55 protein-coding genes and 2 tRNA genes (2 of these 57 running past the window's edge) are annotated in these 54,872 nt (G+C 65.8%); 23 read left to right on the forward strand and 34 right to left on the reverse strand.

Annotated features, from left to right (window positions below; all coding sequences use genetic code 11):
- Positions 1-194, reverse strand: partial view of a lipid A biosynthesis lauroyl acyltransferase gene (locus tag HMPREF2886_RS24040; RefSeq protein ID WP_033971676.1) — the beginning only. The gene continues 745 nt to the left of window position 1, outside the view; only the first 194 of its 939 coding nucleotides appear in the window; its start codon is at positions 192-194; its stop codon lies off the left edge, out of view.
- A 159-nt stretch (positions 195-353) separates the two neighbouring features.
- Between HMPREF2886_RS24040 and minC the strand changes: the two genes are divergently transcribed.
- From minC to HMPREF2886_RS24070, 6 genes are all read left to right on the forward strand, one after another.
- Positions 354-1,145, forward strand: a complete 792-nt coding sequence (minC, locus tag HMPREF2886_RS24045) for a septum site-determining protein MinC (RefSeq protein WP_070748513.1) — start codon at positions 354-356, stop codon at positions 1,143-1,145.
- 61 nt (positions 1,146-1,206) lie between these two features.
- Positions 1,207-2,022 (forward strand): septum site-determining protein MinD, encoded by an 816-nt coding sequence (gene minD, locus HMPREF2886_RS24050; RefSeq protein WP_003091579.1) that lies wholly within the window; start codon positions 1,207-1,209, stop codon positions 2,020-2,022.
- Positions 2,019-2,273 carry a cell division topological specificity factor MinE gene (gene minE / locus HMPREF2886_RS24055; protein ID WP_003091581.1) on the forward strand — a complete coding sequence of 85 codons (255 nt, stop codon included), beginning with the start codon at positions 2,019-2,021 and terminating at the stop codon, positions 2,271-2,273. The genes minD and minE overlap by 4 nt, the downstream gene beginning before the upstream one ends.
- 103 nt (positions 2,274-2,376) lie before the next feature.
- Positions 2,377-3,012, forward strand: coding sequence for an RluA family pseudouridine synthase (locus tag HMPREF2886_RS24060; protein WP_003091582.1), 636 nt, complete (start codon positions 2,377-2,379; stop codon positions 3,010-3,012).
- A complete protein-coding gene (locus HMPREF2886_RS24065; protein WP_070748515.1) occupies positions 3,012-3,590 on the forward strand; it encodes a class I SAM-dependent methyltransferase in 579 nt (192 codons plus the stop codon). The genes HMPREF2886_RS24060 and HMPREF2886_RS24065 overlap by 1 nt, the downstream gene beginning before the upstream one ends.
- A gap of 128 nt (positions 3,591-3,718) precedes the next feature.
- Positions 3,719-5,008, forward strand: a complete 1,290-nt coding sequence (locus HMPREF2886_RS24070; protein ID WP_033971682.1) for a M18 family aminopeptidase — start codon at positions 3,719-3,721, stop codon at positions 5,006-5,008.
- A gap of 42 nt (positions 5,009-5,050) precedes the next feature.
- On the opposite strand, the gene HMPREF2886_RS24075 is transcribed toward HMPREF2886_RS24070, so the two are convergent.
- Together HMPREF2886_RS24075 and HMPREF2886_RS24080 are read right to left on the reverse strand one after the other, a co-directional pair.
- The gene (locus tag HMPREF2886_RS24075) at positions 5,051-5,602 is read right to left on the reverse strand and encodes a GNAT family N-acetyltransferase (RefSeq protein WP_039027963.1); all 552 of its coding nucleotides are present in this window, start codon (positions 5,600-5,602) and stop codon (positions 5,051-5,053) included.
- Between the two features lie 65 nt (positions 5,603-5,667).
- Complete coding sequence (locus HMPREF2886_RS24080; protein ID WP_003091585.1) at positions 5,668-6,384, reverse strand: UTRA domain-containing protein; 717 nt, start codon at positions 6,382-6,384, stop codon at positions 5,668-5,670.
- Between the two features lie 363 nt (positions 6,385-6,747).
- Between HMPREF2886_RS24080 and HMPREF2886_RS24085 the strand changes: the two genes are divergently transcribed.
- The 6 genes from HMPREF2886_RS24085 to HMPREF2886_RS24110 are packed head-to-tail and all read left to right on the forward strand — an operon-like array spanning position 6,748 to position 11,938.
- Positions 6,748-7,806, forward strand: coding sequence for an ABC transporter substrate-binding protein (locus HMPREF2886_RS24085; RefSeq protein ID WP_033975452.1), 1,059 nt, complete (start codon positions 6,748-6,750; stop codon positions 7,804-7,806).
- 54 nt (positions 7,807-7,860) lie between these two features.
- Positions 7,861-8,670 carry an alkaline phosphatase family protein gene (locus HMPREF2886_RS24090; protein WP_070748517.1) on the forward strand — a complete coding sequence of 270 codons (810 nt, stop codon included), beginning with the start codon at positions 7,861-7,863 and terminating at the stop codon, positions 8,668-8,670.
- On the forward strand, positions 8,667-9,506 hold the full coding sequence (locus HMPREF2886_RS24095) for an ABC transporter permease (RefSeq protein WP_070748519.1): 840 nt from the start codon (positions 8,667-8,669) through the stop codon (positions 9,504-9,506). The genes HMPREF2886_RS24090 and HMPREF2886_RS24095 overlap by 4 nt, the downstream gene beginning before the upstream one ends.
- Complete coding sequence (locus HMPREF2886_RS24100) at positions 9,493-10,290, forward strand: ABC transporter permease (RefSeq protein WP_033975454.1); 798 nt, start codon at positions 9,493-9,495, stop codon at positions 10,288-10,290. Before HMPREF2886_RS24095 ends, HMPREF2886_RS24100 begins: the two co-directional genes overlap by 14 nt.
- 2 nt (positions 10,291-10,292) lie before the next feature.
- Positions 10,293-11,288, forward strand: a complete 996-nt coding sequence (locus HMPREF2886_RS24105) for an ABC transporter ATP-binding protein (RefSeq protein WP_003109170.1) — start codon at positions 10,293-10,295, stop codon at positions 11,286-11,288.
- The gene (locus HMPREF2886_RS24110; protein WP_003091591.1) at positions 11,288-11,938 is read left to right on the forward strand and encodes an HAD family hydrolase; all 651 of its coding nucleotides are present in this window, start codon (positions 11,288-11,290) and stop codon (positions 11,936-11,938) included. The genes HMPREF2886_RS24105 and HMPREF2886_RS24110 overlap by 1 nt, the downstream gene beginning before the upstream one ends.
- Before the next feature lie 66 nt (positions 11,939-12,004).
- Here the strand turns inward: HMPREF2886_RS24110 and HMPREF2886_RS24115 are convergent, their stop codons facing one another.
- Entirely contained in the window at positions 12,005-12,967 is a 963-nt protein-coding gene (locus HMPREF2886_RS24115; protein WP_070748521.1) for an NAD(P)H-quinone oxidoreductase, read from the reverse strand.
- A 129-nt stretch (positions 12,968-13,096) separates the two neighbouring features.
- Here HMPREF2886_RS24115 and HMPREF2886_RS24120 point away from each other — a divergent pair, with 129 nt between their 5' ends.
- Positions 13,097-15,193, forward strand: coding sequence for a carboxy terminal-processing peptidase (locus HMPREF2886_RS24120; RefSeq protein WP_003091593.1), 2,097 nt, complete (start codon positions 13,097-13,099; stop codon positions 15,191-15,193).
- 95 nt (positions 15,194-15,288) lie between these two features.
- Complete coding sequence (locus HMPREF2886_RS24125; protein ID WP_070748523.1) at positions 15,289-17,037, forward strand: bifunctional diguanylate cyclase/phosphodiesterase; 1,749 nt, start codon at positions 15,289-15,291, stop codon at positions 17,035-17,037.
- A gap of 13 nt (positions 17,038-17,050) precedes the next feature.
- Here the strand turns inward: HMPREF2886_RS24125 and HMPREF2886_RS24130 are convergent, their stop codons facing one another.
- The 3 genes from HMPREF2886_RS24130 to HMPREF2886_RS24140 are packed head-to-tail and all read right to left on the reverse strand — an operon-like array spanning position 17,051 to position 18,199.
- Positions 17,051-17,530 (reverse strand): tetratricopeptide repeat protein, encoded by a 480-nt coding sequence (locus HMPREF2886_RS24130; protein ID WP_033971688.1) that lies wholly within the window; start codon positions 17,528-17,530, stop codon positions 17,051-17,053.
- Positions 17,520-17,885: a hypothetical protein gene (locus HMPREF2886_RS24135; protein ID WP_003114793.1), complete on the reverse strand. Its 366-nt coding sequence runs from the start codon at positions 17,883-17,885 to the stop codon at positions 17,520-17,522. The genes HMPREF2886_RS24130 and HMPREF2886_RS24135 overlap by 11 nt, the downstream gene beginning before the upstream one ends.
- Before the next feature lie 2 nt (positions 17,886-17,887).
- The gene (locus HMPREF2886_RS24140) at positions 17,888-18,199 is read right to left on the reverse strand and encodes a helix-turn-helix domain-containing protein (RefSeq protein ID WP_003114792.1); all 312 of its coding nucleotides are present in this window, start codon (positions 18,197-18,199) and stop codon (positions 17,888-17,890) included.
- Positions 18,200-18,302: 103 nt separating this feature from the next.
- Here HMPREF2886_RS24140 and HMPREF2886_RS24145 point away from each other — a divergent pair, with 103 nt between their 5' ends.
- Positions 18,303-19,049, forward strand: a complete 747-nt coding sequence (locus tag HMPREF2886_RS24145) for a substrate-binding periplasmic protein (RefSeq protein WP_033971689.1) — start codon at positions 18,303-18,305, stop codon at positions 19,047-19,049.
- Here HMPREF2886_RS24145 and HMPREF2886_RS24150 read toward each other — a convergent pair.
- The 4 genes from HMPREF2886_RS24150 to HMPREF2886_RS24165 form a co-directional block, all read right to left on the reverse strand.
- Positions 19,037-19,468 (reverse strand): YkvA family protein, encoded by a 432-nt coding sequence (locus HMPREF2886_RS24150; protein WP_033971690.1) that lies wholly within the window; start codon positions 19,466-19,468, stop codon positions 19,037-19,039. The genes HMPREF2886_RS24145 and HMPREF2886_RS24150 overlap by 13 nt on opposite strands.
- A gap of 369 nt (positions 19,469-19,837) precedes the next feature.
- Complete coding sequence (locus tag HMPREF2886_RS24155; RefSeq protein WP_003091600.1) at positions 19,838-20,599, reverse strand: BamJ family beta-barrel-assembly machinery protein; 762 nt, start codon at positions 20,597-20,599, stop codon at positions 19,838-19,840.
- Positions 20,600-20,855: 256 nt separating this feature from the next.
- Positions 20,856-20,932: transfer RNA gene (locus HMPREF2886_RS24160), tRNA-Asp, on the reverse strand.
- A 16-nt stretch (positions 20,933-20,948) separates the two neighbouring features.
- A tRNA-Val gene (locus HMPREF2886_RS24165) sits at positions 20,949-21,024 on the reverse strand.
- A 164-nt stretch (positions 21,025-21,188) separates the two neighbouring features.
- Between HMPREF2886_RS24165 and rdgC the strand changes: the two genes are divergently transcribed.
- From rdgC to HMPREF2886_RS24185, 4 genes are all read left to right on the forward strand, one after another.
- Complete coding sequence (gene rdgC, locus HMPREF2886_RS24170; RefSeq protein WP_003091601.1) at positions 21,189-22,109, forward strand: recombination-associated protein RdgC; 921 nt, start codon at positions 21,189-21,191, stop codon at positions 22,107-22,109.
- Between the two features lie 86 nt (positions 22,110-22,195).
- A complete protein-coding gene (locus HMPREF2886_RS24175; protein ID WP_070748525.1) occupies positions 22,196-23,131 on the forward strand; it encodes a bile acid:sodium symporter family protein in 936 nt (311 codons plus the stop codon).
- A 139-nt stretch (positions 23,132-23,270) separates the two neighbouring features.
- Entirely contained in the window at positions 23,271-23,585 is a 315-nt protein-coding gene (gene sugE, locus HMPREF2886_RS24180; RefSeq protein ID WP_003091603.1) for a quaternary ammonium compound efflux SMR transporter SugE, read from the forward strand.
- A 214-nt stretch (positions 23,586-23,799) separates the two neighbouring features.
- Entirely contained in the window at positions 23,800-24,009 is a 210-nt protein-coding gene (locus HMPREF2886_RS24185; protein WP_003091604.1) for a cold-shock protein, read from the forward strand.
- Positions 24,010-24,069: 60 nt separating this feature from the next.
- Here the strand turns inward: HMPREF2886_RS24185 and HMPREF2886_RS24190 are convergent, their stop codons facing one another.
- From HMPREF2886_RS24190 to HMPREF2886_RS24205, 4 genes are all read right to left on the reverse strand, one after another.
- Positions 24,070-25,944 (reverse strand): MFS transporter, encoded by a 1,875-nt coding sequence (locus HMPREF2886_RS24190; RefSeq protein ID WP_070748527.1) that lies wholly within the window; start codon positions 25,942-25,944, stop codon positions 24,070-24,072.
- Between the two features lie 174 nt (positions 25,945-26,118).
- Positions 26,119-28,284, reverse strand: a complete 2,166-nt coding sequence (locus tag HMPREF2886_RS24195; RefSeq protein ID WP_070748529.1) for a TonB-dependent receptor family protein — start codon at positions 28,282-28,284, stop codon at positions 26,119-26,121.
- A gap of 96 nt (positions 28,285-28,380) precedes the next feature.
- Positions 28,381-29,235: an AraC family transcriptional regulator gene (locus tag HMPREF2886_RS24200; RefSeq protein WP_070748531.1), complete on the reverse strand. Its 855-nt coding sequence runs from the start codon at positions 29,233-29,235 to the stop codon at positions 28,381-28,383.
- Between the two features lie 66 nt (positions 29,236-29,301).
- Positions 29,302-29,889, reverse strand: a complete 588-nt coding sequence (locus tag HMPREF2886_RS24205; protein WP_003119682.1) for a GNAT family N-acetyltransferase — start codon at positions 29,887-29,889, stop codon at positions 29,302-29,304.
- Between the two features lie 266 nt (positions 29,890-30,155).
- On the opposite strand from HMPREF2886_RS24205, the gene HMPREF2886_RS24210 reads away from it, so the two are divergent.
- Positions 30,156-33,635 carry a PAS domain-containing hybrid sensor histidine kinase/response regulator gene (locus HMPREF2886_RS24210; RefSeq protein ID WP_003117605.1) on the forward strand — a complete coding sequence of 1,160 codons (3,480 nt, stop codon included), beginning with the start codon at positions 30,156-30,158 and terminating at the stop codon, positions 33,633-33,635.
- 7 nt (positions 33,636-33,642) lie between these two features.
- Here HMPREF2886_RS24210 and HMPREF2886_RS24215 read toward each other — a convergent pair whose 3' ends face one another.
- Positions 33,643-37,989, reverse strand: coding sequence for a DEAD/DEAH box helicase (locus tag HMPREF2886_RS24215; protein ID WP_070748533.1), 4,347 nt, complete (start codon positions 37,987-37,989; stop codon positions 33,643-33,645).
- 68 nt (positions 37,990-38,057) lie between these two features.
- On the reverse strand, positions 38,058-38,441 hold the full coding sequence (locus tag HMPREF2886_RS24220; protein ID WP_042168016.1) for a hypothetical protein: 384 nt from the start codon (positions 38,439-38,441) through the stop codon (positions 38,058-38,060).
- Between the two features lie 166 nt (positions 38,442-38,607).
- Here HMPREF2886_RS24220 and HMPREF2886_RS24225 point away from each other — a divergent pair, with 166 nt between their 5' ends.
- Positions 38,608-38,895, forward strand: a complete 288-nt coding sequence (locus tag HMPREF2886_RS24225) for a hypothetical protein (protein WP_003091615.1) — start codon at positions 38,608-38,610, stop codon at positions 38,893-38,895.
- Between the two features lie 78 nt (positions 38,896-38,973).
- Here the strand turns inward: HMPREF2886_RS24225 and HMPREF2886_RS24230 are convergent, their stop codons facing one another.
- The 13 genes from HMPREF2886_RS24230 to HMPREF2886_RS24290 all read right to left on the reverse strand — a co-directional run bounded on the left by HMPREF2886_RS24230 (position 38,974) and on the right by HMPREF2886_RS24290 (position 49,590).
- Positions 38,974-39,303 (reverse strand): YnfA family protein, encoded by a 330-nt coding sequence (locus HMPREF2886_RS24230; protein ID WP_003091616.1) that lies wholly within the window; start codon positions 39,301-39,303, stop codon positions 38,974-38,976.
- Complete coding sequence (locus HMPREF2886_RS24235) at positions 39,300-39,722, reverse strand: hypothetical protein (RefSeq protein ID WP_003091617.1); 423 nt, start codon at positions 39,720-39,722, stop codon at positions 39,300-39,302. The genes HMPREF2886_RS24230 and HMPREF2886_RS24235 overlap by 4 nt, the downstream gene beginning before the upstream one ends.
- Positions 39,723-39,954: 232 nt before the next feature.
- Positions 39,955-40,767, reverse strand: coding sequence for an SDR family oxidoreductase (locus HMPREF2886_RS24240; RefSeq protein ID WP_003091619.1), 813 nt, complete (start codon positions 40,765-40,767; stop codon positions 39,955-39,957).
- A 124-nt stretch (positions 40,768-40,891) separates the two neighbouring features.
- Entirely contained in the window at positions 40,892-41,191 is a 300-nt protein-coding gene (locus HMPREF2886_RS24245) for a hypothetical protein (RefSeq protein WP_033968650.1), read from the reverse strand.
- Positions 41,192-41,359: 168 nt separating this feature from the next.
- A complete protein-coding gene (gene oprP / locus HMPREF2886_RS24250; RefSeq protein WP_070748536.1) occupies positions 41,360-42,682 on the reverse strand; it encodes an outer membrane porin OprP in 1,323 nt (440 codons plus the stop codon).
- Between the two features lie 459 nt (positions 42,683-43,141).
- Positions 43,142-44,458, reverse strand: a complete 1,317-nt coding sequence (gene oprO / locus HMPREF2886_RS24255) for an outer membrane porin OprO (protein WP_003104423.1) — start codon at positions 44,456-44,458, stop codon at positions 43,142-43,144.
- A 246-nt stretch (positions 44,459-44,704) separates the two neighbouring features.
- A complete protein-coding gene (locus HMPREF2886_RS24260; RefSeq protein ID WP_033975465.1) occupies positions 44,705-45,295 on the reverse strand; it encodes an HvfX family Cu-binding RiPP maturation protein in 591 nt (196 codons plus the stop codon).
- A gap of 2 nt (positions 45,296-45,297) precedes the next feature.
- Positions 45,298-46,032: an HvfC family RiPP maturation protein gene (locus tag HMPREF2886_RS24265; protein WP_070748539.1), complete on the reverse strand. Its 735-nt coding sequence runs from the start codon at positions 46,030-46,032 to the stop codon at positions 45,298-45,300.
- The gene (locus tag HMPREF2886_RS24270) at positions 46,029-46,883 is read right to left on the reverse strand and encodes an HvfB family MNIO-type RiPP peptide maturase (protein WP_033975467.1); all 855 of its coding nucleotides are present in this window, start codon (positions 46,881-46,883) and stop codon (positions 46,029-46,031) included. Before HMPREF2886_RS24270 ends, HMPREF2886_RS24265 begins: the two co-directional genes overlap by 4 nt.
- 18 nt (positions 46,884-46,901) lie before the next feature.
- Positions 46,902-47,216, reverse strand: coding sequence for an HvfA family oxazolone/thioamide-modified RiPP metallophore (locus HMPREF2886_RS24275; RefSeq protein WP_033968642.1), 315 nt, complete (start codon positions 47,214-47,216; stop codon positions 46,902-46,904).
- A 405-nt stretch (positions 47,217-47,621) separates the two neighbouring features.
- Positions 47,622-47,861 carry an anti-sigma factor family protein gene (locus tag HMPREF2886_RS24280; protein WP_033968640.1) on the reverse strand — a complete coding sequence of 80 codons (240 nt, stop codon included), beginning with the start codon at positions 47,859-47,861 and terminating at the stop codon, positions 47,622-47,624.
- Entirely contained in the window at positions 47,855-48,466 is a 612-nt protein-coding gene (locus HMPREF2886_RS24285; RefSeq protein WP_070748541.1) for an RNA polymerase sigma factor, read from the reverse strand. Before HMPREF2886_RS24285 ends, HMPREF2886_RS24280 begins: the two co-directional genes overlap by 7 nt.
- Before the next feature lie 2 nt (positions 48,467-48,468).
- Positions 48,469-49,590 (reverse strand): beta-ketoacyl-ACP synthase III, encoded by a 1,122-nt coding sequence (locus HMPREF2886_RS24290; RefSeq protein ID WP_033968638.1) that lies wholly within the window; start codon positions 49,588-49,590, stop codon positions 48,469-48,471.
- A 490-nt stretch (positions 49,591-50,080) separates the two neighbouring features.
- Here HMPREF2886_RS24290 and HMPREF2886_RS24295 point away from each other — a divergent pair, with 490 nt between their 5' ends.
- Positions 50,081-50,596: an ankyrin repeat domain-containing protein gene (locus HMPREF2886_RS24295; RefSeq protein WP_003091630.1), complete on the forward strand. Its 516-nt coding sequence runs from the start codon at positions 50,081-50,083 to the stop codon at positions 50,594-50,596.
- Between the two features lie 3 nt (positions 50,597-50,599).
- On the opposite strand, the gene HMPREF2886_RS24300 is transcribed toward HMPREF2886_RS24295, so the two are convergent.
- Complete coding sequence (locus HMPREF2886_RS24300; protein WP_073649430.1) at positions 50,600-51,103, reverse strand: cysteine hydrolase family protein; 504 nt, start codon at positions 51,101-51,103, stop codon at positions 50,600-50,602.
- A 79-nt stretch (positions 51,104-51,182) separates the two neighbouring features.
- Between HMPREF2886_RS24300 and HMPREF2886_RS24305 the strand changes: the two genes are divergently transcribed.
- A complete protein-coding gene (locus HMPREF2886_RS24305) occupies positions 51,183-51,596 on the forward strand; it encodes a 3-isopropylmalate dehydratase (RefSeq protein WP_070748542.1) in 414 nt (137 codons plus the stop codon).
- Positions 51,597-51,635: 39 nt separating this feature from the next.
- Here HMPREF2886_RS24305 and HMPREF2886_RS33775 read toward each other — a convergent pair whose 3' ends face one another.
- The 3 genes in view from HMPREF2886_RS33775 to HMPREF2886_RS34410 are tightly spaced (each overlapping or abutting the next) and all read right to left on the reverse strand, a layout consistent with a single transcriptional unit that may run on beyond the window.
- Positions 51,636-54,308, reverse strand: coding sequence for a T6SS phospholipase effector Tle1-like catalytic domain-containing protein (locus tag HMPREF2886_RS33775; RefSeq protein WP_371915125.1), 2,673 nt, complete (start codon positions 54,306-54,308; stop codon positions 51,636-51,638).
- Complete coding sequence (locus HMPREF2886_RS34405) at positions 54,293-54,850, reverse strand: Tli1a family immunity protein (RefSeq protein ID WP_071575258.1); 558 nt, start codon at positions 54,848-54,850, stop codon at positions 54,293-54,295. The genes HMPREF2886_RS33775 and HMPREF2886_RS34405 overlap by 16 nt, the downstream gene beginning before the upstream one ends.
- Positions 54,835-54,872, reverse strand: partial view of a Tli1a family immunity protein gene (locus HMPREF2886_RS34410; RefSeq protein ID WP_070748544.1) — the 3' portion only. The gene runs 484 nt beyond the window's last position; 38 of the gene's 522 nt are visible here — the last part of the coding sequence; its start codon lies off the right edge, out of view; the stop codon is at positions 54,835-54,837. Before HMPREF2886_RS34410 ends, HMPREF2886_RS34405 begins: the two co-directional genes overlap by 16 nt.

The following is a 54,872-nucleotide window of genomic DNA, read 5'->3' on the forward strand; positions in this document are numbered from 1 at the left end:
CACAGTTCGAGGTTGCGCGCGGCAATCTCGCGGCGCGAGCCGACCAAGCGATACATCAGCGCCCCCAGGCCACGGCCGAGCATCAGCAGGACGGGATACGGCAACTGCACCACCAGCCAGAGCAGCCCCAGGCCGAACCAGAGCGGCCAGTAGCGGGGATGGAGAAAAGCGCTGGAGAAACGGGGGCGATCCATGGACGGTTCCGACGACGATCAAAGCCCGCCATTCTACCCTGCCCGCCGTCCCGGCGGGACGCCGCGTTGCCGATCGATGCCGCCCCGGCTATCTGCCACGCTTGCGGGCATCCGGCGTTCTCGTTATAAGTCCCTGCAATTCAACGACCGACAAGCCCCATGAGCCAAGCCGACCTCCTCGACCAAGACCCCGTATTCCAGCTCAAGGGCAGCATGCTCGCGGTGACCATCCTCGAACTGGCGCACAACGACCTGGCGAGGCTCGAACGGCAACTCGCCGACAAGGTGGCGCAAGCGCCCAACTTCTTCCGCGACACCCCCCTGGTCATGGCCCTCGACAAGCTGCCCGAAGGCGAAGGCCGCCTCGACCTGCCGGCGCTCCTCGAGGTCTGTCGCCGCCACGGCCTGCGCACCCTGGCGATCCGCGCCGGGCGCGAGGAGGACATCGCCGCCGCCCAGGCCCTGGACCTGCCGGTGCTGCCGCCCTCGGGCGCCCGCGAACGGCCGCTGGACATCAAGGACAGCGCCCCGCGCAAGCCTACCGAAGAGCCCAGCCCGAGCGCCAGTGAAGCCAGGCCCGAGCCGGCCAAGGCGGAAGAAAAGCCCGCCGACCCCGTCAGCCGCCCGACCAAGGTGGTGAAGACCCCGGTGCGCGGCGGCATGCAGATCTACGCCGCCGGCGGCGACCTGATCGTGCTGGCCGCGGTCAGTCCCGGCGCGGAACTTCTCGCCGACGGAAACATCCATGTGTACGGCCCGATGCGCGGACGCGCACTGGCCGGCGTGAAAGGCGATGCCACGGCACGAATCTTCTGCCAGCAGCTGGCCGCCGAACTGGTCTCCATCGCCGGTAACTACAAGGTCGCGGAGGACCTGCGACGCAGCCCGCAGTGGGGCAAGGCAGTGCACGTCAGCCTGTCGGGTGACGTGTTGAACATCACCCGCCTTTAACGGATACTGCCGCCACTTTCAGGGACCAGAATTCTTACGTTTTTCATTGGGGTGAATCACCTTGGCCAAAATTCTCGTAGTCACTTCCGGTAAGGGTGGCGTCGGTAAAACCACCACCAGCGCAGCTATCGGCACCGGCCTGGCCTTGCGCGGTTTCAAGACCGTCATCGTCGACTTCGACGTCGGCCTGCGTAACCTCGACCTGATCATGGGCTGCGAACGCCGCGTGGTGTACGACTTCGTCAACGTCGTCAACGGCGAGGCCACCCTCACCCAGGCCCTGATCAAGGACAAGCGCCTCGAAAACCTGCATGTCCTGGCCGCCAGCCAGACCCGCGACAAGGACGCCCTGACCAAGGAAGGCGTCGAGAAAGTCATGGCCGAGCTGCGCAAGGACTTCGAATACATCATCTGCGACTCCCCGGCGGGCATCGAGAAAGGCGCCCACCTGGCCATGTACTTCGCCGACGAAGCGATCGTCGTGACCAACCCCGAGGTTTCCTCGGTACGCGACTCCGACCGCATGCTCGGCCTGCTGGCAAGCAAGTCGCAGCGCGCCGAGAAAGGCGAGGAGCCGATCAAGGAACACCTGCTGCTGACCCGCTACAACCCGGAGCGCGTCACCAAGGGCGAGATGCTCGGCGTCGACGACGTCGAGGAGATCCTCGCCATCCGCCTGCTCGGAGTGATCCCGGAATCCCAGGCCGTGCTCAAGGCGTCGAACCAGGGCGTGCCGGTGATCCTCGACGAGCAGAGCGACGCCGGCCAGGCGTACAGCGATGCGGTCGACCGCCTGCTCGGCAAGGAAATACCGCATCGATTCCTCGATGTGCAGAAGAAAGGATTCCTGCAAAGACTGTTCGGAGGACGTGAATGAGCCTTTTAGACTTCTTTCGCAGTCGGAAATCGCAGAACAGCGCTTCCATCGCGAAAGAACGACTGCAGATCATCGTTGCCCACGAACGTGGCCAGCGCGCACAGCCGGATTATCTGCCCCAGTTGCAGAAAGACCTGCTGGAAGTGATCCGCAAGTACGTACCGATCGACCAGGAGCAGATCCAGGTGGAACTGGAGAACCAGGGCAACTGTTCGATCCTGGAACTCAACATCACCCTGCCGGATCGTTGATTCGCCCAGGGTCCATACTGCGGCGGCCATTGGCCGCCGCAGTCGTTTCACCGAGCCTGCCCGCCAGGCTCCCTGCCGCCTCCCGGCGATGAGCCCGTTCGCTATGCCGCTGTCCCAGATCCGAATCGTTCACCAGGATGATGCCCTGCTGGTGGTCGACAAGCCCACCCTGCTGCTGTCGGTGCCCGGCCGCGCCGATGACAACAAGGACTGCCTGGTCACCCGCCTGCAGGAAAACGGCTATCCCGAGGCCCGCATCGTCCACCGCCTGGACTGGGAAACCTCCGGCCTGATGGTGCTCGCCCGCGACGCCGACAGCCACCGCGAGCTGTCCCGCCAGTTCCACGACCGCGAGACCGAGAAAGCCTATACCGCCCTTTGCTGGGGCCTGCCGGAACTGGACAGCGGGCGCATCGAACTGCCGCTGCGCTACGACCCGCCGACCAAGCCGCGTCACGTGGTGGACTTCGAGCACGGCCGCCACGCCCTGACCTTCTGGCGTGTGGTCGAGCGTCATGAACGCTGGAGCAGGGTCGAGCTGACGCCGATCACCGGCCGTTCGCACCAGTTGCGCGTGCACATGCTCTCCATCGGCCATCCGCTGCTCGGCGACCGCCTCTACGCCAACCCCGAAGCCCTCGCCGCCCACGAACGCCTGTGCCTGCACGCCAGCCTGCTGTGCCTGACCCATCCGCAGAGCGGCGAACGCCTGCGCTTCGAGTCGCCGGCGCCGTTCTGATGGAACACTCGCGTTTCCACGCCGCCTCCCTCGGGGCTCCCGCCCACCCAACCCTGCTGCTGGCCCTGAGCCACTGGCAGGACGAACCGGGGCTGGCGCTGGACCTCGGTTGCGGCAGCGGCCGGGACAGCCTGGAGCTGCTGCGCAATGGCTGGGCCGTTCAGGCCATCGACCGCGACGCGGACGCATTGCGCCTGCTCAGGGATCAGGCTCCGGAAGCCCACCGGGCACGCCTGGAAACCCGGCAGGCCGGTTTCGAAAGCCTGGTCCTGCCGACGGCGCAACTGGTCAACGCCAGCTTCGCCCTGCCCTTCTGCGCAGCGCCCGTCTTCTCTCGGCTGTGGCGAGAAATCGAAAGCACGCTGGCCGCCGGGGGCCTGTTCGCCGGGCACCTGTTCGGCGAGCGCGACCAGTGGCGCGAGCGCGGCCTGACCCTGCATAGCCGGGAGCAGGCTCAAGCGCTGCTGGGCGACTGGCAGGTACTGCAATTCGAGGAACTGGAGTGGCAGGGGCGCACCGCCCTGGGCCGCGACAAGCACTGGCACCTGTTCGCCATCGTCGCCCGCCGGCGCGACTAGACCGTAACGTTGATCCCCTCTTGGAATACCGCGACCAACTTCCGCTTTTTCTGGCCGGCCCCGCCGCCAACGACCTGAACCCCGTCGGACAATACGATAGACTGCATGGATTGCCGTCCGGAGCCACTATGCGCGCAGAACTCAACCAGGGCCTGATCGATTTCCTCAAGGCCTCGCCCACGCCTTTCCATGCCACCGCCAGCCTCGCCCGCCGCCTGGAAGCCGCCGGCTACCGCCGCCTCGACGAGCGCGACGCCTGGCACACCGAAGCCGGTGGCCGCTACTACGTGACCCGCAACGACTCGTCGCTGATCGCCATCCGCCTGGGCCGTCGCTCGCCCCTGGAAAATGGCTTCCGCCTGGTCGGCGCGCACACCGACAGCCCCTGCCTACGGGTCAAGCCGAACCCGGAGATCGCCCGCAACGGTTTCCTCCAGCTCGGCGTCGAAGTCTATGGCGGCGCGCTCTTCGCCCCCTGGTTCGACCGCGACCTGTCGCTGGCCGGACGCGTGACCTTCCGCGCCAACGGCAAGCTGGAAAGCCGTTTGATCGACTTCCGCAAGGCCATCGCGGTGATCCCCAACCTGGCCATCCACCTCAACCGCGCCGCCAACGAGGGCTGGCCGATCAACGCGCAGAACGAGCTGCCGCCGATCATCGCCCAGCTGGCGCCGGGCGAGGCCGCCGACTTCCGCCTGCTGCTCGACGAACAGCTGCTGCGCGAGCACGGCATCACCGCCGACGTGGTACTGGACTACGAGCTGTCGTTCTACGACACCCAGTCCGCCGCGGTGGTAGGCCTCAACGACGAGTTCATCGCCGGGGCGCGCCTGGACAACCTGCTGTCCTGCCATGCCGGCCTGGAGGCCCTGCTCAACGCCGAAGGCGACGAGAACTGCATCCTGGTCTGCACCGACCACGAGGAAGTCGGTTCCTGTTCGCATTGCGGCGCCGACGGTCCGTTCCTCGAACAGGTACTGCGCCGCCTGCTGCCGGAAGGCGACGCCTTCAGCCGGGCGATCCAGCGCTCGCTGCTGGTCTCGGCCGACAACGCCCATGGCGTACACCCGAACTACGCCGACAAGCACGACGCCAACCATGGCCCGGCGCTGAACGGCGGTCCGGTGATCAAGATCAACAGCAACCAGCGCTATGCCACCAACAGCGAAACCGCCGGCTTCTTCCGCCACCTCTGCCAGGACAGCGAAGTGCCGGTGCAGAGCTTCGTGACCCGCAGCGACATGGGATGCGGCTCGACCATCGGCCCGATCACCGCCAGCCAGGTCGGCGTGCGCACCGTCGACATAGGCCTGCCGACCTTCGCCATGCACTCGATTCGCGAACTGGCCGGTAGCCATGACCTGGCGCACCTGGTCAAGGTGCTCGGCGCCTTCTACGCCAGTAGCGAGCTGCCCTGAGCGCCAGCCGCGCTCACGCCCCGGGCATTCGCCCGGGGCCACTCAGGCGTGCGCAGCGTGCCATTCGCTGCGCAACAGCGTGTAGATCGCATGGTCGCGGGCACGCCCGGCGATGATCTCGTTGGCCCGGATCACTCCGTCGCGCCGGAAGCCCTGGCGCTCGGCGGCGCGCTGGCTGCGCAGGTTCTCGGTGGAACAGCGGATCACCAGGCGCTGTCGGTCGTAGCCAAGGAAACCCAGCTCGATCGTCTTCCCCAGCGCCCTGGCGAGCAGCCCGCGCCCTTGCGCGGACGCCGCCAGCCAGTAGCCGATGCTGGCGCTGCGACTGTCCTCGGTGAAGTCGTGCAGGTCGATGACGCCGACCAGGCATCCGGATTCGACGATCCCGCAGCGGCAGCTCCTGCGCTCCGCCCACAACCGCTGGCCTTCGCCAATGAAACGGCGGGTATCGTCCACGCTCTGCGTCAGCGGCACCCACGGCATCCAGGGCGCCAGGTGCTCGCTGTTGGCACGCACCAGGCGGAACAGTTCCTCCGCGCGCGGCTGGTCGAGCAGCTCCAGGTGCAGGTCGGACGAAATCGGCAGTATGAACATGCGAGGGCTCCTTTTCCCGGAGCCCCATCCTCGCAGAAGACGCCGCAGGTCGTCGACGCGTGGCGTTACTGCGGTACTTCGACGCTGATATGGATGGCGTCGTGACGCCAGAACTCCAGGTCGCAGTCGATCAGCCGACCACGCTGGTCGCGGTTGATCCGGCTGATGCGCAGGGCCGGGCTGCCCACCGCCACCTTCAGCGGCGCCGCGGCCTCGGCATGCAGTGCCGTGGGCACCATGTCGAAACGTACCCGCCCATAGTGGATGCCGTACTCGCTGGCATAGAGTTCGGTCAGCGAGCGAGTCAGGTCGTGGCCGAGGATTCCGGGGAAGTACTGCGCGTTCAGGTAGTGCTCGACATACAGCACCAGCCGCCCGTCCACCCGCCGCGCCCGGCGGATCTGGTAGACGCTGGACAGCGCCGGCAGCTCCAGCAGCTCGCAGACCGCCGCGCTCGCCGGCATCTGCCGGGCCGACAGAACCTCGGTCGCCGGCACCCGGCCCTGTTCGCTGACCATCGCATGGAAGTGGCTGCGGACCAGCGGGTTGTAGGCCAGCCGCTCGGGGGAGACGAACCAGCCGCGGCGCTCCTCGCGGTAGATCAGGCCCTGCGACTCCAGTTGGATCAGCGCCTCGCGCAGGGTGATCCGGGTCGTCGCGAACAGCTCGCTGAGCTTGCGCTCGGCCGGCAGCTTGCCACCCGCCGGCAGCAGACCATGGCCGATCTGCTCGCTGAGCGCCCGGCAGATCGCCGTTACGGTGGGTAGCGCTTCGTCACGCATCGACTGCTTCCTTATTGGTCTAGTCCAGCCCCAATCAGGGGCACTTCCATCGGCCCGCCCTGCGCCTCCGGCTCGTCCGATGCTAGGAAACCCAGATGACCGTGACGTGACAGGCACAAGACAGCAGTCTTCCCGGAGGCGCCCGGCGCCCATGGAATCGAGGGCTTAAGCATGGTCTACGCTTCTGCGGATGCAAGCCGCGGCGATGCCAGGCGCGGCTAGCTGACATGAAACCGTCATCCAGCGGCTCTAGATTGGCCTGGGTCTTGCTGATCTAGACCACACCCGCGGCAGCCCCGCCCGAAGGAGCGTCGAGAACTCCCGAGGCTGCCCGCCCGAACCTCTCGAACGAAGGAGCACCGAATGAAACGCATGCTTGCTTCATTGCTGGGAACCGCCATCGCCCTCGGCAGCGGCCTGGCGTTGGCCGCCGAAGCGGACCTGCAGGCGCTGGAACAGGCCGCGCGCAAGGAAGGCCAGGTCAACAGCGTCGGCATGCCCGACAGTTGGGCGAACTGGAAGGACACCTGGAAGGACCTTGAGAGCAAGTATGGGCTCAAGCACATGGATACCGACATGAGTTCGGCCCAGGAGCTGGCCAAGTTCAAGGCCGAGAAGGACAACGCCAGCGCCGACATCGGCGACGTCGGCGCCGCCTTCGGCCCCATCGCCGTGCAGCAGGGCGTCAGCCAGCCGTACAAGCCGAGCACCTGGGAACAGATCCCGGCCTGGGCCAAGGACCAGGACGGCCACTGGGCGCTCGCCTACACCGGGACCATCGCCTTCATCGTCAACAAACAACTGGTGAAGGACGTACCGCACAGCTGGGCCGACCTGCTGCAAGGCAAGTACAAGGTCACCATCGGCGACGTCAGCGCTGCCGCCCAGGCGGTCAATGGGGTGCTCGCCGCGGCCATCGCCAACGGCGGCGACGAGAAGAACATCAAGCCGGGCCTGGAGTTCTTCGGCAAGATCGCCAAGCAGGGCCGCCTGTCGCTGACCAACCCGGTGATCGCCACCCTGGAAAAGGGCGAGGTCGAAGTCGGCATCGTCTGGGACTTCAACGGCCTCAGCTACCGCCAGCAGATCGACCCGGAGCGCTTCGAGGTGTTGATCCCCTCGGACGGCTCGGTGATATCCGGCTACACCACCATCATCAACAAGTACGCCAAGCATCCGAACGCCGCCAAGCTCGCCCGCGAGTACATCTTCAGCGACGCCGGGCAGATCAATCTGGCCAGGGGCAACGCGCGCCCGATCCGCGCCGAGAGCCTGACCCTGCCGGACGACGTGAAGGCTCAACTGCTGCCCAACGAGCAGTACGCCAAGGCCCAGCCGATCAAGGACGCCAAGGCCTGGGAAGAAACCTCCAAGCGCCTGCCGCGCCAGTGGCAGGAAGCGGTGATCATCAACATGCAGTGACGCGGAGCGCGGCCGTCCTCGCCGGCGGCCGCCCCGCATCGACGGATACCCCGAATGCGCCAAGACGTCATCCTCGTCCTGCTGGACGGCCTCAACCACAGCGTCGCCCGCGACTGCATGGGGCATCTCCAGGCCCTCTGCGGCGCCGGCCGCGGCCAGTCGTACCGCCTGGAATGCGAGTTGCCTTCGCTGTCCCGGCCGCTATACGAATGCATCCTCACCGGAGTGCCGCCGATCGATAGCGGCATCCTGCACAACGACGTGGTGCGCCTGAGCCAGGAACAGAGCCTGTTCCACTACGCCCGCGCGGCCGGCCTGAGTACCGCGGCAGCGGCCTACCACTGGGTCAGCGAACTGTACAACCGCGCGCCGTTCGACCCGGCCCGCGACCGCTACACCGACGACAGCGCACTGCCGATCCAGCGCGGACACTTCTACTGGAGCGACCATTATCCGGACTCGCACCTGTTCGCCGACGCGGAAAGCCTGCGCCGCCGGCACGCACCGAACTTCATGCTGGTCCACTCGATGAACATCGATGACGCCGGGCACAGGCACGGCCTCGCCAGCCCCGCCTACCGCAACGCCGCACGGCGCGCCGACGCGCTGCTGTCGGAATACCTGCACCAGTGGCTGGCGGCCGGCTACCAGGTGGCGATCACCGCCGATCACGGGATGAACGAGGACCGCAGCCACGGCGGCATCCTCGAGGAGGAGCGCGAGGTGCCGCTGTTCGTCTTCGGCGACGCCTTCAGTCGCGACGACCTGGCGCAACCGCTGCAGACCGACCTCTGCGGCACGCTCTGCGAAATCCTCGGCTCCGCCCACGACAAACCCGTCTGCCGGGAGCTGCTCGCCCCATGAAACGACTCTCCAGCAAATGGCTGGCGCTGCTGTTCCTGCTGCCCTTCGCGGCGTTCTTCGTGATTTTCCAGATAGCGCCGCTGGCCTGGGTCGCGCTGAACAGCCTGAAGGCCAGCGACGCCTGGAGCCTGGCCAACTACCTCGAACTGTTCGGCTCGCCCTTCTACCGCCAGGCGATCCGCCACAGCCTGGAGATCGCCGGCTGGTCGAGCCTGCTCGGCCTGCTCATCGCGGTGCTCGGCAGCCATTCGCTGCGCCACGTCGACAGCCGCCTGCGCGACTTCGTCATGGCCTTCTCCAACATGACCAGCAACTTCGCCGGGGTACCGCTGGCGTTCGCCTTCATCATCCTGCTCGGCTTCAACGGCGCGCTGACCCTGCTGCTCAAGCAGGCCGGCTGGATCGACGACTTCAATCTCTACTCGAAGACCGGCCTGATAATCCTCTACACCTATTTCCAGATTCCCCTCGGGGTGATGCTGCTCTACCCGGCCTTCGATGCCCTGCGCGAGGACTGGCGCGAGTCCGCCGCGCTGCTCGGCGCCAACGGCTGGCAGTACTGGCGGCACATCGGCATCCCGGTGCTGACCCCGGCGCTGCTGGGCACCTTCGTCATCCTCCTGGCCAACGCCCTCGGCGCCTACGCCACGGTGTACTCGCTGACCACCGGCAACTTCAACGTGATCCCGATCCGCATCGGCGCGCTGGTCGCCGGCGACGTGTTCCCCGACCCGAACATGGCCAGCGCCCTGGCCATGGTGCTGGTCGGCCTGATGACCCTGATCACCCTGGTCCACCAATGGCTGCTGCGCAGGAGCTACCATGTCGCGCGCTGATCGACGTCCTGCCGCGCTCTACCATCGCCTGGTGGTCTGCGCGCTGTTCCTGATCCTGGTCCTGCCGCTGGCGGCGACCCTGCTCTACTCGCTGGCCACCCAGTGGTCGGCGACCCTGCTGCCGGACGGCCTGACCCTGAAGTGGTACCTGACGCTGTGGAGCGACCAGCGCTTCCTGCTGGCCTTCGCCCGCTCGCTGCTGGTCTGCTTCGGCGCCCTGGCGTTCAGCGTGTTGCTGATCCTGCCGCTGATGTTCGTCATCCACTACCACTTCCCGCGCCTCGACGGCGTGATGAACGTGCTCATCCTGCTGCCCTTCGCGGTGCCGCCGATCGTCTCCTCGGTGGGCCTGCTGCAACTCTATGCCAGCGGGCCGCTGGAAATGATCGGCACGCCCTGGGTGCTGGTCGGCTGCTACTTCACCATCGCCCTGCCGTTCATGTACCGGGCGATCACCAACAACCTGCAGGCGATCAACCTGCGCGACCTGATGGACGCCGCCCATCTGCTCGGCGCCAGCACCTGGAAGGCGGCGCTGCTGGTCGTGCTGCCGAACCTGCGCAAGGGCGTGATGGTGGCCCTGCTGCTGTCGTTCTCCTTCCTCATCGGCGAATTCGTTTTCGCCAACCTGCTGGTCGGTACCCGCTACGAGACCCTGCAGGTGTTCCTCAACAACATGCGCAACAGCAGCGGCCACTACACCAGCGCAGTGGTGGTCTCCTACTTCATGTTCGTCCTGGTCCTGACCTGGGCGGCCAACCGACTGAACAAGGACAAGGCCTGATCATGTCGTTCGTCAGCGTCGAACAACTCGACAAGAGCTACGGTGCCACCAGTATCTTCCGCGATATCGACTTCGCCGCCGCCCGCGGCGAGTTCGTCACCCTGCTCGGCCCCAGCGGCTGCGGCAAGTCCACCCTGCTGCGCTGCATCGCCGGGCTGACCGAGGTCGACAGCGGGCGCATCCTCATCGACGGCGAGGATGTGGTGCCTTTGCCGCCGCAGAAGCGCGGGATCGCCATGGTGTTCCAGAGCTACGCGCTGTTCCCCAACATGACCGTGCAACAGAACGTCGCCTTCGGCCTGCGCATGCAGAAGGTGCCTGCGGCGGAACTGAAACAGCGGGTCGCCGAAGCCATCGAGCTGGTGGAGCTGGGCGAGTACGCCGCCCGCTACCCGCACCAACTCTCCGGCGGCCAGTGCCAGCGTGTGGCGCTGGCCCGCTCGCTGGTGACGCGACCGCGTCTGCTGCTGCTCGACGAGCCGCTGTCGGCCCTCGACGCGCGCATCCGCAAGCACCTGCGCGAACAGATCCGCCGCATCCAGCAGGAGCTGGGACTGACCACGGTGTTCGTCACCCATGATCAGGAAGAAGCGCTGACCCTGTCCGACCGCATCGTCCTGATGAACGCCGGACGCATCGTCCAGAGCGGCGACGCGGAGACCCTCTACACCGCGCCGGAAAACGCCTTCGCCGCCGGCTTCATCGGCAACTACAACCTGCTCGACGCCGAACAGGCCAGCCGCCTGCTCGGCCAGCCCTGCGCGCAACAGGTGGCGATCCGCCCGGAATCCCTGCGCCTGGGCAACGAACCGAGCGAAGGCGTGCCGGCGCTGGTACGCTCGCACAGTCTGCTCGGCAACGTGATCCGTTACCGCGTCGAGGCCGCCGGAGTGGAACTCACCGTCGACGTCCTCAACCGCAGCGCAGACCGCCTGTATCCGGCCGGCAGTCAGCTGACGCTGGTCATCGATCGCAACAGTATTCGAGAGGTAGCTTGATGAGCCTGGTGATCTTCGACCTGGACGAGACCATGATCCACGGCGATTGCTCCAGCCTGTGGAGCCAGCGCATGGCGAGTCTCGGCTGGGTCGACGAATCCTTCGTCCGCCGCGACGCCGAACTGATGGAGCAGTACGCCGAGGGCAAGCTGTCCATGGACCTGTACATGGACTACACCCTGCAACCGCTGATCGGTCGCAGCGTCGAGGAAGTCGAGCGGGAAGTGGAGGCCTACGTCGAAGAGGTCATCGAGCCGCTGATCTACAGCGACGCCTGCGCCTGCCTGGCGCGCCACCGCAGCGCCAACGACCGGGTGCTGATCGTCTCCGCGTCCGGGGTGCATCTGGTCAAGCCGATCGCAGCGCGGATCGGCGTCGACGAAGTCCTCGCCATCGATCTCGAAGTGCTCGATGGACACTACACCGGCCGCACCCTGGGCACCCTCACCTATCGCGAAGGCAAGGTATTGCGTCTGCTCGACCTGCTGGAAGGAGATGATCGCCAACTGGCCGACGCCTGGTTCTATTCGGATTCGCGCAACGACCTGCCGCTGCTGAAGCTGGTCGGCCATCCGAACACGGTCAATCCGGACCCGACCCTGCTCGCCTACGCCAAGGAAATGGGCTGGCCGGTCAACGCCTGGCGCTGACAGGCTCGCTGCGAAAGCGCGAGCGGATCGCGCTTTCCATCGCCTCGACGGTGCCGAAGCGGCCCTTCAGGCCAGCGACGGGTCCACCACCAGCACGACCTTGCCCTGCACCTGGTTGCTCGCCAACGCCTCGAACGCCGCCTCGGCGTCGCCGATCGGGAAGGTTCGCTCCAGCTGCGCACGGAGTTTCCCGGCGGAGAACAATGGCCAGACCTTCAACCCCAGCTCGGCGATCAACTGCGCCTTGAACCCGGCATCGCGGGTACGCAGGGTCGAGCCGGTCAACTGGATGCGTTTGCCTAGCAGTTGAGCCAGGTCCAGTTGCGCCTCGCGGCCGCCCATCAGGCCGATGATCACCCAGCGCCCGTCGCGCCGCAGCAACTCCAGGTTCAACCCGGCATAGCGGGCGCCGACCGGATCGAGGATCACGTCGAACGGGGTGAAATCGCGCAGCGATTCCAGGCTCTGCTTGCGCAGCACGCCGCCGGCGGCGCCCAGGGATTCGCAGTAGGCCAGGCGTTCGGCGGAACCGACGCTGACCCAGCAGGGGTTGCCGAACGCCTTGCACAATTGGATGCCGGCCGAACCGACGCCGCTGGCGCCGGCGTGCAGCAGCACTTTCTCGCCGGGCTGCAACGCCGCCAGCTGGAACAGGTTCAGCCAGGCCGTGGCGTAGACCTCCGGAATCCCCGCCGCCTCCGCCAGGCTCAGCCCTGCCGGAACCGGCAGTACGTGGCGCGCGTCGACCACCACTTCCTCGGCCATGCCGCCGCCGGCGAGCAGCGCGCAGACCCGGTCGCCGACCTGCCAGGTGCTGCCCGCGCCCACCTCGCTGACCACACCCGCACACTCGAGCCCCAGCGCCGGGCTGGCGCCGGGTGGCGGCGGGTAGAGCCCGGCCTTCTGCAACAGGTCGGCGCGATTGAGTCCGGCGGCCGCCACGCGGATGCGGATTTCGCCCTGACCGCAGGACGGGGCGGCGATTTCCGACCACTCGACACGACCTTCGATACCTTGCAATGCGTTCACGCTGCCTCCATAGTGGGGTTGTCACGGCCCGATCACCCAGAGTCGGGCTTTTTGCATTGCGCCAAGGGAACCCGGCGCCGGCTAATAAGGCCTAATATGCGTCATTACTCCGCGATCAGTCGAATCAGCATGAAGCGTTTTCTGCCCCGTACCGCCCTGTTGCTCCTCCTCGGCGCCAGTTCGCTGCCGCTGTTCGCCTCGACCGCCGTCTCCGTCGGCAGCGCCCAGAATTCCTGGGACAGCCTGCAGCCGGACCGCGAGCAGGTCATCGCCAGCCTCAACGTGGTGGAACTGCTCAAGCGGCACCACTACAACAAGCCGCCGCTGAACGATGAACGCTCGGCCAAGATCTACGACAGCTACCTGAAGATGCTCGATCCGGCGCGGATGTACTTCACCGCCGGCGACATCGCCGAGTTCGATCGCTGGCGCAACAGGTTCGACGACTTCCTCAAGAGCGGCGACCTCGATCCCGGCTTCGTCATCTACAAGCGCCACCTCGACCGCCTGAAAGGTCGTCTCGACTACGCCCTGGCGATGCTCGACAAGGGCGTCGACAAGATCGACTTCAGCGTCGACGAGAGCCTGTTGATCGACCGCGAAAAGGCCCCCTGGGCGAAGGACACCGCAGAGCTCGACGACCTCTGGCGCAAGAAGGTGAAGGACGAGGTCCTGCGCCTGAAGATCACCGGCAAGGACGACAAGGCGATCCAGGAACAGCTCACCAAGCGCTACAAGAACCAGCTGTCGCGCCTGAAGCAGACCCGCAGCGAAGACATCTTCCAGGCCTACATCAACGCCTTTGCCCAGTCCTACGATCCGCACACCCAGTACCTGTCGCCGGACAACGCGGAAAACTTCGACATCAACATGAGCCTCTCGCTGGAAGGCATCGGCGCGGTACTGCAGAGCGACAACGACTACGTCAAGGTCGTACGCCTGGTGCCGGCCGGCCCGGCGGCGAAGAGCAAGCAGATCGCCACCTCCGACAAGATCATCGGCGTCGCCCAGGGCAAGGGCGAAATGGTCGACGTGGTCGGCTGGCGCCTGGATGAAGTGGTCAAGCTGATCCGTGGGCCGAAAGGTTCCCAGGTACGCCTGGAAGTGATTCCGGCGAGCAACGCGCCGAACGACCAGACCAGCAAGATCGTCGCCATCACCCGCGAGGCGGTGAAGCTGGAGGACCAGGCGGCGAAGAAATCCATCATCAAGGTCGACCACGAAGGCCGCAGCTACAAGCTCGGCGTGATCGACCTGCCGGCCTTCTACCTGGACTTCAAGGCCTACCGCGCCGGCGACCCGAACTACAAGAGCACCACCCGCGACGTGAAGAAGCTGGTCGCCGAGTTGCAGAAGGACAAGGTCGACGGCATCGTCCTCGACCTGCGCAACAACGGCGGCGGCTCCCTGCAGGAGGCCACCGAGCTGACCGGCCTGTTCATCGACCAGGGCCCGACCGTACTGGTGCGCAACAGCGACGGCCGCGTCGACGTGCTCAACGACGACGAAGGCAAGGCCTTCTATACCGGCCCGCTGGCCGTGCTGGTCAACCGTCTCTCGGCCTCCGCCTCGGAGATCTTCGCCGGTGCCATGCAGGACTACCACCGCGCGCTGATCCTCGGTGGACAGACCTTCGGCAAGGGCACCGTGCAGACCATCCAGCCGCTCAACCACGGCGAACTGAAGCTGACCCTGGCGAAGTTCTACCGTGTCTCCGGGCAGAGCACCCAGCACCAGGGCGTGATCCCGGACATCAGCTACCCGTCCATCGTCGACGACAAGGAAATCGGCGAAAGCGCCCTGCCCGACTCGATGCCCTGGGACACCATCCGCCCGGTGGTGAAGGACGAGGCCAACCCGTTCAAGCCGTTCCTCGCGCAACTCAAGGCCCAGCACGACGCGCGCACCGAGAACAACGCCGACTTCGTCTATGCCCGCGAGCGCCTGGCGCTGGCCCAGGAGCTGATGAAGGAGAAGACCGTCAGCCTGAACGAGGCCAAGCGCCGCGCCCAGCAGACCAGCATCGAGAACCGCCAGTTGGCCATGGAGAACGCCCTGCGCAAGTCCAAGGGCCAGGAGCCGCTGAAGGAACTCAAGCGCGAGGACGAGAACGCCCTGCCGGAAGAGGACGACAAGACCAAGCCGCAGGACGACGCCTACCTCACCGAGTCCGGGCACATCCTGCTGGACTACCTGAACCTCAACTCGGCGGTGGCCAAGCACTGAGTTCAGCGGGAGCGTCATAAAACAGTCATGGGACTGTCGTGAAATACGGGGCCGGTTGCACAACCGGCCCTTTTTCATTGCGACGAGAGCGTTCCATGACCGTCACCGAGCAGTTGAGCGCCCTGGACAGCATCCTGGCCCACGGCGACCTGCACTGCCTGTTCCAGCCCATCCTCTCGCTTTCCGAACGGCGCCTGGTCGGCTACGAAGCGCTGACCCGCGGTCCGTCCAACAGCCCGCTGCACTCGCCCCTGGCGCTGTTCGCCGTGGCCCGCCAATGCGGACGGCTGAGCGAACTGGAACTACTCTGCCGACAACGCGCCTTCAGCCGCTTCCGCGACATCCAGGGCGACGCCATGCTGTTCCTCAACATCTCCCCGGAGTCCCTCCTCGAGGCCGGCCATCCGCCCGGCCGCACCCTGCAATTGCTGCAACAGCTGGGGATCTCGCCGAACCGGGTGGTGATCGAACTGACCGAACAGACCCCCATCGACGACTTCGACCTGCTCGACACCGCGCTGCACCACTATCGCGCCATGGGCTTCTCCATCGCTCTCGACGACCTCGGCGCTGGCTACTCCAGCCTGCGCCTGTGGTCGGAACTGCGTCCGGACTACGTGAAGATCGACCGCCACTTCGTCGACGGCATCCACCTGGACACCGTGAAACGCGAGTTCGTCGGCTCCATCCTGAAGATGGCGCGGGCCTCTCGCGCCCAGGTCATCGCCGAAGGCATCGAACTGCCCGAGGAACTCGCGGTGCTTAGCGAGATGGGGGTCGACCTGGTGCAAGGCTATCTGTTCGGTCGCCCGCAGGAACACCCGGCGAGCGACGCACAACAGATGCTGCCCAGCGCTGGCGCCCCCAGCCAGTCATCCGGCGACGAGCACGGCGACCTGCGTGCGCTGCTGCTGGAACAGCGCGCGGTCGACGTTCGCACCTCGACCCAGGAAGTGGTGGAAATCTTCCGCCACCAGGCCAACCTGAACTCCCTGGCGATCCTCGACGAAGAAAGGCGTCCCATCGGCATCGTCCATCGCCACGCGCTCACCGACGCCTTGCTCCGGCCCTTCGCCTGCGACCTGTTCCTGCGCAAGCCGATCAGCCGCCTGATGAGCGACGATTTTCTCGCCGTGGAACTCGGTCAGACCCTGCAGCAGGTCAGCCGCCTGCTGACCAGCCGCGCACGCCAGCGTATCGAGGAAGACTTCATCGTCACCCGCGGCGGGCACTATGCGGGAATGGGCCGGGTGATCGACGTGCTCAGGCTGATCACCGAGGAAAAGCTCCAGCAGGCGCGGCACGCCAATCCGCTCACCTTGCTTCCCGGCAACGTGCCGATCCAGCAATGCCTCGAACGCCTGCTGCAGCAAAGGCGCGAGGCGGTGATCTGCTACATCGATGTCGACAGCTTCAAACCCTTCAACGATCTCTACGGCTACGCCCGCGGCGACGAGGTCCTGCTGTGCCTGGCACAGTGCCTGAACGAACGGATCGACCCGGGCAGCGACTTCGTCGGCCACATCGGCGGCGACGACTTCATGCTGGTACTCGGCCCCGAGGACTGGCGCACACGGATCGACCGATTGCTGGAAACCTTCCAGAGCCAATGCCGGCGCTTCTACAGCCGCGAGCACCTGGAAGCCGGCTGTTTCGTTGCGCACAACCGCCATGGCCAGCGTGAGGAGTACCCGCTGCTGTCATTGTCCGTCGGCGTGGTGCATCTACCGGCCGAAGCCTGCCAGGGAATGGATGCCGCGCACCTGGCGACGCTGGCCTCCGAAGCCAAGCGCCAGGCCAAGGCGCTGCCAGGCTACAGCCTGCACCTGATCGAGGCCGCCTGAACCGTTCGTTCAGCTAGAGACCGAGCGCGGACGCCCGTTGCGCATAGTGCTCGGCGCGCTCGCTGTCCGGCGCCAGGCCCGGGCCTCCATCGCGGTAGAGTTCCGCCAGCTTGCGCGCCGCCAGCGGGTGGCCCGCCTCTGCCGCTTGCGCCCAGTGGCGGCTGGCTGCCAGCGCGTCGGGCGCTTGCCGGCTGTCGCCCTTGAGCGCCTGCACGCCGAGCTGGTAGGCCGCTTTCCCATCGCCCGCGCTGGCAGCCAGGCGCAGCAGGCGCAGGCCCTCGTCGCGCGCGCCGAAGCCCTGTCCACGGAACAGCAGCAGGTGACCGTAGAACGCCTGGGCGTCGCGGTGTCCGAGGTTGGCCATGCGCGAGAACTGCCCCTGCATCCATTGCCAGGCTCGCGGCTGCTTGACCAGCCAGGGCCAGCCCAGCAACTGCCGGGCCACGCCGTAACCGAGGCGGGCGCGCAGGCGCCAGATCCATTCAGAGTTCATCGGGATACTCGAATTCGAAGACACGGACCACTTCCGCCGCATGCCAGCCAGCCGCGGCCGGGCCGTCCGGCGGACCGGAAAAACGCCCGAGGCGCTCCACGCACTCGAAGAAACCGGTGCGCGGCAAACGGCTTGCGCCCTGGCTGATGACCAGCGAACTGCGCAACGGACGCCCCGAGCGCGCATCCAGAGATGCCAGGTGCTCGAGAGCCGCGGTGAGGGTGGTCATCGCCGGAGTCGGCAATTGCAGGCGCTCGATCAGCGCCCGGTAGGTGAGCAGGTGACGCTGGCGACGTGCATCCTCGATTTCCAGCAGCAGGCTATCCCAGTGTTTACGGCTGATCAGCACACTCAAGGTCAGGCCCCCGTCGCTTTGCCCAGCACACGCTCCAGGGCGAACAGGATGGCCTCGCTGGCCTCGCGTTCGCCGCGTTCGATCATCGCCATGTAGGAAGGACTGATACCGACCTCCCGGGCCACCTGTTCCAGGCTCAGGCCGCGCGCCTCGCGGCGCTCCAGCAGGCTCGCGGAAGGCGGCGCCGGCGCGGTCGTCTCCACCGCGACACTGGCGGCCGGGCGACCGGCTGCGGCCAGCAACGCCTGGTATTCGGCCCAGGGCAACACCGCGTATTCCGCCTCGCCGTCTCGCGTGATCACTTGGACATTCATGTCGGTCTCCTTGCAAGCCGCCATCTTATCAGGCACCGCGCCGCTGCGGACTGGCTATACTGCTGCCCTGGTCACACAGTCTGCCTGGTGGAGGAGCCCACGGGTGCGCCGGAGAAGTCTTGGTTTGTGCATCCTGCTGGGAGTCGGACAGGCCTTCGCCGGCGAGCTGCGCTGGGGCTTCAGCCCCGCCGACGGCATGCCCTACGTGGACATCGTCGATCACCAGCTGCGAGGCGGCTTCACCCGCCAGTTGGGGGAGCGGGTCGCGCAGCGGCTGGGACTGTCGCTGCGTTTCGTGGAAACGCCGAACCGAAGGATCGACGGCTTCATGGCCAGCGGACATATTCACGTGATCTGCAACTCCAACCCCGGATGGGATAGCAAACCCGAACGCTACCATTGGTCTCCCGCCCTCTTCGAAGAGCAGGACGTCCTGCTGCAGCGCGACGACCGTCCGGCGATCCGCGACTTCGCCGAGCTGCGCGGCAAGACCCTGGGTACAAGTCTAGGCTATGTCTACGCGGACGATCTCATGCAGGCCTTCGCTGCCGGGGAAATTCGCCGCGAAGATACCCGCGACCTGGCCAGTCGCGTGCAGATGCTCAAGCGTTCGCGCCTGGACGCCGCGGTGGACATGCGCCGCCCGCTGCTCTACCTGACGCGCCAGCATCCCGAGCTGGGCCTGAGCGTCAGTCCGCTGGTACTGCAGAGCTATCGGATGCACTGCATCTATGGCGGACAACTGCCGGTCCCCGTCGAAAGTATGGACCGGGTGCTCGATGAGATGGTCAGGGACGGTAGCATCGAGCGCCTGCTGGAAAACAGCCTGCGAGCGCCTCAGGAACCCTGAACGCGCTCCGCCCTGGGAGCCGGCAGCTCTCGCAACGCCTGCTGCGTCTCGACGCCCTGGGCGTCGCGCCAGACCTTGAAGGCATCCAGCTCGGACTGCCAGCGACGCACTACCCAGGCCAGGACGGCGAGATCGTCGAGCAGGCCGACACCGAAGATGAAGTCGGGAACGATATCCACCGGCGAAAGGAAATAGGCCAGCGCCGCGATCACCGAGAGCAATGCCTGGCGGCTGAGTCCGCGGTATTCGCCGCGCACCCAGGCCACCAGCAGTTCCTGCAGCAGGCGCAAGTCGCCCTTCACCAGCTTCAGGCGCGAGCGCTTGCGTGCTACCGCAATCAACAAGGCGGGCACCCGGCCACGGGCCAGGAAACGTTCCGCGATCCCCAGGTAACGACTGAATCCTCGTGGTGCATCCATCCTTCCACCTCGCTCAAGCGCTTGCCGCCGAGGCTCTCCGGGTTATCCACGCATACTGTGGATAACCTTGTGAACAGCCCCCCCTTCCGTCGGCGAGAAGCCCGTCGCTACAGGCTTTCCGACAGATCGGACACTTTTTAGACAATGCTCTAAAAGCATTGAAAATCAAGGATTTGACCTAGCGCAACGGACAACCCGAGGTCAATACCGTAGGTCGGGTCGACGTGCGACAAATGTGTGCATAAGGGTAACACCGGCCGTGCCCTCGACCTGTTTTCAGACCCTCGCGGCAGCGCCTGGGTTCAGCCGAACCCGCAAATGAAAACGCCCCGTCATGGACGGGGCGTTTCATGCATCGCGGCGGAAGAATTACTTCTTCGCGTCCGCCTTGGCTTCGGGCTGCGCTGCCGCACCGGCCTCGGGCTCCGCGTCCGGCTTGGACGGATCCTTGATGCCGAGCAGTTCCATGTCGAAGACCAGTACCGAGTTGGCCGGGATCGCCGGACTCGGGCTCTGCGCGCCGTAGGCCAGCTCGCTGGGGATGTACAGCTTGATCTTCTCGCCGACGTGCATCAGTTGCAGGGCTTCGACCCAACCCGGGATCACGCCGCTGACCGGCAGGTCGATCGGACTGCCGCGCTCGATGGAGCTGTCGAAGACGGTGCCATCGGTCAGGCGGCCTTCGTAGTGGACGGTCACCACGTCGGTGGCCTTCGGTTGCGGACCATCGGCCTTCTTCACGATTTCGTACTGGAGGCCGGAAGCGGTGGTGGTCACGCCGTCGCGCTTGCCGTTTTCCTCGAGGAATTTCTTGCCGGCCTTGGCGTTTTCGTCGCCAATGGCGGCCATGCGCTCCTCGGCACGTTTCTGCAGGAAGGCGAAGGCTTCGGTCAGCTCTTCATCGGTGAGCTGCTGCTTCTTCTTGCCGAGGGCGTCTTCGATGCCCTTGGCGACGGCTTTCGAATCCAGGTCGTCCATGCCTTCCTGGGACAGGCTCTTGCCCATGTTCAGGCCGATACCATAGGAAGCTTTCTGCGCCGGGGTCTTCAACTCAACGTTGGTCTGCGAATCGCAGCCGGAGAGAACCAGACCGACCAGTGCGATCGCTGCTGCCAACCGATGTTGTTTCATGCTGAGTCCTTTAATCTGTTCGCCGCTCGGGCATATTCGATGAAGCCGCGAGCTTAGCAGGCTGTCGCGACCAGTGGCTATGGGCAATAGGAACAGGTGCGCGCGGATAAGTTCAAGGACGAACTTTTCGAAAAATGAAGGAGATAGCAGAACGAACGCGAGGAACGAGGACAGAAGAACAGCGGAAAGGAATCGTCGAAAAACGTCGGATTATGGAGCGGAAAGGAAGCGCAAGAGATACAGCGAAGGAAGGAAATGGCGCAGCGGACGGGACTCGAACCCGCGACCCCCGGCGTGACAGGCCGGTATTCTAACCGACTGAACTACCGCTGCGCGTAACTTGCGAGATTGGTGGGTGATGACGGGATCGAACCGCCGACCCTCTGCTTGTAAGGCAGATGCTCTCCCAGCTGAGCTAATCACCCTTCACTCTCGAAGTGGGGCGCATTCTACGGAGCGATTCGGCCCCTGGCAAGCCCCTCGATGAAAAAAATTTTCTGCCGTTCCAAGGAGTTAGCGACGGACCGGGGTTGGCCTGAGCCGCCAGCGGCGGAATAATGGGTCCTTTGTGCCCGGAGAGAACGACCCCATGTGGTTCCGCAATCTGCTCGTCTACCGCCTCACCCAGGATCTGCAACTGGATGCCGATTCCCTCGAGAAAGCCCTCGGCGAAAAACCCGCCCGCCCCTGCGCCAGCCAGGAGCTGACCACCTATGGCTTTACCGCGCCGTTCGGCAAAGGCCCGGACGCACCGCTGGTACACGTCAGCCAGGACTTCTTCCTGATCTCGGCACGCAAGGAAGAGCGCATCCTGCCGGGTAGCGTCGTGCGTGACGCACTGAAGGAAAAGGTCGACGAGATCGAAGCCCAGCAGATGCGCAAGGTCTACAAGAAGGAACGCGACCAGTTGAAGGACGAGATCGTCCAGACCCTGCTGCCGCGCGCCTTCATCCGCCGCTCCAGCACCTTCGCCGCGATCGCGCCGAGCCTCGGCCTGATCCTGGTCGACTCGGCCAGCGCGAAGAAGGCCGAAGACCTGCTCTCGACGCTGCGCGAAGCGCTCGGCTCCCTGCCGGTACGCCCGCTGAGCGTGAAGGTCGCGCCGACCGCGACCCTCACCGACTGGGTCAAGACCCAGGAAGCCGCCGGCGACTTCCACGTGCTCGACGAATGCGAGCTGCGCGACACCCACGAGGACGGCGGCGTGGTCCGCTGCAAGCGCCAGGACCTGACCAGCGAGGAAATCCAGCTGCATCTCACCGCCGGCAAGCTGGTCACCCAGTTGTCCCTGGCCTGGTCGGACAAGCTGTCCTTCGTCCTCGACGACAAGCTGGCGGTCAAGCGCCTGCGCTTCGAAGACCTGCTGCAGGAGCAGGCGGAAAAGGACGGCGGCGAAGACGCCCTCGGCCAGCTCGATGCCAGCTTCACCCTGATGATGCTGACCTTCGCCGAATTCCTTCCGGCGCTCTTCGAGGCCCTCGGCGGCGAAGAAATCCCCCAGGGCGTCTGACGCCCCACTCTCCCGGCGGCGCCCGCCGCTGGGAGAGTCGCGCCCGGCATGGCAGACTGGCGGCCGTCCAATAACAAGGAAAGCCCATGCGTGCCCTGACCGCCCTGAGCCGCTTCGTCAGCGCCAGCTTCCCGTTCTGGGTCCTGCTGTTCGCCATCCTCGCCTTCTTCCGACCTGCCTGGTTCCTCCCGCTCACCGCAGCCATCGCGCCACTGCTCGGCCTGGTGATGTTCGGCATGGGCCTGACGCTCAAGGGCGAAGACTTCCGCGAGGTCGCCCGGCACCCCATACGGGTGCTGATCGGCGTGCTGGCCCAGTTCGTCATCATGCCCGGCCTGGCCTGGCTGCTCTGCCGCCTGTTGCAGTTGCCGGCGGAGATCGCGGTGGGCGTGATCCTGGTCGGCTGCTGCCCCGGCGGCACCGCTTCCAACGTGATGACCTGGCTGTCCCGTGGCGATGTCGCCCTGTCGGTGGCGATCACCTCGGTGACCACCCTGCTCGCCCCGCTGGCCACGCCGGCGCTGGTCTGGCTGCTGGCCTCGGCCTGGCTGCCGGTGTCGTTCGCGGCGATGTTCCTGTCGATCCTCCAGGTGGTGCTGGTGCCCGTCGCCCTCGGCCTGCTGGCACAGCGCCTGCTCGGCGAGCGCACCCGACAGGTGGCGGAGGTGCTGCCGCTGGTCTCGGTATTCAGCATCGTGGTGATCATCGCCGCGGTGGTGGCCGCCAGCCAGGCGCGGATCGCCGAGTCCGGTCTGCTGATCATGGCCGTGGTGATGCTGCACAACGGCTTCGGCCTGTTGCTCGGCTATCTCACCGGCAAGCTGACCGGCATGCCGCTGGCGCAGCGCAAGGCCCTGGCCATCGAAGTCGGCATGCAGAACTCGGGGCTCGGCGCGGCGCTGGCCAACGCCCATTTTTCGCCCCTGGCAGCAGTGCCCAGCGCCCTGTTCAGCGTCTGGCACAATCTCTCCGGTTCGCTGCTGGCCGCCCTGTTCCGGCGCATGGATGATACTCCGCGTTAAGCTGGATCCCGGTCGGGAAGCCTTGTCCCGACCGATGAACCATGCAAAATACCGCACGCAGTGAGGACGACCTCCCCACCCGCCTCTGGCCGGTGACCGAATGGGGACGGCCCCGCCACCCCTTTCCCCGGAGGTCACCATGTCCTGGATCATCCTGTTTTTCGCCGGCCTGTTCGAAGTGGGCTGGGCCGTTGGTCTGAAATACACCGAAGGCTTCAGCAAGCCGCTTCCCACGGTCCTCACGGCGCTCGCCATGCTGGTCAGCCTGGGCCTGCTCGGCCTGGCCATGAAGCACCTGCCGCTGGGCACCGCCTATGCCGTCTGGACCGGGGTCGGCGCGGTCGGCACGGTAATCGCCGGGATCGTCCTGTTCGGCGAATCCATGGCATTGCTGCGCCTGGCCAGCGTCGCGCTGATCGTCTGCGGACTGGTCGGCCTCAAGCTGAGCCATTAGACATCCATCGAATATGCTCGGAGGGGTATCGCTTTCCGCAGTTTTATCGCGTACTCTGCGACCACTGTGCTTGCTTGGGTCACAGTGAATCGTGACCTGGTGTGGTAGATCTCGGTCCGCTCATCGCCTCGGCTCCTCGTACTCTTTGCAACTCAGTACCTACCGGCTCGGATATTCCCGTCGCCGCAATCAACTTTGTTTCAGGAGTTACACCATGTCGAATCGTCAGAACGGCACCGTAAAATGGTTCAACGACGCCAAAGGCTTCGGCTTCATCACCCCGGAAAGCGGTAACGACCTGTTCGTTCACTTCCGTTCCATCCAGGGCACCGGCTTCAAGAGCCTGCAGGAAGGCCAGAAGGTTTCCTTCGTGGTCGTCAACGGCCAGAAAGGCCTGCAAGCCGACGAAGTACAAGTTATCTAACTTGTAGTTCGCGAAAAAAAGCCCCGGCATCGCCGGGGCTTTTTCGTTTCTGCGGATCGATCAGCGAGCTTCGCCGCGCAAGCTCGTCACCCGCGCCTGCAGGTCGAGACGCTCCACCGCCTCCGGCGCCACCGATTCGCCGGCCACCAGGCTTACCCGCGACCACAGGCGGCGGAAGAAGCCCTTGTTCGGGTCGCGGCTGAAGAAGCTGCCCCACAGGCCCTGCAGCGCCATGGGGATCACCGGAACCGGGGTTTCCTCGATGATCCGCTCGATCCCGGCGCGGAACTCGTTCATCTCGCCGTCGGCGGTCAGCTTGCCTTCAGGGAAGATGCACACCAGCTCCCCGTCCCTCAGGTAGTCGGCGATGCGCTGGAAGGCGCGTTCGTAGATCCCTTCGTCCTCGTGGCGTGCCGCTATAGGCACCGCGCCGGCGGTGCGGAAGACGAAGTTGAGCACCGGCAGCGAGAAGATCCTGTAGTACATGACGAAACGCACCGGCCGCCGGATCGAGCCGGCGATCAGCAGCGCGTCCACGTACGAGACGTGGTTGCACACCAGCACCGCCGCCCCCTCGTCCGGGATCGCCTCCAGGTTCACATGCCGGACCCGGTACATGGTGTGGCTGAGCAGCCAGACCAGGAAGCGCATGGTGAATTCCGGGACGATCTTGAAGATGTACACGTTCACCGCGACGTTCATCAGCGACAGGGCGAGGAACAGCTGCGGGATCGACAGCTTGGCGACGCTGAGGAAGAGGATCGAGGCCAGCGCAGCGGCGACCATGAACAGGGCGTTGAGGATGTTGTTGGCGGCGATCACCCGGGCCCGCTTGTCCTCGTCGGTGCGCGCCTGGATCAGGGCGTACAGCGGTACGATATAGAAGCCGCCGAAAATGCCGATGAACAGGATGTCGGCCAGCACCGACCAGGTCTCATGGTGGCGCAGCACCGCCAGCCAGTCGTAGGGCGCCTCGCCTGGGGGAATGCCGCCGGCGTGCCACCAGAGGAGGATGCCGAAGACGGTCAGGCCGATCGAGCCGAACGGCACCAGGCCGATCTCCACCTTGCGACCGGAAAGCTTCTCGCACAGCATCGAGCCCAGCGCGATGCCCACCGAGAACACGGTGAGGATCAGGGTCACCACGCTTTCGTCGCCGTGCAGCCATTCCTTGGCGAAGGTCGGGATCTGCGTCAGGTAGACCGCGCCGAGGAACCAGAACCAGGAGTTGCCCACCAGCGAGCGCGAGACCGCCGGGCGCTGGCCGAGCCCCAGGCGGAGGATGCTCCAGGACTGGGCGAAGATGTTCCAGTCGAGTTTCAGCCCCGGCAGCGCCGCCGCCGCTCGCGGAATGCCGCGGCTGGCCAGGTAGCCGCAGGCGGCCACCAGCACCACCGCGGTGGCCACCGCCGCCGCGTAATGCGCATGGGACATCAGCACGCCGGCGCCGATGGTGCCGGCCAGGATCGCCAGGAAGGTGCCCATCTCCACCAGCGCGTTGCCGCCGACCAGTTCGTCCTCGTGCAGGTGCTGGGGCAGGATCGAATACTTGACCGGGCCAAATAGCGCCGAGTGGGTGCCCATGGCGAACAGCGCGACGAACATCAGCGGCAGGCTGCCGAAGACGAAGCCGGCTCCGCCGACCAGCATGATGCCTACCTCGGCCAGCTTCAGCGCGCGCATCAGCGCGTCCTTGTTGTACTTCTCGCCGAACTGTCCGCCCAGTGCCGAGAACAGGAAGAACGGCAGGATGAACAGCAGCGCGCAGAGGTTGACCAGCAGGCTGCGGTCGCCGCTGACGCTGAGGTGATAGAGGATGGCGAGGATCAGCGACTGCTTGAAGATGTTGTCGTTGAAGGCACCGAGCAGCTGGGTGATGAAGAACGGCAGGAAACGCCGCTTGCCCAGCAGGGCGAATTGCGAATGTTGGGTCATCGTCCTTGTTACCTTGCGTGGCCGCCGAAAGGAAGCCCGTCATCGATTGGACTGCATGGACCGCGGATCAGGCCACAGCGTTCCGATGGAAATTCCGCGCCCATCATAGAACAGGCGTCCGCGTTACCGCAGGACGCCTGTCGTCGGACGATGCGCCAAGTCGCATCCGAATATTCAGAAACCGACGCTGGCCTGCATGAACAGCGTCCGCGGCTGACCCACGTAGATTCCCGAATTGTTGTCGCTGGAGCGGGTGAAATACTGCTTGTCGAACAGGTTCTTCACCCCGAGTCCGAGCTTCAGGTTCGACGCCTGCGGGCCGAAGTCGTAGCCGACGCGGGCATTCCAGGTCACGTAGCCGGGAATGTCGCCGTACTGGCCGTCGGCGCTGGGCTCGGTGATGTAGTTGTGGGTGAAGTTGCCCTGGCTGTCGGTGCTCAGCCCTGGCGCACGCTGCATGGACTGGGCGAAGGCGTCGAGGTTGTAGGTCCAGCGGTCGACCTCGTAGCGCACCCCGGCGGTGGCCACCTGGCGCGAGTAGAGCGGCAGGTCGCGCCCCTTGAAGGAGGGAATGTCACCTTCGTAGGTGGCACGGGTATAGGTGAGGCTGCCGTAGACCGACAGGCCGTCCAGGCGCGGATCGAGAGCGGCGAAGTCATAGTGGCCGGAAGTCTCGATGCCCTGGTGCTTGGTGGCGCCGAGGTTGGTCCAGCCGACGTCGTTGCTGACGTACTGCAGCTCGTCGTCGAAGTCGATGTAGAACAGCGTGATCTCGCCGCCCCAGCTGCCGTTGTCGTAGCGCGTGCCCAGTTCGTAGGTCTTGGCCTTCTCCGGCTCCAGGCCGGCGGCGGTATCGTTGCCGCTGCCGCCCTGGCCGAGCTGGAAGTACTGCAGGCTGCCGAACGATTCGGAGTAGTTGGCGAACAGCTTCCACTCGTCGCTCAAGTGATACATCAGGCTCAGCGCCGGCAGCGGTTCGTTGTAGTCCTTGCTGCGCTTCTTCTCCTGCACCAGCCTGCCGTTCAGGCCGAGCACCGGGCGGTCGCGCCAGTCGCTGTCGATCTTCTCGAAGCGGATGCCGGGGGTGATGGTCCAGTTGCCGACATCGATCTTGTCGTCGATGTAGAAGGCGCTGGCCTCGGTACCGCCGGTACGGTCCTGGTAGGTATGGCCGTCCGAGCCGGGACGCACAGTCGGCACATTGTCGACCAGGGCCAGTTGGCTGGCGCGCTCGTTCATCGCTTCCTTCAGGTAGCGGTAGCCGAAGCCGACCTCCTGGGTGGTCGGGCCGGCGAAGAATATCCGCGAGACCCGCGGCTCCACCGCGAACACATGGTAGTCGCGCGGGTACGAGGTAATGGTCCTGAGGTTGCGCGCGGCGATGCTACTGCCGCGGAAACTGTCGCTGTAGTAGGTGAGCACCTCGAACTGGGTGAGGTCGTCGACCTGGCGGGTGTACTTCAGCGAGAAGTCCTTGCGCCGACCACGGAAATTGTCCCAGTCGCGCACCGACTGGAAGGGATCGTCGTCGTACTGCGCCTGGGTCAGGCCGCCCGGCATATCGGCGTAGGCGTCGTAGTAGTGGAAGTTGGCCGCCAACTGGTCGCTGTCGCTGAGCTGCCAATGGGTCTTGAGCAGCACGTCGTCGATATCGTTGTCGTTGTTGCCGTCGCGGTAGTCGGCGCCCTTCACCCCGGAATACAGCAGCGCCACGCCCAGGCCGTTGTCGGCGGTCCCGCCGAGGAACGCCTGGTTGAGCTTCTTCCAGCCGCCGTGGCCGGCATGCTCGATGGTGGTGCCGATTTCGCCGGAGAACTTCTCCGGAATCGCCCGGGTCACGAAGTTGATCACCCCGCCGACGTTCTGCGGGCCGTAGCGCACCGAGCCGGCGCCGCGCACGACGTCGGTGCTTTCCAGGTTGCCGATGGACAGCGGCATCATCGACAGCTGCGGCTGGCCGTAGGGCGCCACCGCCGCCGGCACGCCGTCGATCATCACCGTAGAGCGCGGCGACAGGCGCGAAGTCAGGCCACGCACCCCGACGTTCAGGGAGATGTCGCTGCCGCCGGTACCGTTGTTGTCCTGCACTTGCACGCCGGGCACCTTGCGCAGCACGTCGCGGACGTTCTGCGCACCGGTCTCGAGCATTTCCCGACGACGCACCACGCTACGCGCGCCGGGATGGTTCTGCACCACCGCCTGGTCGGCTTCGCCCAGCCAGTCGCCGACCACGGTGACCGTGCCCAGTTCCTTGGCTTCCTCTTCGGCCTGCGCCGCCTGCATGGACACACCCAGCGCGATGGCGACGGCCAGGCGCGACAACGAACTCACGGACGACATCGAGGCTCCCCCAGGGACGCAGGAAAAAGTGGGGCGCAAAATTACGGCAAATCGTAAAGAACGTAAATACAAATGATTTGCAAATGTGAGCTTGACTTATTCGTATGTCGTCAAGGACGAGCGCGCGCAGGCCGAGCGGTATTCACCCGGTGCCACGCCGTAGGCCTGCTTGAACTGGCGACCGAGGTGGCTCTGGTCGGCGAAGCCCAGCTCCAGAGCCACCTCCAGCGGCGCCCGGCCGCTCTTGAGCAGTGCCCTGGCCTGCTCCAGGCGGCGCTGCCTGAGCCAGGCGTGGGGCGGCATGCCGGTGGCGCGACGGAAGACCCGGGCAAAATGGAAGGGGGATAGATTGACCGCCGCCGCCAGTTCCTCCAGTGAAGGCGGATCGAGCAACCGCGCCGCCAGCAGTTCGCGGGCGCGGGCCACCGCCAACGGCTCCTGCCCGGCCTTCGGCGCTTCTGGCAGGCGGGAGTGGCGACGGAACAGGGCGAGCATCGTCTCGCGCCAGCGGGTCTGGGTTTCCAGGCTGCCGGCATGCTCGGCCAGCAGGCGGTGCAAGTGGACGAAGGCGCGCGCCAGGGGCTGGTCGTGGATCACGCTGTCGGCGAAACGCGGCACGCCGCCATGATGGATTTCCAACTCGTCGAGAATCCCGTCGATCTGCTCCATTTCCGGGTAGTAGCCGCGATAGAGCCAACCGGCATCATGGGCCTTGGAGCCGGTGTGCACTTCGTCGGGGTTGATCAGCACCATGCTGCCCAGCGGGGCCAGGTGCTCGCCGCCACGATGGCGGAAGCGCTGCGCGCCCTGCTCGATGATGACCAGGGCGAAGCTGCTGTGCACATGCGGCGCGAAGCGCTGCTCCACATAGCGCGCGTGCAGCAGTTCGACGCCGCCCAGTTCGGCGGCGCGCCAGAAATGCGTGTGTTCTCCGCTCGTCTCGTCCGGCACTGCCGTCTCCTCGTTCGCCCGTCCGGACGGGCCGCCCAGCATACCGTAGGAGCGACGGAACCGGCTTCAGCCGGTGAAGCTGGCTTCCAGCGCCGCCTTGACCTGCGGCCATTCGTGGTCGGTGATGCTGTAGACGAAGGTGTCGTCTAGCCGCCCGCCGGCCAGCCGCCGGTGGTTGCGCAGCACGCCCTCGCGCTGCGCGCCGAGCTTGTCGATGGCGCCCTGGGCGCGCAGGTTGCTCGCCGCCGTGCTGAGCTGCACGCGGACCATGCGCAGGTTGTCGAAGGCATGCTTGAGCATCAGGTACTTGATCATGCGGTTCAGGCCGCTGCCGTGCTGGGCCTGGTCGAGCCAGGTCCAGCCGATCTCGCAGGCCGGCAATGCGGGAAGGAATTCGGCGAAGCGCGTGGTCCCGACCAGTTGCACGCCGAGGCGGACGGCGAGCGGCAACGCCCTGCCCTCGCGCTGCTCGGCGAGGCTCTGGCGGTACCAGTCCGGCCGCGTCGGTCCGTCCATGTACTGCAGCGCCTCGCGGTTGGCTTCGGCGAGGCTCACCAGCTCGGGAATGTCCGCTTCCACCAGCGGCTCGAGACGCAAGGCTCCGCGCTGCAGGGTGATCGGTAGCGGCTTGAACATGGGCGCCCTCCTCGACATCGACGCAAAACTCCGCTCCCATCAGAGCGTAGCGGCCGCGTTTAGTGCCGCAGCCGAAACCGGCTACGATGAACGGACAGCCGGCCGCCGGGGCCGTCCGCGCTCACGCAGCCCGGCACGCTACCAACTCCGCGCGTCCGGCTCAAGCATGCGTGCGACCTTGGTCGCAGGCGGCCTGACGCGCGGGCCGACAAGTGCGAAACTGGCGCGAAAGCAAGACCCCCGCCTCACGCCAGCTTCACGCGGGGGACATCATCGGAGTTCGCATGTCGCTGTCCATCGGGCTGATCGCCGTGGTCGCCCTGGTCTACATGGCCATCCTGTTCGCCATCGCCTTCTATGGCGACCGTCGCCGCACCCCGCTCTCACCCCGCCTGCGCGCCTGGGTCTACAGCCTCTCCCTGGCAGTGTACTGCACCAGCTGGACCTTCTTCGGCGCGGTCGGCCAGGCCACCGACCAGCTCTGGTCGTTCCTGCCGATCTACCTCGGACCGGTGCTGCTGATGCTGTTCGCGCCCTGGGTGCTGCAGAAGATGATCATGATCAGCAAGCAGGAGAACATCACCTCCATCGCCGACTTCATCGCCGCCCGCTACGGCAAGTCGCAGGCGCTGGCGGTGGTGGTGGCGCTGATCTGCATGGTCGGCGTGCTGCCCTACATCGCCCTGCAACTGAAAGGCATCGTCCTCGGGGTGAACCTGCTGATCGGCTCCGGCGCCGACTCCACCGGAACCCGCGCCCAGGACACGGCGCTGATCGTGTCGCTGGTGCTGGCGCTGTTCACCATCGTCTTCGGTACCCGCAGCCTGGATGTCACCGAACACCACCGCGGCATGGTCCTGGCCATCGCCTTCGAGTCGCTGGTCAAGCTCACCGCCTTCCTCGCCGTGGGCATCTTCGTCACCTTCGGCCTCTACGACGGCTTCGCCGATCTCTTCTCCCAGGCCCGCGCCGCGCCGCAGTTGGCGGACTACTGGGAAGAGACCGTGCACTGGCCGGCGATGCTGCTGCAGACCGGCGTGGCAATGACCGCGATCATGTGCCTGCCGCGGCAATTCCACGTCACCGTGGTGGAGAACATCGAGCCGCGCGACCTCAACCTGGCGCGCTGGGTGTTCCCTATCTACCTGGTGCTGGCCGCGTTGTTCGTGGTGCCGATCGCCCTCGCCGGCCAGTTGCACCTGCCCGCCGGGGTAATGCCGGACTCCTTCGTCATCAGCCTGCCGCTGGCCGAGGCGCACCCGGCGCTGGCCCTGCTGGCATTCATCGGCGGCGCCTCGGCCGCCACCGGAATGGTCATCGTCGCCAGCGTGGCGCTGTCGACCATGGTCTCCAACGACATGCTCCTGCCGTGGCTGCTGCGACGCCGGGAAAAGGACACCGAACGGCCCTTCGAGGCCTTCCGTCACTGGCTGCTGACCGTGCGCAGGGTGAGCATCGCAGTGATCCTGCTGCTCGCCTACGTGGCCTACCGCCTGCTCGGCTCCAGCGCCAGCCTGGCGACCATCGGCCAGATCGCCTTCGCCGCCATCGCTCAGCTCGGCCCGGCCATGATCGGCGCGCTGTACTGGAAACAGGCCAACCGCCGCGGGGTCTTCGCCGGCCTCGCCGCCGGCTCGCTGCTGTGGGCCTATACGCTGGTCCTGCCGGTGGTGGCCAAGGGCCTCGGCTGGCCGCTGGAGCGCATCCCCGGCCTGACCTGGCTGGCAAGCAATCCCTTCGGCCTGCCGATCGAGCCGCTGACCCAGGGCGTGCTGATCTCGCTGGTCGGCAACTTCGCCCTGTTCGGCCTGGTCTCGGTGCTCTCGCGCACCCGCGTGTCCGAGCACTGGCAGGCCAGCCGCTTCATCGGCCAGGAGATTTCCCAGCGGCAGAACTCGCGTTTCATGCTCGCGGTGCAGGTGGAAGACCTGCTGATGCTCGCCGCGCGTTTCGTCGGCGAGGAACGCGCGCGGCAAAGCTTCATCCGCTTCGCCTACCGCCAGGGCAAGGGCTTCACCCCGAACCAGACCGCCAACAACGAGTGGATCGCGCACACCGAGCGCCTGCTCGCCGGGGTCCTCGGCGCGTCCTCGGCGCGGGCGGTGGTGAAGGCCGCCATCGAAGGGCGCGAGATGCAGGTGGAGGACGTGGTGCGGATCGCCGACGAAGCCTCCGAGGTGCTGCAATTCAACCGCGCCCTGCTGCAGGGCGCGATCGAGAACATCACCCAGGGCATCAGCGTGGTCGACCAGTCGCTGCGGCTGGTGGCCTGGAACCACCGCTACCTGGAGCTGTTCGAGTACCCGGACGGGCTGATCTACGTCGGCCGGCCGATCGCCGACATCATCCGCTACAACGCCGATCGCGGTCTGTGCGGGCCCGGCGATCCGGACATGCACGTGGCCAAGCGCCTGTACTGGATGCGCCAGGGCACTCCGCACACCTCCGAGCGGCTGTTCCCCAACGGCCGGGTCATCGAGCTGATCGGCAACCCGATGCCCGGCGGCGGCTTCGTCATGAGCTTCACCGATATCACCGCCTACCGCGAGGCCGAACAGGGCCTCAAGGGCGCCAACGAGTCGCTGGAACAACGGGTCCAGGAGCGTACCCAGGAACTCTCGCAGTTGAACCAGGAACTCAGCGAGGCGAAGAGCAACGCCGAGGCCGCCAACCAGTCGAAGACCCGCTTCCTCGCCGCCGTCAGCCACGACCTGATGCAGCCGCTGAACGCCGCGCGGCTGTTCTCCGCCGCCCTCGCCCACCAGGACGCGCTGCCCGGCGAGGTCCGCGACCTGGTGCAGCACCTCGACTCGTCGCTACGTTCCGCCGAGGACCTGATCACCGACCTGCTGGACATCTCGCGCCTGGAAAGCGGCCGGGTCAGCGCCGAACGCAACCCGTTCCCGCTGAACAACCTCTACGATGCCCTCGGCGTCGAGTTCAAGGCGCTGGCCCAGGAACAGGGCCTGCATTTCCGCCTGCGCGGCAGCCAACTGCGGGTGGACAGCGACATCAAGCTGCTGCGGCGCATCCTGCAGAACTTCCTGACCAACGCTTTCCGCTACGCCAAGGGCCACGTGCTGCTCGGCGTGCGCCGCGAGGACGGCTACCTGCGCCTGGAAGTCTGGGACCAGGGGCCGGGCATCCCACCGGACAAGCAGAAAGTCATCTTCGAAGAGTTCAAGCGCCTGGACAGCCACCAGACCCGCGCGGAGAAAGGCCTCGGTCTCGGCCTGGCGATCGCCGACCGGCTCTGCAAGGTCCTCGGCCATCCGCTGGAAGTACGTTCCTGGCCGGGCAAGGGCAGCGTCTTCAGCGTCCGCGTACCGCTGGCGCGGCAGGCGCCGCCGGCCCTGGCCAACGGCCACAAGGCCGAACCGGCGCAGGCGTTGAACGGCGCCCAGGTGCTCTGCGTGGACAACGAGGACAGCATCCTCGCCGGCATGAACAGCCTGCTCAGCCGCTGGGGCTGCCAGGTCTGGACCGCGCGCAGCCGCGAGGAATGCGCCACGCTGCTGGACAGCGAGATGCGCCCGCAACTGGCGTTGATCGACTATCACCTGGACGACGGCGAGACCGGTACGCAACTGATGGCCTGGCTGCGCACGCGCCTGGGCGAACCGGTGCCGGGCGTGGTGATCAGCGCCGACGCGCGGCCGGAACTGGTGGCGGAGATCCACGCCGCCGGCCTCGACTACCTGTCCAAGCCGGTCAAGCCGGCCGCGTTGCGGGCCCTGCTCAGCCGCCATCTGAGCCTGCGCTGAGCGGGCCTCAGTGACGGCGGATCAGCAGCGCACGGATCTGCTGCGCGGTCTCGCCGTCGACTTCCGCGAGCATCCGCACCTTGCCGGCTACCAGCGCCGCCAGCGGCGCTCCGTCTCGATAGAGCAGGCGGTTGCCGGTCACCGCCGGCACCCGTTCGCCGGGTAGCAGGCCGCCGACCAGGTTCAACGGATCGACCGCCGACACCACCAGCATCGCTCCATCCGGCGGTCGCTTGCGCACCTCGCGCAACAGGCCGACCGCTTCCGCCAAGGCGAACTGCTCACCGGCCAGGCCGGCGATGAAGCGCCCGCCGCGAATCTCGCCGCGCGCTTCCAGGCGATGGTAGACGCGCAGCAGCTCGCGCCACGGCGGCAGCCAGTCGGCCTCGCGCTCCAGCAGGCGCCAGGCGACCACCCCATAGCGCCGCAGCAAGGTCCGGGCGACATGTTCGAGGACCTCCGTCGGCAAACGCTGCCCCGCCTCTTCCGCCTTCGCCCGGCGCAGCGGCGCCCAGCGCCCGGCGTCCTGCATGCCGCCCGGCAGACCGCGCGAGCGGCGCTCCTGGCGGCTGCGCTTGTCCGCCGGCATCAGCAGGGTACGCAGCCCGGCGAAGCTGTCGGCGTTGACCCGGCCGACCGAGACCAGCTCGCCGAGGGCGTTCTCCAGCTCGCTGCGCAGCAGGTGGGCGTCCTGGCTCAGTTCGTCGAAGAACGATGCACCCTGCTCGCGCAGTACCTCCAGTACCCTGGCCGCGCGCGGCGACAGTTCCGGCTCCGGCGCGTCGCGCTGCAGGACGCTCCAGAGCCCCAGCTCACGGCGCGGCAGGAGCACGATCGGCGCGCTGCGCAGCGGACCGCCGGCGGCCTTGCTGCGTCCGGCCAGGCGCGCCCAGACGATGCGTCCGGAACGACACAGCTGGTCCAGCCAATGGCTGGCGTAGTCGGCCACCCGCGCTGCCAGCAGTTCGCTTTCCCAGGCGGCCGCCGCGGCCTGGAAGCCTTCCAACTGCTCGACCACAGTAGCCAGGGACTCCGCACCCCGGCCACGGGTGCCCGGCGCCAGGCGCTGCCAGTCGAACAGGAAACGCATGAAATCGGCGCGCTCCACCGGCTCGATTTCCCGGCGCAGGCGCCTCACCGTATAGCGATGGATGCGCGCCAGCAGATGGCGTTCGCACCACTCCTCTTCCGTCGCGCCAGGACTGAAGCGGCCACGCAGCACATAGCCCTCCCGCTCCAGGGCGGCCAAGGCGTACAACTGGTCGGCCAGGCCGATGCCCAGGTCGGCCGCCAACTGCCCGGCCGTGCGTGGCCCGAAGCCACCCAGGCGGGCGCGGGTCAGCTCCACGGTCGCCGCTTCCGCCGAGTCCGGCGGCGGATAGCCGCGAGGCGCCTGGAAAGCGTCGGGCACCTTCGCCGCGGGATGCACCAGGCGCATCGCCGGCAGGCGCTCCGCCGCTAGCCAGAGAGTACTGCCTGCGCAGTCCAGGCGTCCGGCGCGGCGTTGCTCCGACAATTGCGCAAGCCATCCCCCCCAACCCGGATTGGCCTCGGCCTCGCCCGAGGTGAGGAAGCCCAGGCTGTTCAGCGCCTCATGCATCTCGTCGGCGTTGCGCGCTTCCGGCCAGGCCTCGCCACGCACCGCCTCGATCGCCTCAAGGTCCAGGGCGCCGAGGTCGTCGGCGGACTCGGGATCGCTCCAGCGGCGATTCTGTACCGCCTGGGTACGCCGCTCCTCCAGCGGCGCATCGTCGAGATAGGCGTAGGGACGCGCGGTCAGTATCTCCGCCGCCAACGCCGAAGGCGCCGGCAGGTCGCGCGCCAGCAAGTCCACCGCGCCGCTCTCCATGTCGCGCAGCAGGGCCAGCCAGCCGTCGCAATCCATCGCCTCGTGCAGGCAGTCGTCGAGGGTCTGCGCCACCAGCGGGTGATCGGGCACCTCGCGCTCGCCGACGATATTCTCCAGGCACGCCACCTGGTCGGGGAACACGCTGGCCAGCAGATCCTCGCTCTTCATCCGCAGCAGTTGCGGCGGCACCTTGCGACCGCCGGCATAGCGCGGCAAACCGAGCGAGGTGGTCAGGTTCCAGCGCCAGCGCACGCCGAACAGCGGCGCGTCGAGCACGGCCTGTACCAACAGGTGCTCGGCGCTCGCCGAATGCAGGTAGCGCCAGACCTCGTCGAGGGGAAAGCTGTGGCTGGTGGACAGCGAGAGGATGATCGCGTCCTCGGTGGCCGCCGCCTGCAGCTCGAAGTTGAAGCTGCGGCAGAAACGCTTGCGCAGCGCCAGGCCCCAGGCGCGGTTGAGGCGGCTGCCGTGGGGACTGTGGATGATCAGTTGCATGCCGCCGGATTCGTCGAAGAAGCGCTCCATCACCAGCCGCCGGCTCCCGGGCAGGCCACCCAGGGCCTGGCGGGCGCGGGCCAGGTACTCGACGATCTGCCGCGCGGCGCCATCGTCCAGCCCGAGGGTGGCGCCGAGCCAGGCGATGGCTGGCTCCAGCCGCTGCCCTTCCGGCAATGCCTGGCCTTCGCCGAGCAGCTCGTCGAGGGTGTCGCGCAGGCGCGCCACGCTGGCCGACAGCTCGCCGCTGCGCCCCGGCGCCTCGCCCAGCCAGAACGGAATGTTCGGCGGCTGGCCCTGGGCGTCCTCGACCCGCACCCGTCCCGGCTCGATGCGGATGATACGGTACGAGGCGTTGCCCAGCTGGAACACGTCGCCGGCCAGGCTCTCCACCGCGAAATCTTCGTTGACCGTCCCCACCAGCAGGCCCTGCGGCTCCAGCAGCACGCTGTAGTCGCCGGTATCGGGAATGGTCCCGCCCGAGGTCAGCGCGGTCAGACGCGCGCCACGGCGGCCACGGAGCAGGCCGTTGAGCGCATCGCGATGGAGATAGGCGCCGCGCACGCCGAGGCGTGAGTGGTAGCCCTCGGCGAGCATCCGCAGGACTTCGTCGAAGCGTTCGCGCTCCAGCCCGGCGTAGGGCTCGGCGCGGATCACCAGGCGATAGAGGTCGTCCTCGCGCCACTCCTGGCAGGCCACTTCGGCGACGATCTGCTGCGCCAGCACGTCCAGCGGCTGGCGCGGCAGCACCAGGCTGTCCAGCTCGCCACGGCGCACGCTGTCGAGCAGCGCCGCGCATTCCACCAGGTCGTCGCGGGAGGTCGGGAACAACCGGCCCTTGGGGGTGCCGCCGACGCTGTGCCCGGAGCGCCCGACCCGCTGCAGGAAGGCGGCGATGGAGCGCGGCGACGACAACTGGCAGACCAGCTCGACGTCGCCGATATCGATGCCCAGCTCCAGCGAGGCGGTCGCCACCAGTACCTTCAATTGCCCGGCCTTGAGGCGCTGCTCGGCATCCAGGCGCAGCTCCTTGGCCAGGCTGCCGTGGTGGGCCGCCACCTGGCGGCTGCCGAGACGTTCGGCGAGGAAGCGGGTGACCCGCTCGGCCATGCGCCGGGTGTTGACGAACACCAGGGTGGTGCGGTGCTCGCAGGCCAGACGCGCCAGGCGGTCGTAGACCAGCTCCCAGGTGTCGTTGGACATCACCGCTTCCAGCGCCACCGGCGGTACCTCGATGCCGAGGTCGCGTGGGCGCGTATAGCCGATGTCGACGATCCGGCAGGCCGGATCGCGCGGATTGCCGCTGGCGCCGACGAGGAAGCGCGCGACCTTCTCGATCGGCTTCTGCGTGGCGGACAGCCCGATCCGCAGCAGCGGTCGCGGACACAGCGCTTGCAGGCGCTCCAGCGACAGCGCCAGGTGGCTGCCGCGCTTGCTGCCGGCCAGGGCATGGATCTCGTCGACGATCACGCTGCGCACCCCGGCGAGCATCTGCCGGCCCGACTCCGAGCCGAGCAGGATGTACAGCGATTCGGGCGTGGTGACCAGGATGTGCGGCGGGCGCTTGCGCATCGCTCCGCGTTCGACCTGCGGCGTATCGCCGGTGCGCACCGCGCTACGGATATCGACGTCGGGCAGGCCGAGACGCGCCAGTTCCTCGCGGATGCCGGCCAGCGGTTGCTCCAGGTTGATGCGGATGTCGTTGGACAGCGCTTTCAGCGGCGAGACATAGACCACCTGGGTGGCATCCGCCAGCTCGCCGTCGGCGGCCAGCCCCTCTACCACCAGGGCATCGATGGCGGCGAGGAAGGCGGTCAGGGTCTTGCCCGAACCGGTGGGCGCGGCGACCAGGGTCGAAAGCCCCTCGCGGATCGCCGGCCAGGCCTCGACCTGGGCCGGCGTGGGCGCGGCGAAGTGGCGTTCGAACCACTGGCGGACGGCGGGATGGAACTCCGCCAGGGGCCGCGGAGCCGGCTCGGCGCGGCGGGCGGAAGAGGATGAAATAGGCATCATGCTCCGCACTATGGTGGCGCCGCGGGCGACTCACAAGCCCCGCCGATCGCCCGTCGGGCGCAGTTTCAGAGCCCGGCGACGAAACGATCGAAGCGCTCGGCGTGCAGCGCTTGGCTGCCGTTCTCCTCGAGCAGCCGGCGAGCCTCGGCGGCCTTCGGCGTCTCGCCGCCGATCAGGCCGAGCAGGCGCTCGCCGCGCGGCGTGAGGACGAAGTTCTCGCCATTGCCGCCCTGCTCCTCCGGACGCGGCTCGATGAAGCCGCCCTCCAGCAGGATCGCCTCGTAGTCGGCGGCCTTCTGCTTCAACGCATCCATGTCACCGACCCGCTGCCCGGCCTGGGAGCGTTCCTCGGCCAGGCGTTCGGCATGGGCGCGCGGGGCGAAGTTCTCGTGGGCGGACTGCCGGACCTCCAGCAGCAACCGTTCGACCAGATCCCAATCGTGAGTCATGGCACACCTCCTGCGGCATAAGCGACGAGGGTCCTTCGCACCCTCTCTATGCGTGCGACCCGCAACCCGCCGCGAGGGTTCGAATCGGTCGCCGTCCGGCGTTGCGGCTGAACTTTGTCGGTTCGACCGGGCTCCACCGCTCAGGACCACCCCACAGGAGTACGCCATGAAACCGCTTTTCGCCCTCGCCAGCGCCTGCGCCTTGCTGGTCGCCACGCCGGTCTTCGCCTGTTCCGAAGCGGAGGCGGAAAAGATGGGCAAGGAAGTCGCCACCAAGGTCGCCTCGATCACCCAGAAGAACCCGCAGCGGGCCAGGGAACTCAACGAGCAGTTGCGCCAGCGCCAGGAAGCCCGCTCGGAACAGAACCGGCCGAGCGATTGCGATGCCTACGCGCAGATGCTCAAGGAACTGGATCAGGAAAAAGGCGACGTGCAGCGCAACACTTCGCAGTGATCCGCCGGTTCGGGGTGCGGCGGCCCGGGACGGCGGGGTCCGGCGCCCGTGACGGGCGCGCCGCCCACCCCGCCTGAGTCACTGCGACAGGCGCGGGCCGAACAGCACGACGCTGGCACCGACCACGCACAAGGCCACGCCCAGCCAGTCGCTCCATAGCGGCCGCGAGCGCTCGACGAAAGCCAGCCAGAACAGCGACGCGGCGACGTAGATGCCGCCATAGGCGGCATAGGCGCGGCCGGCGTAGCTGGCCTCCACGCGGGTCAGCAGCAAGGCGAACAGGGTCAGGCTGAGCAGGCCGGGCAGCACCCACAGGGCGCTCTTGCCCAGCCGCAGCCAGAGATAGAAGGCGTAGCAGCCGGCGATCTCGCAGAACGCCGCGAGGACGAACCAGAGGTAGTTGATCACCGCCGCCCGCCCTCCCGCTCCCAGGCGCAGCGGACCTGCAGGTCGCTCTCCTGGGGGGTATGGAAGCCACGCTCGGACTCCCAGCGAAAGGTATGGCTGCCGTTCACTTCGGTCTCCAGGTGGACCACCGCGCTGGCCCAGTAGAGGCGCCTGAGCAACGCCTCGAACTGCTCGACCCACAGGCTCCATTCGTATTCGATGGCCTGGTAGCTGGCACCGAAGTGGATGATCTGGGTCTGGTAGAGCCCGGCCCCGGACTGCTCGCAGCGGCTGAACATCTCGCGTCCGAGGAACGGCCAGGCCTCGCCGCCCGGCAGGCTGTCCAGCACGCGGCGGTTGGCGGCACGACGCATGCGCCGCTCCATCGAATCGCCCGGCCAGTCGCGGATGCAGCCATAGACGATGGATTCAGACTCCACAGGGGTACTCCAGAACAGAACGGACTCGCAGAGGCAGCCTTCTAGCACAGGGCGCGAGGCCGGAAAAGCAAAAAGCCTCGCAAATGAGCGAGGCTTCTTGTGGGGTCCAACGTACTTCGGCAGGCAGGCCGGTGACTCAAGCTACTCGATCGCACCGCCTTGGGCAAGCACTATCTGCGCCGCACCGAAATGATGCAAAGCCTCGCCCCTGCTGGCCTGCAGCCATTTCCACTCAGGCCTGGCGCTGACGCTTGGCCTGCATCTTGCCGGCCATCGCGGTCATCTCGTCATAGATCGCCTGGGGATTCTGCTGCTTGATCCTCCAGGCCATCCGCGCCTGCTCGTGGGGCAGGATCAGGAAACTGCCCTTGGCCACTTCGGCGTGGATGTAGTCGGCGATGTCGGCGGCGCTGATCGGCGAACTCTCCAGCAGCTTGCCGACCTGGTGCTTCATCTCGGGGCTCGGGCCGCGGAAAGAGTCCAGCAGGTTGGTCTGGAAGAACGAAGGGCAGACCACGTGGACGCCGACCTCGACCAGCGCCAGCTCTACCAGCAGGCTTTCCGAAAGCGCCACCACCCCGGCCTTGGCCACGTTGTAGTTGCTCATCGCCGGGCCCTGCATCAACGCCGCCATCGAGGCGATGTTGACGATCTTGCCCTTGCTTCGCTCCAGCAGCGGCAGGAAGGCCTTGCAGCCCTTGACCACGCCCATCAGGTTGATCGCGATCTGCCAGTCCCAGTCCTCCAGGGACAGCTCGCCGAAGAAACCGCCGGAGGCCACCCCGGCGTTGTTGACGATGACGTCGATGCCGCCGAACTTCTCCTCGCAGCTCTGCGCCAGCGCGGTCAGTTGACTGTAGTCGCGTACGTCGCAACGCTGGGTGAAGCCATCGCCACCCGCCTCGCGCACCAGTTTCAGGCTTTCCGCCAGGCCGGCCTCGTTGACGTCGGCCAGCGCCAGGCGCCAGCCGTCACGCGCCCAGCGCAGGGCGATTTCGCGCCCCAGCCCGGAGCCGGCACCAGTGATCATCATGCGGTTTTGCATAGGGGTCCTGCCTTCCTGTTCGTGTGATGAAGGCCAGTGTAACCAAGGGTTTCAGCGGCCTCCGGCTAAATCAGGAAGCTGAATGCCTCGGGCAAACCCGGACATGCCGGGCCGCGCGAGGGGCTCAGACGAGCAGCAGGACGCAGAGCTTGCCCAGGACCAGGGCGATGCCGCAGGAGACCAGCAGGTAGGAAGCGCCATCGAGACGCCGGCGGTACAACTGGGCGAAGGAACCCACATGATGCTGCAGGACGAACATTCCCAGTGCCACCAGGATCGCCGGGATCAGGAAGACGAATTGCCAGAAGTGCTCGACCGCCAGCGTCGCTTCGCCGTCATCCGCGAGCAGGAGGGCGCCCCCCAGCAACTGGCCCAGCAACAACAGCCCCCCGACGCCAATACAGGCACGTCCCCAGCCGATCATCAGTCCCTCCCAGAGCGTTTCCGAGGGACCAGCATAGCCAGATGCCGCCATGCGATCTGTGCCCTGGGTCAAGCTGGGCGGCCCGCCCGGACATCCACCAGGCAATTTCATGACGCGGGTAACATCCTGCGGAAACGAACCCCGCCCGCCGGACGGGGTCCGACCGCCTCAGAACACGTACTGCAGACGCATCACCAGGCCATCGCCGCTATCGTCGCCGTTGGCATTGCTGATCTTGTCGGTCTTCGCCTTGACATAGTTGGCGGAAATCTTCACCGCCTCGTTGGCGTACCAGTTGACGCCCAGGGTATGGGTCTTGCCCTTGGCGTCGCCGACCTCGCGGGTGGCGCTGTCGACGACGATGTTGTCATCCTCGACCTTGATCGAGTCGTAGCGGTAGAACAGCTCCCAGGCGCCGATTTCCTTGTTCTCCGGCTTGATGGTGTCGAACTTGGCGCCGTCCAGCTTGTAGATGCGCGGCTCGCCGGTGAGGGTGTAGGCCAGTTGCGCGTAATAGCCGGAGGCCTTGAGATCCTCGCGGTCGCGCTCGGCCTTGACCGTGCGCCGCAGGTACTCGGCCTGGGCCGAGAAGGCACCCAGCGCCCAGGCGCCTTCCAGGCCCCAGACCGAGTCGTCCTTCCACAACCCCTCGACTGCCGAACTGCCGCCGAACAGACCGCGGTTGCCATTGCTGCCGGCATCGTTGCCGCCATTGGTGGAGACGCCGCGCATGCCCATGCGCGGGCGGATCCGGGTATCCACCGCGCTGTCCTCCAGGTCGCGATAGGCGTATTGCAGGCCCAGGTGCACCACGTTGCCCGGCTCGTGCAGCGGCGCGAACACGCCGCGCAGGTTGTAGCGCTTGACGCTGTCGCCGTCGGTATCGTTGTTGTTCTCGCTGAACACGCTGCCCGAGAGGAAAGCCATGCCGCCCACCACCGAGCTGGCCTGGATACCGGTACCGACGTTGTCGTTGACCCAGTCGGCGATGTCGTAGGTGAGGTTGCGCTCCAGCGCGGTGACCCATTTGGAGCTGGTGGCCTTTTCCAGGCCGAAGTCGGTGTAGAAGCGGCCGAACTTCAGGTTGACCGGGTTGAAGCCGGTATAGGTGACCGAGGCTTCGTCGAAGTAGCCGGCGCTGTCGTTGCCGACGTTGCGCGACAGGTCGTAGTTGATCTGGTACTTCCAGTCCCGGTAGACGGTGCCGCCGAACTCCAGGTAGGCGCGGCGGAAGTAGGCGGCATCGGCGGTATTGCCGTTGTTCGTGTAGTAGCCGTCGAAGCGGCCGTAGTCGGCCTGCAGGCGGCCGCCGAGCTTGAAGCTGAATTCCTTGTCGGTGGTGGCGACTTCGAGGCCGCCCTTGGTCTTGATCACGATGTCGGCACCGTCGGTGGTCACGGTCCCGGCCAGGCTCTGCGCGGAAATCGCCAGGCCCAGCAAACTCCAGGCAACACTGCTCCCCACCCCTTTGCACGAGTGTCTGCGAATCATCAGGTAAGTCCCCTGTTCGGATTTCGAATGGTCTTGAGCAGCGCGGAAACGGCCGGTTCTGTCGCCGGCCGGCGCTGCTGGAGGGGGATCATCTGGATGGGTTGTGACAGCGAGACTGCAAAGCGCGAAAGCTTTTGTGACAGGCAGCCGGATAGCGCCTGGATGAGGCAGTCGGATAAGGGCGCAGGCCTAGAGGCATCAGGTCCTGGCGACAGATGTAACAGTTTGTTTCATATATTGCGGCAACCTTGCGAAGATTGCATGACTGCAATGAAAACCAAGAGTTTCTGCCGATAACCGCCTGGCTTTCGGATATTCCTGCCAGTACCTGCGGGTAAGACCTGTAACGAAAGAAAGACCCGGTTGCAGGCTGCCAACTTCGCCGCAACCGGGTAAGGAAGCGATTAAAAAGACCTCGCCGGAGCGAGGCCGAAAACAGGAGCAGATCGTTGTCGCTTCTTAGAACACGTACTGCAAACGGGTCACGAAGCCGTCGCCGTCATCGTCGCCATTGTTGTTGGTGATCTTGTCGGTCTTCGCCTTGACGTAGGCCGCGCTGATCTTCACCGCATCGTTGACGTACCAGTTCACGCCCAGGTTGTGGGCCTTGGCCTTGGTGTCGCCGACTTCGCGAGTGGCGGTATCGGCGACCACGTTGTCGTCTTCCACCTTGATGTTGTCGTAGCGGTAGAACACTTCCCAGGCGCCGATTTCCTTGTTCTCCGGCTTGACGGAGTCGAACTTGGCGCCCTCCAGCTTGTACTGGCGGGACTCGCCGGTCAGGGTGTAGGCCAGTTGCGCGTAGTAACCCTTGGCCTTGATGTCCTTGTAGGCGTTGTCATCGGCCTTCAGCTTGCGTGCCAGGTATTCGGCCTGGGCCGAGAACGGGCCCATTGCCCAGGCGCCTTCCAGGCCCCAGACGCTATCGTCCTTGTAGGAACCGGCCGGCGAGTTGGAGACACCGCCGAAGGTCGCGCGGTTGCCGTTGTCACCGGCGTCGTTGCCGCCGCTGGTGGCGATGCCGCGCATGCCCAGGCGCGGACGGATGCGCGAGTCGAAGGCGGTGTCGTCGAGGTCGCGGTAGGCATAGTTCACGCCGACATGCAGAACATTGCCGGCTTCGTGCATCGGCGCGAACACGCCGCGGAAGTTGAACTGCTTGACGCTGTCGCCGTCGCTGTCGTCGGCGTCCTTGGCGGATACGCCGGCGGACAGGTAGGCCATGTCGGCGAGGGTCGAGTTGACCTGGGCGCCCATGCCATCCTGGTGGGTGTTGATCCAGTCGGCCAGTTCGTAGGCGGCGTTACGCTCGGGAGCGGTCACCCACTTGGAGCTGGTGGCCTTTTCCAGGCCGAAGTCGGGGTCGAAGCGACCGAACTTCAGGTTGACCGGGTTGAAGCCGGTGTAGGTGACCGAAGCTTCGTCGAAATAGCCGTTGTCGGAGCTGCCGGTGTTGTGCGACAGGTCGAAGTTGATCTGGTATTTCCAGTCCTTGTACGCGGTGCCGCCGAGTTCGATGAAGGCGCGGCGGAAGTAGGCGGCGTCGGCGGTGTTGCCATTCTTGGTATAGAAACCGTCGAAACGGCTGTAGTCGGCCTGCAGGCGACCGCCCAGCTTGAAGCTGAATTCCTTGTCGGTGGTGGCGACTTCGAGGCCGCCCTTGGTCTTGATCACGATATCGGCGCCGTCGGTGGTCACGGTGCCGGCGAACGCCTGGGCAGATACGGCCAGAGCCAGAGCGCTGGCAACGAAGCCGAGCGAGTGCTTACGGATCATCGAAGATTTCCCCTTAATGGTGTGTGCATTGGCAACACGCGAGTGCCTGGCTACAGCGCGCCCCTTGTTCCGCGCTGGCCGTGAGGCGGCCCCTTTGTGTTGGGGGGAATCTTGGCGATGGCAGATTGCAGCCAAATTGCATGGAGATAAATGTTTCATTACAGAGGAACTTTTTATCTCCAATGCGAATAACGCGAAAAACCCTCTACTACGGGCCTTTCGGGTTATTCGATATGGGTAGAAATCTCAGCGCAATTTTCGAGTAATCCAGAAGTCAGCAGAAAGCCACTTGCCGGCGCCGCCGAAGAACAGCGCGAGCAACATCACCAGGTAGGTCGCGGCGAACTCGATGCCGTTGTTGACGATGGCGAAGCTTCCGCTCGACGTCAGCCAGTCGTAGTTGCCGTATTCGCGCAGGATTTCCCGGGCCCGCGCCAGCTTCTCGCCGGCCTCCAGCACCCGGGCGTTGGCGAACGGCGCGGACGGATCGGCGATCGCCTGCCAGCCGTTCGGCCAGTGCACGGCGAAGATCGCTACCAGCATGGTCACCATCAGCGGCAGGCTGATCCAGCGCACGGCCAGGCCGCACAACAGCAGCACGGCGCCACCGGCCTCGCTCAGCGCGGCGAGCCAGGCCAGCAGTTCGGGAAACGGCAGGCCGAGTCCCCAGTCGGAATTGCCGAACCACTCGATGGTGGCCGGCATGTCCGCCAGCTTCTGGCAGCCGGCCATCCAGAACACCGGCGCCAGGTACAGGCGCAGCGCCAGCGGGGCGAGGAAATCCGCTCGACGGGTGACGTCGAGGGCATGCTGTAAACGCAGGAAGACAGTCTTCATCATCACTCCAGAGCGCCCTCGCCCATGAGGATGCCCTGGGCGTGCCAGTCCTCCAGCAAGGCGAAGGCATTTTCGAAATACTCCGCGTCGGCGCTCAGGCCGCAGCTTCCGGCCAACTCGCGCAACAACGGCAGCAGCGCCACCGGCGCCTCCCCCTCCTCGCTCAGGCGCTGCGCGAGGCGATAGGCGAATGGCGACAGGTGCAGGAAGCGCACCCGCTCCGCCGGATCGCGCCAGACCAGCAGGCAGGTCGGTTCGGCCGGCGGTTCCATCGGCCGATGGCTCAGCCCCAGGCGATGGACCGGCCAGCGATAGGCCAGCGGCCAGGCCAGTGGCGACCACGACCAGGCCTGCGGCAGCGTCTCGACAGGCGCCTCGGCCAGCGACAGGGCCAGCTCGACCCACTCGTAGTGAGCCAGCTCCAGCAGGAAGGGCGGATCGCCCTCCTCCGCGCGGTAGCCGTCCTGCAGCCAGCCGATGAACTCTTCGCCCAATTGGCTGAAGTACGGTGTGCGGCAGCGATGCTCGCGCATGAAGGCACGCACCAGGCGATGCCAGCGCGGCTCGTCGAACAACCGGCGCAGGACCGGGAACCCGCTGCTGATGAAACCGTCCAGGTTGTTGAAGAACAGTTCCTCGTAGATCGCCATGCGCTCCGTCGCGATGCCGGGCGGCAAGGCCTGCTGCGGATCGCGGATACGCGCGGCGAAACGCCGTTGCAAGGTCGTGTGGTTCATGTGCCGTACCCCAGGCTGCGCAGTTGCGCTTCAGCGCTGCGCCGCTGCAGCTCGCGGATCCGATCGGTTTCGGCATACAGCTCGCTCAGTGGCGGGAGGTTGAAATCGCGCTCCAGCAGCGTCGGGCGTTCGCCATGGCAGGCATAGGCATGTGCCAGGAGTTCCCAGACCGGATCGCAGACCGGCGCGCCATGGGTGTCGATCTTCAGGCTGGCGCCCTGCTCGTCGTGCCCGGCCATGTGCAGGTAGGCGATCCTCCGGCTGGGCATCGCGGCGATGTAGGCGTGGGCGTCGAAACCGAAGTTGCAGGCGTTGACGTAGACGTTGTTGACGTCCAGCAGCAATTGGCAATCGGCTTCCTCCAGTACCGCGCGGACGAAATCGACCTCTTCCAGCTCGCCCGGCAAGCGCGCATACGCCGAGACGTTCTCGACGATCAACGGCCGCTCGAGGACGTCCTGTACCACCCGGACCCGTTCGGCGACCCGGCGCACCGATTCGTCGCTGAACGGCAGCGGCATCAGGTCGTAGAGCTGGCCGTCGTCGGCGCAGGCCGACAGGTGCTCGCTGTAGGCACGGATGTCATGCTGCCCGATGAAGCCCTTGATCGCGCGCAGCAACGACATGTCCAGCGGGGCGTAGCCGCCGAGGTTGAGAGACAGACCATGGCAGAGGAACGGCAGGCGCTCGGTCAGCTCGCGGAACTGGCGGCCGAGACGGCCGCCGATGCCGATCCAGTTCTCCGGGGCGACCTCGAGGAAGTCGACCCGGACCTCATCGCCGGCGCCGAGCGGCTCCAGCAGCGCGCGACGCAGGCCTAGCCCGGCGCCGCTGACGAATTCCCGTTGCATGGTCCGTCTCCTCAGGCCTTACGACTTCTTCTTGTCGGCGCCGCAGTTGCCTTCGCCGGCCTTCTTCTCGCCACCGCAGGAACCTTCCTTGGCCTTGCGATCCGCACCGCAGCTGCCTTCATGACCGGCCTTGGAGGCTTCGCGCTTGCCCTTGTCGGCACCGCACTTGGCCTCGCCGCAGGAACCTTCCTTGGCCTTCTCGGCGGCAGCCACGCTGTAGCCGCTGCCCAGCTCCTGCACGGCGAAGGGATTCTGCGCGGCATGCGCGCCGACACTGGCTACGCCGAGCAGAGCAGCACCGACGACGGAAGAAGCGAGGGAAATCTTTTTCATGGGTAACTCCTGAAGTTGGTAGCGGGCGCCGGTATGGCGTCCTCGCCCCAATGGACGGAGCACCCCCGGCGGCGTTACAGCGGAGTCGAAAAAAATTTCCCGTCCCTTTGCCTGAACTCAAGGATTGCCTCTGCTGGAGAAATATCGGGCGGCGATATTCGCCAGGTCCCGGGCATTCTCCTCGACTTCGGATGCCAGCCCAGCGAAACGGATTGCCGCCCCTCCGTAGGGCGCATATCGCGCAGCGATATCCGCCAAGCCCAGCCGCGCTCCTCGACCTCGTCACGCGGAAGGGAGAGCCGCCCACGCCAGGCCGGGTTCGGTTCGCCCACGCCGGATAGCGGAAACGAAAAAGCCGCCGCCCACGAATCGCGGGCGGCGGCTTGGTGTCGAAGGTACCCCGGCTCAGCGCCGCGCGGTGTCCTTGCGCAACTCGGAGAGTTGCGCGGCCAGGCGGTCGAGTTCCGGCCCCTGCCCTTCCGGCAGATGGCGCACGGTCGCCTGGGTCAGGCGCATCTGGCGGATGAAGCGCCGGCAATGCCGGCACATGAGCAGGTGGCTGCGCACCGCCAGTTGTCCGCGGAAGTCCAGTTGCCCATCGAGAAAGTCGCTGGACCGGGCGACCAGTTCCTTGCAACTCAGCATTGGCCGGTCTCCTCGAAATGCTCCAGGGTGGCGAAGACCTTCAGGCGGGCGCGATGCAGCAGCACCCGGACATTGGAAAGCGTGATATCCAGGAGATCACGGATTTCCTCCAGCTCCAAGCCCTGGCGTTCGCGCAGGGTCAGCACGCTGCGCTGCAGTTCGGACAGACCGTTGAGGGTCTTGGCCAGGCAATCGCGCAGTTCGCCCTCGGTGAGCAGGGCTTCCGGCGAATCCTCGTGCCAGGCGTGCGGCGGCTGGCTCCAGTGACCGTCGGCGGCAAAGCGCTGGTCATCCACCGTACCATGGGGCCCTGGCAGGTCGTCGAGGAAAACTTCCCGGCGAACCTGGCGCAAGCGGCTCTTGGCGGTATTGGCGGTGATGGTCAGCAGCCAGGTCTTCAGGCTCGACCGCCCCTGGAACCCGTCCAGCCCGCGAACCGCCGCGAGCCAGGCGTCCTGCACTACTTCCTCGGTATGCGATCTGCCGATGATCGCCCAGGCCACGGCCCGCATGGCGCCCTGGTAGGCGCCAACCAGCTCGCGGAAGGCTCGCTGCTCGCCGGCCAGCAGGCGCGGCAGCAGCTCGGCGTCGGTAGGCGCCGCCACGATCAGTGTTTACGCAGGATCACGCTACCGATCGAGTAACCGGCGCCGAACGAGCTGAGCACCCCAATGGCGCCGCTGGGCAGGTCGTCCTGGTGCTTGTGCAGGGCGATCACCGAACCGGCGGAACTGGTATTCGCGTAGCTGTCGAGGATCACCGGCGCCTCGTGCGCCTCGGCGTCGCGACCGAGCAGCTTGCGGGTGATCAGCAGGTTCATGTTCAGGTTGGCCTGGTGCAGCCAGAAGCGCTTGACCTCGGCGACCTGGATTTCATTGGCCGCCAGGTGCTCGCCGATCAGCTCGGCGACCATCGGGCAGACATCCTTGAACACCTTGCGGCCCTCCTGGACGAACAGCTTGTCGCGCTTGCCGATACCGCTCTCGTCGGCGCGGTTGAGGAAGCCGAAGTTGTTGCGGATGTTGTTGGAGAACTGGGTCAGCAGCCTGGTGCTGACGACGTCGAACTGGTGCTTCGACACGGCCAGGTCGGCGCGCTCGACGATCACCGCGGTGCAGGCGTCGCCGAAGATGAAGTGGCTGTCGCGGTCGCGGAAGTTCAGGTGGCCGGTGCAGATCTCCGGGTTGACCATCAGGATCGCCCGCGCCTGGCCGGTCTGGATCGCGGTGGTGGCGGCCTGGATACCGAAGGTGGCCGAGGAGCAGGCCACGTTCATGTCGTAGCCGTAGCCCTGGATGCCCAGCGCGGCCTGCACCTCCACCGCGATCGCCGGGTAGGCGCGCTGCAGGTTGGAGCAGGCTACGATCACCCCGTCGATGTCGGCGGCGCTGCGGCCGGCACGCTGCAGCGCCTCCCTGGCGGCGGCCACGGCCATCTCGCAGAGGATCGACCACTCGTCGTTGCTGCGCTCGGGAAGGTACGGAACCATGCGCTGCGGGTCGAGGATGCCTTCCTTGTTCATCACGAAGCGGCTCTTGATGCCGGACGCCTTCTCGATGAACGCCGAGCTGGACTCGGCCAGCGCCTCCAGTTCGCCCTTGGCGATGGCCTCGGCGTGCTGGTCGTTGTACTGGCGTACGAAGGTGTTGAAGCTCTCCACCAACTCATCGTTGGAGATGCTGTAGGGCGGAGTATAAAGACCGGTTCCGCTGATGACGGCTTTATGCACAGTTGTTCCTCTTCTCTCGCTGGGCCGCCGTCGAACGGGGCCGATTAGGCATAGCGGTGCCCGCCTGGGGCCGGCACCGGAAACGGGTTCGCTCGCGGCGATGCCGGGCGCTCTACGAAAAGACGTTGGCGGCGCGCTTTCGTACAGGGCCCGGACAAGGTCGGCCATTGCGCAGTGTGCCACCGCCTCGCTTCGGCAAGCGCGCGCACCGCTCAGTGGTATCGAAGGCGACAAGGATATTCCAGAGTGCGCGCCGGGCACAGCCGATAGGCGCACGATCGGTTTATTTTCCCCGTTTTCGCCACCGATATCCGTATCGAACTGTAAAGACGACGCAACCAGGCCGGCTTCCGGTCACAGCAGGCTGGCACCTTCCCACCCCAACCATCGATTGAATTTGCCAACCCGCCCCATAGGCAATGCTCAACAGCCCACCTCGGCAAGGCCGCCTATCATTCGGCAAACCCGGTATTCACAAGGAAGCAGCCCCATGACCGATAGCCCTCGCCCAGAACTGGATATGGAAACCCAGGAGTTCGTCCACCAGCTGTTCGACCTGGCCCGCCAGGGCAACAGCCAGCGCCTCGAGCAACTGCTGCAACAGGGCCTGCCACCGAACCTGCGCAACCACAAGGGCGACAGCCTGCTGATGCTGGCCAGCTACCATGGCCACGCCGACACGGTACGCCTGCTGCTGGCCTACAAGGCCGACCCGGACCTGCGCAACCTGGCCGGGCAGACGCCGCTGGCCGGCGCTGCCTTCAAGGGCGACCTGGCGATGGTCGAACTGCTCCTCGCCGGCGGCGCCGACGTCGAGGGCGCCTCGGCCGACGGCAAGACCGCACTGATGATGGCGGCCATGTTCAACCAGGCCGAGGTCGCCGCCAGCCTGCTGGCCCACGGCGCCCGTCGTGACGCCCAGGACGCCGCCGGGCTGACGCCGCTGGCGGCGGCGCGGATGATGAATGCCGAGGCCACGGTCGCGCTGCTCAGCCGGCCCCACTGAGCCTCAATCCGCCAGCACCTCGGCCAGGCTGACGACCTGGCCGAAATGGTGCTTCCACAGGCGCACACCCAGCTCCCCCGAGCGATCCAGCGAGGAGCCGAGCACCAGGTCGCCGACCAGGGTCGGTTGCAGGCCGGCGTCGAACAGGGCGAAGCCGGCGGCGAGCACGCAGGTGTCGGCCTGGATGCCGCAGACCAGCACCCGTTCCGCTCGCAGCGCACGCAGATGGTCGACGAGTTCCGCCGTCGGCAGGTAGCCATGCTTGACGAAGATCCGGTCGGCCGCCACCAGGCAGGCATCGTCGAGCGGCGGTCGCCAGCCGAGCTGGCGCTGGAACGGCGTACGGGATTCGTCATGGCGCTCGACGCTGGCCACCGAGGGCATCCGCCCGAGCAATTGGCCGATGCCTTCCAGCAGCCAGTCCGGCGGGGCGAAACAGGGTTGCACGTCGACGATCAGCAGGGCCTGGCGCATCGGTAGTCGGCTCCGGGAGAACAGGCCAGGCATTCTAGCCCACCCCGCCCCGTCGCTCCGCGCTCCAGCGGAACTGGGCTAGCCTGAGGGAACCTTTCGACGGAGAGCCTTCATGCGCCCGATGTACGCCGTAGCGATCCTTTTCCTCCTGGCCGGCTGTTCCTCGGTTCCCGCCGAGAAGACCCGGGCGATCCCCGCCGAACGCCTGCTCGGCTACCAGCAACCGGTGAGCGGTGGCGGCCGGCTGGAAGTCCACCGCGACTATGGCTACCTCGGCGGCGGCTGCTACGTGGCGTTCCTTATCGACCGCCAGGTCGCCGCGCGCATCGGCGTCGGCGAGGAAGCCGGCTTCCAGGTGCCGGCGGGCGAGCATGTGGTCGGTATCGGCATCGATACCCAGGACGACACCCTTTGCGGCAAGGGCCTGCTGAACCGCGAGCTGAGAACCCGGGTCGCCGCCGACGGCAACGCGCGCTTCCGCATCGTCAGCGAGGCCAGCAGCGGGTTCGACATCCGCGCCGAATGATCCGGGGCGACAGGTCGGCCGCGTTCGCCCGGTCGAGGTTCAAAGCGATTCCATCAGGTCCTTGCCGCGCTGCAGCCAGCCCGGCGCCGAGCCGGGGCCCGGCGGTTGCGCCGGCTCCGTGCCCATGTCCTGCAAGGCCTGCTTCGCCTCGGCGAGCCAGGCCGGGGTCGCCGCCGCGGGCGCCTGGGTGAGTTCGGCCTTGGCCACCAGCCCGGCCAGGCTGCCCAGGTCGCGCGCCTTGAGCGCCTCCACGGTCTGCTGAGCCAGCAGCACCTGCTGCAATGCGGGCGATTGCACCGCCGCGACCGCCAGCGGCGGCGGTGGCGGCAACCGGCCGATCTGCTCGACCTTGTCGCCGGGCTCGCGGGTGAAGGCCCGCAGGTTGTCCAGCGCCGCTCCGCCGACCATCGGCAAGGCGATCCCGGTCAGCGGGTCGAAGGCACTGATCTCCGGCAGGCCGACCTTGCCGCTCAGCAGCGGACGCGCCAGCGATGGCAGGAACAGCCCGAGCAGCATCCGCGGATCGCGGCGCTTGATGCTGAGGCCGACGCTGGCCAGCATCACCCCGACGCCTACCACCCGCCCGGCGGTGGCCAGCACCGAGAGCCGCTTGTTCGACTCGTTGTCGAAATGCACCAGGCGATAGCGGAAGTAGTCGGTGAAAGGTTCTCGCGGGCCTATCGCCGAAGTGTTCATGAACCAGGCGCGGGAGTCGTGCACCTGTTCGTCGAACAGCGCCACCAGCTTTTCCTGGCCCGGCGCCACCCGGTCGGGAGCGCTGAACAACTGGTGGTAGCGCGCGCTGCCGTCGCGGTGGATCTGGCTGTATTCCTCGGCTTCGTCTTCCTCGTTGATCAGGAATACGGTGCCGCCGAGCAGCAGGTCGATCACTCCCCCCACCGTCATGCCGTCGTCGAGCACGCCCCAGTCGCCCTTGTAGTCATGGGCGAATTCGGCGGCGGCGCCGAGTAGTTGGCGCTGGTCCAGCGGCGGATCGAACTGCTTCTCCACCCGCAGGTCGCGCAGTTTGTCCTCGCCGCCGATCAGCGCCACGTTGCGATCCCACTCCGCCTGTTCGGCGGCGCTCATCGGCGGGAGCGGCTTGCCCTGCTGGGCGGCCGCGTACTCCCGGCTACGCCGCTTGTGCAGGGCCTCCCAGGCCTTCTGCTGGGCTTCCGGCATGTCCGGCGGGACATTGGCGAAGAACGCCTTGTTGCGCAGCCCGCCGGCATAGCGGTCGATGCGCCAGGCGGTGATCAACGCGGTCTCGCGACGGATCACCTCTTCCAGGGGGCCGGCCTTGGCCTGGGCCTGCCAGGCGTTGAAACGGGTGGCGAGTTCTTCGGAGACGACAAATTCAAACAGAACCTCATCATCAATTTCTCTCCACTTTTCGTGGAAGTCAGGATGTAACGCCGCACGAGGGACTTGTAACGGCGCTCCCGCCTCGAAAGCTTCAGCGTACATATGCTGAAGAGCAATTTGAGACAACAGCAATTTCAAGCCACCAACCGCTTTCCCTTGGTTTCCAATACCGTAACCCCCGCCCACATCGGAGTGAACTCCTGGATAGGCATACTCCACCGTCCCCTGCCGATAACGGGATGGTCCCGTGCGACGTCCGTTGGCATCCATATCACGACGGCGAATCGAATCCAGCGGAAAACTGGCGCGCTGCTCATGACAGGAAATCAGGTGTACACAACGTTTCAGAAAAGCGCAGTCTTCCGGTAGGGTGGTCGGCAGACACTGGGTCTGGGCATCGTCAGGCAGCCGCATGGTGTCGTCGGCCCAATCCATATGCCCGGCAGCGAACGGCGCACTATCCGCCAGCCCAACTGCCGCCACGGTATCGAAAAGGCCGAGGAACTCGATCGAGATCGGCAGGCCGGCGAAGCGGTATTCCACCCGACCGTCGGCACCGCTGAGCCGGGTCAGCTCCTGCAACCAGTTGGCGAAGGTCCGTGCCTCTGCCGCCCCACGAGAAAAACCATAGACATACAGGCGCATGGCCAGGATATGCGGTTTCTGCTCGGACTCCTGACGTTGCCGAAGCTTGCCCTCGAGTTCCTTGAGTTTGGGCTCCAAGGCGGTTCGGCGTTTTTTCTCGCCGTTTTCCAGTAAACCACCACTGAGGGTATTGATGGTCCAATTGGTGGACATTGCCTCAACTAACTTTTGAGTCTCGGAAACTTCCTCCAAATCCAGAGCAAGGGACAAAGCATCAAGAAGCCTAGTAAGCATCCAATTGATTCTATTTTCTCCGCCCTGTGCTCCAATCAAGCCAAAACTCGACGGAGTGTACTCGTTAACATCTGGAAACACGGTACCAACACCAGGACAGTAATAACACGAATAGCCCGTTCTAATCAAACCACCCTCAGAACCGATGCTAGCATGAAACAATTTAGCCACATTACTACAAGATGGTGGAATCGATGCGCCATCGGCCTTCTCATTATTATTTGTCCCATCAAAAGCCAGTGTAATTCGCAACACTTTACAACAAGGTGCACCACTATACTCTTTCTCTTCAGAAATATCTTTTTCCCGCTGATAACCAGAAAACCTCCGCTCATCAAGAAGTTGACTTGATATATTTCTTAGCACCTTATCAGGGCTAAATGGAATATGCCCTTCTGGAGGATACGAGGGGGCAATGAGTACCTCGGCGGCAGGCTCACCCTGCTTCATACTCATTGACTCTGGCATGCTGAACCCTCCTTAATTTTAAAATATTCCTTATCCGGATAATCAGGATGGGATGGAGCATAACAGGTAGTTGAGACCGCCACTTTCTCGCATGGAAGAAAATGCACTTTCAGCGAGCAAACTCTCTCACTATCATAGCGGGGTATATCAACAACCGCTTCATGATGGATATACTCTCTTCTTTGAGTCTCCATACGAGCTATCCATTCATCTGAAAACATTGGTTCCGACCACTGCGCGTAAGACTTCGGATCTGGATCCACTTCCCACACTACAACGGCCTTTAAACCAGGCATCCAAACTCTAGGAATGGTACCGCAACATACTTGCGATCCGCCCCCCTGAAATGGACCGATATTTGGCCCTCCGGCCCCATTCACACTAAACTTGTTAATAGCTGCCGAAGTGTGATTGTATCCTCCGATAGGAATGGACACCATATCGGGGCCTGCCTGGCATGCGTGTAAAAATAAAAATCCAGCCATCAAAAAAATCAGCCGAACAGGCCTCCTTGGGCCCTTTGCATTCAAGAGCTTTTGCATGAACGCCCCCTCTTCTGAAAAT

It is taken from the genome of Pseudomonas sp. HMSC066A08 (assembly GCF_001813025.1).
Lineage (GTDB): Bacteria > Pseudomonadota > Gammaproteobacteria > Pseudomonadales > Pseudomonadaceae > Pseudomonas > Pseudomonas aeruginosa.

Excerpts from the sequence above, each read along its gene's own strand:
- minC (WP_070748513.1), top strand. The coding sequence starts at position 354 with ATGAGCCAAGCCGACCTCCTCGACCAAGACCCCGTATTCCAGCTCAAG.
- minE (WP_003091581.1), top strand. The coding sequence starts at position 2,019 with ATGAGCCTTTTAGACTTCTTTCGCAGTCGGAAATCGCAGAACAGCGCT.
- HMPREF2886_RS24060 (WP_003091582.1), top strand. The coding sequence starts at position 2,377 with ATGCCGCTGTCCCAGATCCGAATCGTTCACCAGGATGATGCCCTGCTG.
- HMPREF2886_RS24065 (WP_070748515.1), top strand. The coding sequence starts at position 3,012 with ATGGAACACTCGCGTTTCCACGCCGCCTCCCTCGGGGCTCCCGCCCAC.
- HMPREF2886_RS24070 (WP_033971682.1), top strand. The coding sequence starts at position 3,719 with ATGCGCGCAGAACTCAACCAGGGCCTGATCGATTTCCTCAAGGCCTCG.
- HMPREF2886_RS24075 (WP_039027963.1), bottom strand. The coding sequence starts at position 5,602 with ATGTTCATACTGCCGATTTCGTCCGACCTGCACCTGGAGCTGCTCGAC.
- HMPREF2886_RS24080 (WP_003091585.1), bottom strand. The coding sequence starts at position 6,384 with ATGCGTGACGAAGCGCTACCCACCGTAACGGCGATCTGCCGGGCGCTC.
- HMPREF2886_RS24085 (WP_033975452.1), top strand. The coding sequence starts at position 6,748 with ATGAAACGCATGCTTGCTTCATTGCTGGGAACCGCCATCGCCCTCGGC.
- HMPREF2886_RS24090 (WP_070748517.1), top strand. The coding sequence starts at position 7,861 with ATGCGCCAAGACGTCATCCTCGTCCTGCTGGACGGCCTCAACCACAGC.
- HMPREF2886_RS24095 (WP_070748519.1), top strand. The coding sequence starts at position 8,667 with ATGAAACGACTCTCCAGCAAATGGCTGGCGCTGCTGTTCCTGCTGCCC.
- HMPREF2886_RS24100 (WP_033975454.1), top strand. The coding sequence starts at position 9,493 with ATGTCGCGCGCTGATCGACGTCCTGCCGCGCTCTACCATCGCCTGGTG.
- HMPREF2886_RS24105 (WP_003109170.1), top strand. The coding sequence starts at position 10,293 with ATGTCGTTCGTCAGCGTCGAACAACTCGACAAGAGCTACGGTGCCACC.
- HMPREF2886_RS24110 (WP_003091591.1), top strand. The coding sequence starts at position 11,288 with ATGAGCCTGGTGATCTTCGACCTGGACGAGACCATGATCCACGGCGAT.
- HMPREF2886_RS24120 (WP_003091593.1), top strand. The coding sequence starts at position 13,097 with ATGAAGCGTTTTCTGCCCCGTACCGCCCTGTTGCTCCTCCTCGGCGCC.
- HMPREF2886_RS24125 (WP_070748523.1), top strand. The coding sequence starts at position 15,289 with ATGACCGTCACCGAGCAGTTGAGCGCCCTGGACAGCATCCTGGCCCAC.
- HMPREF2886_RS24130 (WP_033971688.1), bottom strand. The coding sequence starts at position 17,530 with ATGAACTCTGAATGGATCTGGCGCCTGCGCGCCCGCCTCGGTTACGGC.
- HMPREF2886_RS24140 (WP_003114792.1), bottom strand. The coding sequence starts at position 18,199 with ATGAATGTCCAAGTGATCACGCGAGACGGCGAGGCGGAATACGCGGTG.
- HMPREF2886_RS24150 (WP_033971690.1), bottom strand. The coding sequence starts at position 19,468 with ATGGATGCACCACGAGGATTCAGTCGTTACCTGGGGATCGCGGAACGT.
- HMPREF2886_RS24155 (WP_003091600.1), bottom strand. The coding sequence starts at position 20,599 with ATGAAACAACATCGGTTGGCAGCAGCGATCGCACTGGTCGGTCTGGTT.
- rdgC (WP_003091601.1), top strand. The coding sequence starts at position 21,189 with ATGTGGTTCCGCAATCTGCTCGTCTACCGCCTCACCCAGGATCTGCAA.
- HMPREF2886_RS24175 (WP_070748525.1), top strand. The coding sequence starts at position 22,196 with ATGCGTGCCCTGACCGCCCTGAGCCGCTTCGTCAGCGCCAGCTTCCCG.
- sugE (WP_003091603.1), top strand. The coding sequence starts at position 23,271 with ATGTCCTGGATCATCCTGTTTTTCGCCGGCCTGTTCGAAGTGGGCTGG.
- HMPREF2886_RS24185 (WP_003091604.1), top strand. The coding sequence starts at position 23,800 with ATGTCGAATCGTCAGAACGGCACCGTAAAATGGTTCAACGACGCCAAA.
- HMPREF2886_RS24190 (WP_070748527.1), bottom strand. The coding sequence starts at position 25,944 with ATGACCCAACATTCGCAATTCGCCCTGCTGGGCAAGCGGCGTTTCCTG.
- HMPREF2886_RS24195 (WP_070748529.1), bottom strand. The coding sequence starts at position 28,284 with ATGTCGTCCGTGAGTTCGTTGTCGCGCCTGGCCGTCGCCATCGCGCTG.
- HMPREF2886_RS24205 (WP_003119682.1), bottom strand. The coding sequence starts at position 29,889 with ATGTCGAGGAGGGCGCCCATGTTCAAGCCGCTACCGATCACCCTGCAG.
- HMPREF2886_RS24210 (WP_003117605.1), top strand. The coding sequence starts at position 30,156 with ATGTCGCTGTCCATCGGGCTGATCGCCGTGGTCGCCCTGGTCTACATG.
- HMPREF2886_RS24215 (WP_070748533.1), bottom strand. The coding sequence starts at position 37,989 with ATGCCTATTTCATCCTCTTCCGCCCGCCGCGCCGAGCCGGCTCCGCGG.
- HMPREF2886_RS24220 (WP_042168016.1), bottom strand. The coding sequence starts at position 38,441 with ATGACTCACGATTGGGATCTGGTCGAACGGTTGCTGCTGGAGGTCCGG.
- HMPREF2886_RS24225 (WP_003091615.1), top strand. The coding sequence starts at position 38,608 with ATGAAACCGCTTTTCGCCCTCGCCAGCGCCTGCGCCTTGCTGGTCGCC.
- HMPREF2886_RS24240 (WP_003091619.1), bottom strand. The coding sequence starts at position 40,767 with ATGCAAAACCGCATGATGATCACTGGTGCCGGCTCCGGGCTGGGGCGC.
- HMPREF2886_RS24245 (WP_033968650.1), bottom strand. The coding sequence starts at position 41,191 with ATGATCGGCTGGGGACGTGCCTGTATTGGCGTCGGGGGGCTGTTGTTG.
- oprP (WP_070748536.1), bottom strand. The coding sequence starts at position 42,682 with ATGATTCGCAGACACTCGTGCAAAGGGGTGGGGAGCAGTGTTGCCTGG.
- oprO (WP_003104423.1), bottom strand. The coding sequence starts at position 44,458 with ATGATCCGTAAGCACTCGCTCGGCTTCGTTGCCAGCGCTCTGGCTCTG.
- HMPREF2886_RS24260 (WP_033975465.1), bottom strand. The coding sequence starts at position 45,295 with ATGAAGACTGTCTTCCTGCGTTTACAGCATGCCCTCGACGTCACCCGT.
- HMPREF2886_RS24265 (WP_070748539.1), bottom strand. The coding sequence starts at position 46,032 with ATGAACCACACGACCTTGCAACGGCGTTTCGCCGCGCGTATCCGCGAT.
- HMPREF2886_RS24270 (WP_033975467.1), bottom strand. The coding sequence starts at position 46,883 with ATGCAACGGGAATTCGTCAGCGGCGCCGGGCTAGGCCTGCGTCGCGCG.
- HMPREF2886_RS24275 (WP_033968642.1), bottom strand. The coding sequence starts at position 47,216 with ATGAAAAAGATTTCCCTCGCTTCTTCCGTCGTCGGTGCTGCTCTGCTC.
- HMPREF2886_RS24280 (WP_033968640.1), bottom strand. The coding sequence starts at position 47,861 with ATGCTGAGTTGCAAGGAACTGGTCGCCCGGTCCAGCGACTTTCTCGAT.
- HMPREF2886_RS24295 (WP_003091630.1), top strand. The coding sequence starts at position 50,081 with ATGACCGATAGCCCTCGCCCAGAACTGGATATGGAAACCCAGGAGTTC.
- HMPREF2886_RS24300 (WP_073649430.1), bottom strand. The coding sequence starts at position 51,103 with ATGCCTGGCCTGTTCTCCCGGAGCCGACTACCGATGCGCCAGGCCCTG.
- HMPREF2886_RS24305 (WP_070748542.1), top strand. The coding sequence starts at position 51,183 with ATGCGCCCGATGTACGCCGTAGCGATCCTTTTCCTCCTGGCCGGCTGT.
- HMPREF2886_RS33775 (WP_371915125.1), bottom strand. The coding sequence starts at position 54,308 with ATGCCAGAGTCAATGAGTATGAAGCAGGGTGAGCCTGCCGCCGAGGTA.
- HMPREF2886_RS34405 (WP_071575258.1), bottom strand. The coding sequence starts at position 54,850 with ATGCAAAAGCTCTTGAATGCAAAGGGCCCAAGGAGGCCTGTTCGGCTG.